Source organism: Streptomyces sp. NPDC059668, assembly GCF_042734135.1.
In the GTDB taxonomy this organism is placed as follows: Bacteria; Actinomycetota; Actinomycetes; order Streptomycetales; family Streptomycetaceae; genus Streptomyces.
Window position 1 is genome coordinate 1 of sequence record NZ_JBHWEL010000035.1, and the last position, 50,644, is coordinate 50,644.

Here is a 50,644-nt window from a genome sequence, read left to right on the forward strand (position 1 = left end):
GCGGGGGGGGGGGGGGCCGGGCGGGCTCTGCCACACCCTCCCTGACTCGATAACCCCCCCTGGTCGGCGCCGCCCCCCCCCGGGGGGGGCCCCCCCCCCCCCCCCCCCCCCGGCCCCGGCCCCGGCGAAGACCTCCGCTCAGGCCGACACCGGCACCGGCACTCGCACCGGCACCGAGTCCGACAACGAGACGACCGTGCCCACGCCGGTCGTCTCGCCCCCGAAGGCGTCAGGTGGTGCGGTGGACGACACCGCGGTGCTGTCGCCGGTGCGGGACAGGGACAACCGTGGTTCCCGGTCCGACTCCGAGGAGACGGCCAAGCTGCCGAAGCCGCCCGTGCCGGAGGGCGCCACGGAGCGGACGACGGTGCTGCCGCCGGTCGGGGGAGCCGCGGACGAGACGGCCGTCCTGCCGCCGGTGACCCCCCGCGCGGCCGACGAGACGGCGGTGCTGCCTCCCGTACGGGACAGGGACCCGGACGGGGGTACGGACGGCGACAGGGGGAGGAACGCGGCCGGGGACCCCGCGGACCGGGTGCCCCCGGGCTTCTTCCGGGACGAGCGGTCGGCGGAGCGGCGGTCCGACGACACGGTCGACCGCACGCGTGAGCTGCCCCAGGTCGACGCCTCGGGCACACCCCGGCGCCGCCCGCGTCCCGACTGGGCCGAGGAGACACCGCTCGACGACCTCCCGACCCTCGCGGACGAGCTGCTGGGCCCGCGGGAGGACGAGGACGACGAGGCGGACGAGGGACGCGACGGGCGCGGGGGACGCGGCGGGAACCGTCGCTGAAGCCAGGACGGTGGCCGCTGCCCGGGGAGGTCACCGCCGCGGGAACGGGGTGGCGTGACCGCCGAGTGTGAGCCTCGTGACCCCGGGGCCCGGGGCCCGAGGTCCGGCGGGGACGATCCGCCGGGGGCGCGGTGGTCGTGGGCGCGACGGTCCTGACCGGTGGGACCGGTGGGACCGGCGGCCGTGAGCGCTCGTGATCGACTGGGATCGGCCGGCGCGGCCGGGTGGGACCGCCGGTCACGCTCACGGCCTCCGCCGGGAGATCCCCGGCCCGGGCCCGTTGTCGGTGGCGACCCGCACAATGGACGCGGCAAGGCGAAGTGCGACGGAAGGGCGGTGCCCCGTGCCCGTATGGGACGACCTGGTGGGCCAGGACAAGGTGAGCGAGCAGCTCGCCGCCGCCGCGCGTGACGCCGACGCCCTGGTCACGGCGATCGCCGGGGCCACCGCGCCCCCCGAGGCGTCCAGGATGACCCACGCCTGGCTGTTCACCGGCCCGCCCGGCTCGGGCCGTTCCACCGCGGCGCGCGCCTTCGCGGCGGCGCTCCAGTGCGTGAGCCCCGACCGCGCGCTGGGCGGGGTCCCCGGCTGCGGTTTCTGTGACGGTTGCCACACCAGCCTGATCGGGACCCACGCCGACGTGCAGATCGTCCGCACCGACCTTCTCTCCATCGGTGTGAAGGAGACCCGCGACCTGGTCCGCCGTGCCCAGATGTCGCCCGCCGTCGGCCGCTGGCAGGTCATCGTCCTGGAGGACGCGGACCGCCTGACGGAGGGCGCGGGCAATGTGCTGCTGAAGGCCGTCGAGGAGCCGGCGCCGCGTACGGTCTGGCTGCTGTGCGCGCCCTCCATCGAGGACGTGCTGCCCACCATCCGCTCCCGCTGCCGCCTGCTGACCCTGCGCACGCCGCCGGTGGAAGCGGTCGCCGACATCCTCGTACGGCGTGACGGCATCGACCCCGATGTCGCCGCGGCCGCCGCGAGCGCGACGCAGGGGCACATCGGGCGCGCCCGGCGCCTCGCCACGGACCCGCGCGCTCGTGAGCGTCGGGCCGCCGTGCTCAGACTCCCGCTCCGGGTCGACGACGTCGGTGGTTGTCTCCGAGCGGCCCAGGAACTCGTCGACACGGCCTCGGAGGACGCGAAGCAGCTCGCCGAGGAGGTCGACGTGAAGGAGACCGCGGATCTGAAGACCGCCCTCGGCGCCTCGGAGGGCGGCCGCATGCCGCGCGGCACCGCGGGCGTCATGAAGGAGCTGGAGGACCGGCAGAAGCGCCGCAGGACGCGTACCCAGCGCGACAGCCTGGACCTCGCGCTCATCGACCTCACGGGCTTCTACCGCGACGTCCTCGCCCTCCAGCTCGGCTCCCGCCTGGCGATCGCCAACGCGGATTCCGGGGACGTTCTGGAGAGACTGGCCCGCGGCAGCGCGCCGGAGGCGACCCTGCGCCGGATCGACGCCATCGCCGCCTGCCGCGAGGCCCTCGACCGCAACGTGGCACCGCTGCTGGCGGTGGAGGCGATGACGATGGCGCTGCGCGCGGGCTGACACGGTCGCGCGGACACCCCATCGGACACTCGGACACCCCCCTCGCGAGGTTGACGGTGTCACTCGTACGAGGCGCGTTCGCCACTGAAGGTGATCAATCGATCGCGTGAGGTTACGCTCGCGGAATGTACTTCAGGCGCATCCTCAGGCCCCTGCGCAGGGGCGGCATGCTGCTGGCCGCCACGACGCTGCTCGTCTCCGCCTGCTCCACGGAGAGTCTCACTACGGCGGCATCGGAGCCGAGGGCATCGGAGCCGACGTCGTCGGAGGCGGTGCTGGCCCCGCTGCCCCACTCCACACCGGCGATGCTGACGCCGTACTACGAGCAGAAGCCGGCCTGGCGCTCCTGTGGTGCGCCCGGCTTCGAATGCTCCACGATGAAGGTGCCGCTCGACTACGACGATCCGGCTTCGGGCGCCATCAAACTGGCCGTCGCCCGCAAGAAGGCCACGGGTCCGGGGAAGCGGATCGGCTCGCTGCTGGTCAACCCGGGCGGTCCGGGCGGCTCGGCGGTCGGATACCTCCAGGCGTACGCGGGTCTCGGCTACCCGGCGAAGGTCCGCGCACGCTACGACATGGTGGCGGTCGACCCGCGCGGAGTGGCCCGCAGCGAGCCGATCGAATGTCTCAGCGGCCCGGAGATGGACGCGTTCACGAAGACGGACATGACGCCCGACAACACGCGGGAGACGGGCGAACTGGTCGACGCGTACAAGAAGTTCGCCGAGGGGTGCGCCCGGCACTCGCCCAAGGTGCTGCGGCATGTCTCCACGGTCGAGGCGGCCCGTGACATGGACATCCTGCGCGCGGTCCTGCGCGACCAGAAGCTGAACTACGTCGGTGCGTCGTACGGGACGTTCCTGGGCGCGACGTACGCGGGCCTGTACCCGCAGCGGGTGGGCCGCATGGTCCTGGACGGCGCGCTGGACCCCTCGATCACCGCCCGCAAACTAAACGAGGACCAGACGGCGGGCTTCGAGACGGCCTTCCAGTCCTTCGCGAAGGACTGCGTGCGGCACAGCGGCTGCCCGCTGGGCGGCCGGGGCACGAGCCCGGACCAGGTGGGCAGGAACCTCAGCGCCTTCTTCAAGAAGCTCGATTCGGACCCGATCCCGACGGGCGACGCGGACCGCCGCCAGCTCACCGAGTCGCTCGCGACGACGGGCGTGATCGCGGCGATGTACGACGAGGCGGCCTGGCCCCAGCTGCGCGAGGCGCTGAGCGCGGCGATGAAGGACAAGGACGGAGCGGGCCTGCTCGCCCTCTCCGACAGCTACTACGAGCGTGACGCCAAGGGCCACTACACGAACCTGATGTACGCCAACGCGGCCGTGAACTGCCTCGACCTCCCGTCCGCCTTCTCCGGCCCCGACCAGTTGAAGAAGAGCCTCCCCGCCTTCGAGAAGGCGTCCCCCGTCTTCGGTGACGGTCTGGCCTGGGCGTCCCTGAACTGCGCGTACTGGCCCGTGAAACCGACGGGCGAGCCCCACCGCATCGAGGCGAAGGGCGCGGCCCCGATCCTGGTGGTCGGCACCACCCGGGACCCGGCCACCCCGTACGCCTGGGCCGAGTCCCTCGCCGGGCAGCTCTCCTCCGCGACGCTCCTGACCTACGTCGGCGACGGCCACACCGCCTACGGTCGCGGCAGCGTCTGCATCGACACCGCGATCAACCGCTACCTCCTCGACGGCACCCCTCCACCCAAGGGAAAGCGCTGCTCATAGCCCTCTCGCACGCCCCGGATCCGGGCCCTCCGGGGCGTGTACGGAGCACTCTCGGAAACTGTGTAGACTTACCGACGTTGCTGATCGCACCATAGTGCGGACAGCGCGCCGCCTTAGCTCAGATGGCCAGAGCAACGCACTCGTAATGCGTAGGTCTCGGGTTCGAATCCCGAAGGCGGCTCTGTGGAAGCCCCAGGATTCTCACTCGCCGTGACCTGGGGCTTTTGCTTTTTACTGGATACGGCGGCGGCGCCGTGCACGAGCTGCGCGGCGGTCCCCAGTCTCATTCCTAGTCTCAGTTGCGGGCTCAGAGGCAGCCGCCGGGGCGGGCAGGAAGGCGTCACCCATGCGGCGCATGGCGTCCTTCGAGAGGTGTGAGCGGCCCTTGACGTAGCGGCGTGTCTGACTGATCTGGGTGTGCCGCAGGATCTCCATGATGGTCGGCATGTCCACCCCCAGCTCGTTCAGGATGGTGCCGGCCGTGTCGCGGCTTCCGTCGTAGAGGCGGCGGTCGGTGATGCCCGCTTCCGCGAGTAGATCTTTGAATTCCTCCCAGTCGTCGCGAGGGTCGATGGGGCGTCCATTAGAGCGGGTGAACACGGCCTGGTGGTCCTGCCAGAGTTCGCCGGCCGCCTCCCGCAGTTCGTCCTGCCGTGCCTTGTGGGCGACCAGGTAGGGGATGAAGGCGGGAGGGATCGGCACGGGGTTCGTGCTCTTCTTGGTCTTGGGACGGGTGAAGGCCAGACCTCCGCCCTTGCGGTCGGGGCAGGTGCTTGCGTGCTTGACGCAGGTCGCGGTGCACGGCTTCGGGCAACCCCGCTTGTAGCCCTTGTGCGTGGCGCAGTCTGGCGGGCAGGGCTCGAAGCGGTGTAGGCGCGCCCCGCACGCGTGCGGGTTGCCGCAGCCGTGTCGCCACGTGAGCCGCTGTAACTGCCACCGGGGGTGGAACAGTTCGGCCTGGAGGTCGACGTACGGCCACCGCAGTCCCAGGGTCTCGCCCTGCCGGAACCCCATGCCGACGCCGACGATCCACCGCATGAAAGTGGGCCGCGTGGCCGCCGCCTCCAGGAACGCTTTGGCCTCTTCCTGGGTGAACGGGTTGGCCTCAGTCTCGTCAATGCTGGGCGGGTCGACCAGGGTGGCGACGTTCTCGCTGATCATCCGGCGACGGTGGGCGATCTTCAGTGCCCGCGAGAGGATGCGGTGCACTTTGATCACGTGGGACGGCGCGCGTCCGGCATCGAGCATCGCTCGGTACATCTGCTCAAGATGCTCCGGCGCCAGCTTGTCGATGCGGTGCTTCCCGACGCCGGGAACGATGTCGTTGCGGGTTTTGGACCAATAGTCGTCCAGGGACCGGGGCTTGAGCTTCAAGCTCGCGATGTCGGTCAGGTAGATCTCCATCCACTGACCGACTGTGGGTTTGCGGCCGGCCTTGGTCGCGCGCCCCTCGTCACGAAGCTTCTCCAGTTCACGGACCTTACGGCGCACAGCGGGTTCGGTGCGGGCCATGCGGTGGCGGCGGTCCGGGCTCCCATCGGGCAGCACGCCCATGGTCACGCGACCGTGCCACCAGCCGTCATCGCCAAGGTAGATGGACGACTCCATGTTGGGATTGCGGGTGCTCAATGCGTTCCTCCATGCAGGAAGCCGCCCAAGACCGTGTGTCCGGGGCGGCTTCGGGGCGGACTTCTTCAGGCAGGAAGGAGTTCGAGGCTGTTCGCGTAAGCCTCAAGCACGTCCCAGCGAATACGGCGGGAGCGTCCTCGCTTGACGTACTTGAGGTCGCCGGCCGCCATCAGCTCGTACACGGTGGAGCGTCCGAAGCGGAGAACCTTGGCGGCTTCCTCCGGGGTGTAGAGCAACTGGGCATGGGCCAGTACGGGGGTACTCATCGGGTCGTACTCCTCAGGTGCTCGTGGGGATTCTCAGGGGCTGGCTTCTGTCCGAGGTTCGGATTTCTGCGTCACCGCGTCATCAGCGTCACTTGAGCCTCTGACCTGCTGCTTTAGGTGACGTGGCGGATCGGCTCTGCGTCACCGGTGCGTCATCGGCTGCGTCACCGGGTGACGCAGGTGACGCAGGATGACGCAGAGGCGGCCGCCTGCGTCACCGCTGTTGCCGCAGGTCAGCAGCCGCTTTTCGGGCCGGGTGACGCAGGTGACGCAGCGTCTTCCCTCTTAGGACAAAGAAGGGGCTGTCTGTAGTACTTCGGTGCCCCTCACAGAGCGAAGAAGGAGCCGCTGCGCGGCGCGATCTTGGGGCGGCGTTCCGCCGAACAGCAAGAGGAGCACGCGCGCCGCTGGTGCTCCTCTTGCTGTTGCTTGAGCGTGCGGATCGCGGATCAGAACGCCTGTGTCTGCTCGTGCGGCGGCGGGGTCAGGGCGACGGTGCGGGTCATTTCGAGGTAGCGGCCCGCCTTCGTGCGGCCCGAGTCGATGAGGACGCCCCGGGCGGCCAGCGTCGGTTGAAGGCGCTTGAGGCGGTCGGAGAGGACTTTGCCGGTGGTCGGCCACCCCTTGGGCAGGGGACGGCCGTCTTCGCCGCTGTAGAGGCTGCTGAGGCACGACAGCCAGTCTGTGGACGTCATCTGCTGTGCCGCGCCCGGCACGATGGTTTCGGCATACCTCAGGACGGTCTGTGCGAGGAGGTCACCTTCGATCACGTCGTCGTTCAGGTCGTCCAGACTCGCCCGGTACGCGGGCAGAGCCCCGAGACCGGTCGCTGCGTCGAACTGCGCGCACAGGTGGGCGAAGTCCGCCATCCGCAGATCGGTGGGGGTCTGCGCGTGCACCGCGCGGACCTTGACCGTGAGATCGAGGAGCGAGCCGAGGACCACGGGCAGGACTTCCGCGTAGTCCGCCCACAGTTCGGCTTCGGTGCGCCGGACACGGGGCCGCTCCAACCGCAGAGGCAGGAGCCGTTCGGCGAGGTCGGGGCGGATGACGCCGACGTCGATGCCGGTGAGGAGCAGGGGCCGGCGGTAGCCGACGCGGAAGACGTCCCCGTCGGTGAACAGGGCCCGCTTGACGCTCTCGGCACCGGTCACGATGCAGCACATCGCGTCCGACAGATCCGGCGTCATGTGCGAGAGGTTGTCCAGCGCGGTGATCCACCCTGCCGCCACCGCCGCGATCAGGTTCTCCTCGTCCTTCGGCGCCCGCCGCAGGTCACCGCTCATCCCCTCGATGATCCGGGTGAGCATCCGGCCACCCGTGGACTTTCCCGCCCCCTGCGGTCCGGTGAGGAAGGGCGCCGGTACGGGAACGGACGGCCCGAGACAGCCGATGAGCCAGGCGATGGCCAGGCACTCGGTCTCGGCGTTGGCGAAGTTGCACAGCCGCATCAGCAGGTCGATGCCCTTGCCGTCGGTGTCCTTGGCCGGCAGGGGAAGTTCCCCGGTGAGCTGCGTGCGCCGCCAGCAGACCTCACGCGGGTCGGGGATGAGGATGTCCCAGCCGGTGGGGTGGATGCGGACGGACTTTCCGTCGTTTCGGCCCAGGTCCAGCCATGTCGCCCCGTCGAATCCTGGGGCGACGCGGATGTTCACGGCCTGGACGTCCTCGGTCAGGGCGAGTGCTTCGATCAAGTCCAACGCCTCCTTGATTGCGGACCCGTTGAAGACGCCGATCCCGTCCTTGAACAGGCCGACCATGAGTTCCTGTCGGTGGCTGCCGGTGGTGCCCTGGGAGCGGATCGGGCGGGCCACGGGGTGCCTGTTCTTCTGCGCGTACACGGTCCCGTCAGCGGTGCGGAAGTACCGGAAATGCTCCTGTGCGTAGTCCGCGATGACCTTGCGGGCGGGATTCTTCTCGTCGTCGGACATGGTCACAGTCCCAACGTGGTCAGGGCGTTGGTCCACGCGTCGGTGCAGTGCCGGGCCGATTCGCCCTTGGCCTGCGCGGCCGTGAACAGCCGCGCGGTGTGGGCGTCGGTGAGGCAGCCGCACCGGCCGTGCGTGGACAGCACGGCGAGGAACGTGCGGTAGACGGTGGCGTGCACCGCGCTGGATGCCGCGGTGATGCGCTGCTCCGCCATGGCGATACCGCGGTCGAGATAGGTGGTCGTGCGGTGCGGGCACTGGCCCCGTTGGCCGCTCAAGGGCGCCGAGAGCGTCTGTGGCGCCCTGCGCGCCGCAGGCGGCTCCTTTACCACCAGCGCGCGCACAGAGTCCGGGAGAGCGGCCGTGACGCCGACGCCGGGACCGAGCCAACGGGCGTACGCCATAAGAGACTTGACGTCCACACCAGGGCGCACGGCGTTGGCGGACTGCATGGTGCCCTGGTAGATCCAGTGCTCGCCCCGGGTCGTGGTCACGGTCCGGGTAGCGGGCAGGGTCTCGCGGGCCCACTGGATGGCTGCGGGGTCGTCCAGGTCGACCACGGTCACGCCGGCGCCACCCGGGTGGTAACCGACCGCCGCCGCACGCCGCCACGCCGCCACCCATACGTCCGAGTTGATGACGTAGGCAGTGCTGGCAGCGGCTGCCCAGCCGTGACACGGCATCGGGCAGGTGCAGGGGCCGGGGGTCTTCATGTTCGGCCGTCCCCCGCACCCGTTCCGCGCGCAGTCCGGGCAGTTCCCGAACGGCACCTTCCCCGCTCGCAGCGGCAGCACGGGCACGCCGGCCGCAGCCAGACCGAGGGCAATCCGCAGGCTGGATTTCATGCCGCGGCCTCCCATTCGAGCCGAGCGGTGGCACGGGCCCCGAGCAGCAGGCCATAAGCGTGGTGGGCTTGTTGGGGGATGACGCCGTTGCCGAGGATCTTGAGCTGTTCCTTGCGGGGGATGCCGGGTACGTCGGTGACCCAGCCGGCCGGGAGGCCCATGAGCCATTCCACGAAGACCGGGGACAGGCGGCGGTTGCCGCGGGTGCCGGGTTCGGTCGGGCAGGGCGCGGGGCGTCCGGTGACGGCTTCCCAGCGGTGGATGGCGGGGCCGTAGTCGGTGCCGTCGCTGGCGATCCATTGCGCGTCGAGGCGGACGGCCTGGCTGGGCAGGTAGTAACGGCCGCTCGTGTCCCGCTGGTTGGGTCCGCCGTGCGGGCCGTCGGAGGCTTTCGGGGTGGGGAGCAGGTCGCGGACCAGGTACTCGATCGAGGGGCGCGAGCTCGCACCCTCGGATGCGGACCGGTTGGTGCCGTAACGCCGGGCAGTGGGGGTGGGCAGGAGGTTGACGACCACCTCGTTCAGCGGGCGCGCGTTCCTCCCGAGCAGGTTGGAGGCGCCCGACTTCCAGTCCCGGGCCGCCGGCGTCGGGAGCAGGCTCACTCCTCGGCCTGCGGCCACAGGGGCAGCAGGAAGACCACTTCGTCCTCCAGCGTCGGCCCGTGCCCGCCCTGCTTGCGCTTGGCCGGGGGCTGCGGGCCGCCGTTGACCCCAAGCTGTGAGGTGGGGGTCTTCAGCAGCGGGATGGGCAACTGCGAACCAGCGGTCCCGCGGGTGCGGGGCGCCGATTTCGGGGTCACCAGCTCGTAGACATGTCCACCGGACGTCATACCCGTGCGCGGCCAGGTCCTGGGCGACGACGTCCAGCCCCCGCGAGCGGAGCGCCGCCACGTTTTCCAGGAACACGAGACGCGGTCGAAGGACGCCCACAGCCTCAGCGACGTTTTTCCAGACCCGAGACCACTGCCCATGGATTCCGTCCCTTCGTCCAGCGTTCGAGATGTTCCGGCACGGAAAGCCCGCGCCCACGACGTCCGGCCGGTACAGGTCGCGGACCCGCTGCCAGTCGACGGCGGTGATATCCCCGAGGTTCGGCACCCCGGGGTGGTGCGCGGCGAACACGGCCGCCGCGTACGGGTCGTTCTCCGCGTAGGCGGCTACCCGGCCGCCGATGCCCGCACGGATGGCCGCTTCGAGTCCGCCGTAGCCGGCGCACAGGGCGACGATCGTCGGCGGCGAGCCGGGGGCTCGCCGGATGTCGGTGGGTTGCGTCATGCTGGGTGACCTCCACAGGTCTGTTGAGGACTGGAGACAAGGGCGGCCCGGGACTTTGGCGAGAAGCGGGCCGCCCTCTGGATTGGCGAGGGAACGGTGTGGTCGAGGACGTGATCAGCGCACGCCTGCACGAACGCATCCGGCGCGACTTCCCGGATGCCGACGCCGCGCGGGGAGTTGAGGGCGCCCTGCGGATACTGGGGGCCGAACTCGAAGACTCGCGGCAGAGCACAGAACGGCTCCTGACCGCAGCTTTGGTGATAGCCGCAGGAGACATCGACCGGTTCCGCTCTGCGGTCCGCCTGGCCCGGACGGACTGGCGCGACCTGCTCATGGCGGGGAACCTGGGGCAGGACGACTGGCCGCGGGTCCTGGATGAGGAACTGGATCACCCGTAGCCGCCGGGTTAGCCGTGGAAGTGGTTGCGCTTGATCACGGCTTTGCGGATGTTGACCGTGGTCCCGCCCTTGGAGCCGGACGCGCTGAAGATCTGTACGGCGATCCATCCGCCGAAGATCACGGCGGCCAGGATGATGAGCTGGGTGATGAGGGCGGTGAGTGCGGCGATGAACGTCGTCAGGAGCAGCAGCCCGCCGCATGCCGCGGCGAACCCCACACCCCCGAGGGCGACGTTCACCGCGGCGCGGGAGACGGCCGGCTTGGCGGCGATCGGTTCGGGCTGCGTGGGGTTGATGGCGTAGCCGGTGACGACTTGCCCGTCCGGCAGGACGATGCTCGCCACGCTCGGCACGGCGCCCGGCTGCATGGGAATGAGGGGCGCGGGCGCCATGACGACGGGTGTGATCGGGGTGGGCCGGTGGACGTCCACGGCGCTCTCGTACTGGCCGTGGGCGGGGTGTTCGGGGTGCATGCGGAATCCCTTCGCGGGGCGGTGCAGGGAGGCGGGGCCACCCCCTTGCGGGGTGGCTGTGGAGGGGGGTTCCGGGGGTCTGACCTGCGGTCCTCCCTGAGTCCCTGAGCGATCATTTGTGCAGCTCAGGGGCAGGGAGGCGGGGCAGGGAGGGGTTTAGGGAGTTCTCCCTGTCTCCCTGACCCGTCGCGGGTCGGCTCCCTGTCATCCTTCGGCGGAAGCGGAACCGTCGGTGTCGCGGTTGGCGAGCGAGCGCAGGACGCGGTCACGGCTGACGACCATGACCCCGTCGGACTTGTGCGGTTCCGCGCCGGCGTCGTCCAGGACGCGCTTGAGGTCGATGAACGACCAACCGCCGTACGCGTCCGCACTCAGCGCGGCGAGGCGGGCCAGCACATCCTTGGTCCGCACCCGCGGTGCATCGCCGAGGACGCTCGCGATGTCGGCGAGCGGGTCGCGCTCCTCACCGCGCTTGATGGTGGTGAGGGTGGTGACTCCGTCGCGCAGGGCCTTGGCGCGGGCGGTGATGGCTTCGGCCGCGTCGTCGTCGACGTAGTGCGTGCGCACGGTCAACGAGGACTGGCCCTTGGGGATGTCGATGCCGGACGACGCGACGACCAGCGTTCCCTGATCCAGCCCGGGACGGAGCAGGTTCGGCGCGGCCCCGCCGTCGACGGCCTTGTCCCCGAGCGCCATCCGGGCCTGGGACTCGGTGCCCAGGGCGAGGGAGGCTCGGGTGTGGGCGCCCTCGCGGACCAGCTTGGGAAGGTTCTGGTCGGTCGGGTCCTGGGTGCCCTGCCACATCAGGACGTTGACGGCCCGCCCCTGGTTGTGGATCTTGCGGACGGCCATGAAGTACCGGGACGTGGCCTTGGACCCGCCGTAGAAGCGGCCCTCTTCGTCCTTGAGCGGGCACATGAACGCGACCTGTGCCTCATCGACCAGCACGATCAGCGCGGGGAACTGGGTTCCGGGCGGGGCCATCAGGCGCCGGTTCATCTCGCTCACGGCGCCCTCGACCATCTCGGTCACCTCGATCACGTGCTCATCGGTCGGCCCCTGAATCAGCGTGAGGGCCAGGCCGTCGAACATGGCCCAGTCCCCGATGCCCTTGAGGTCGCCCATGAGGAACTGCACCGACTTGTCGAGCGAGAGCCACAACGCGAGGGAGCGCAGGGCCACGGTCTTGCCCTGGTTCGACAGGCCCGTGATCAGCAGGTGGCGCTGATACAGGGACAGCGCGGCAGCGTCGCCGCGGAGGTCCTGCCCCCAGGGGGCGCGGCCCTTGGCGTAGTCGGCGGTCATGTTCTGGTCGGTGACCAGCGGGGACGGGCCGATCGGCTCATCGAGCGCCCCGGAGTCCGCGATCCACAGCCGCACGGTCCGTGCGGCGGTAGGGATCATGATGAACACCTCGTGCTCGTGCCGGGACAGGTTCTCGGCGAGCTTTCGGCGCCGGTTCTGCACCTCGATCGTGGACACCCCGGAAGGCAGAGTGACGTCCACCTCCACCCCGCATCCCGCGATCCGGATCGGCCCGAGCATCGACGCCCCGGCATCGCCCATCTCCTTGATGGCGTTGCGCAGCGCGGGCACTCCCAGGTCGCGCAGGGCCTTGACGACGATGGACGGGGTGATCGGCTCGCCCTCGCTGTTGCGGACGTTCGCCGGCAGCGCCCACGCCGGTGCAGCCTGCTGCTTGCTGCCGATCGTCCACAGGGCGAGGAGAGCGAGGAACGGGCCGATCGTCAGGGCCGGCCCCCACACCACCTGAACGATCCAGATGAGCAGGTTGATGAACTCGATCACGGCCATCAAAGGGGTGACGACGTGCGTGACGTCCTTCGTAGCGATCGCCATCACGACCCCGAGCGCGACCAACCCGCCGATGCCCACACCGGTCCCGACCGCTATGCCCTTGGCCGCGTCCACGGGCGAGTGGAGCAGGTCCATGCGGCGGCGGTGACGTGCCGCGCGGAACTGCTGCCCGCGCTCCTCCCACTCCGCAGCCACCTCGTAGTTGCCGGCGGCTTCCGCGGCGCGGAACATCCGCTCGTACCGGGAAGCGGTCCGGCCGTCCCACGTGCGCTTCGCCGCGATCTTCGCCCCGCCGGCCACGTAGAGCGTGTGCCGGGCGATCGCGCGGGCCGTCGTCTTGGTCGTCTCGTGCGTGACCGCGGTCTTCACGGCCCGTCCAGAGCGCACCCACAGCGGAACGGGCGCGGCGGGGGCCGATTCGGGGACCACGGTCAAGGTGGTCACGGTCGCCGGCTCGGGGGCCGGCGGGGTGTTCTTGTGCAGGGGAACGACGTTCTCACTCATCGGGGAGACCACTCCTGACTGCCCCATGCCGGGGTGGAGTTGAAGGGGGAAGTGCATTGCAGTGCGGGGTGGTGCGGGCGGGTGTCAGCACCAGCCGGAGGACTTCTTCGCTGCCTTGGCGCGGGCGGCTTCCGTGATGAGTCGCTGACGCTCGCCGTGCAGGGCGGTCAGTTCCGCGTTCAGCCGCGTCTCCGCAGCCACGGAGACGGACTCCAGCCGCTGTTCCGCGCGGGCTGGGCTCTTGCCGCGGGCGATCCGGTAGGTGCCGCCGGCGAGCGCGGTCAGGACCGCGCGGCGCTCGGAGGTGGTGAGCGGCCAGGTCTCGCCGCGGCGGACCGCTTCGAGCTTCCGGGTGGTCTTGTGGATCTCGCGGTCAAGGCGGCGGGTGTCGGCGTTGCCCATGTCAGGCACTCCTTGCGGTGGAGGTTTCGGGGAAGGCGCACAGGACGCACATGCCGAGTGACGTCGGCAGGCAGTAGCTGTAGGTGATCCGGCAGTTGGGGCAGGTGCGGCGGGCGAGCATCGCCAGGGCGAGCGCGCCCCACTTCCGTGACGTCATCGGCCGCACGGGCTTGGCCAGGTCGAGGCGGTAGAGGTAGGAGACGCGGACCCCGCCCTGTCGGCGGTTGACGCGCATGACCTGCGCGGCGATGTCCTGCCCGCCCGGGCGCAGACCGCGGGCCCGTAACTGCCGGCGGGTGGCGAGCCCGTCCGGGGCCAGGCGCCACGGGTAGGTGGGTATGCCGTAGCGGGCCCCGGACGGGTCGAAGCACTTGCCCCACGCGGCGGACATCAGGCGACCCGCTTCCATGCCGCCCGGAGGCGGACCTCGGATGCGGAGTGGCCGGCCGCGCGGAACCGTACGGCCATCTCCCGGTACGACAGGGCGGGTGTCTCGCTGTGGCGGATCTCGTCGACGAGCGTGTCGAGGGCCGCGTCGCTGAGGGCGGGCGCGATCTCCAGCGCGGGCGCCAGCGGCTCGATGGGACCCCAGACGGGCAGTTCCCAGCGGGGTGTGACGTCGGGTGTGACGCGGTGCGTCACGCTGGTGAGCGCCCTGCCGGTGTCCTCACCGTTCCGCGCGCTCTCCAGCGTCGACCACGCGCGGGAGAGGGTCTGTGCGGTCTTGGCCTGGACGCGGGCCACGCGGGCACCGGCCTCCGTCACGGCCGTCAGCCGCGTCTCCTCGGTGCCCGCTTCCGCCCGCAGCCGGGCACGGGCCACGGCCGCTTCGTCCCGGGCTTCCTGCTGGACGCCACGGATCATGTCGAGTGCGCGCGGGGTGAGCGCGGTCCGCTCCCACATGCCGTGCACCAGCCATAAGGCCTTCGCCGCGACGGGCAGCCAGGCCACGGCCAGCCACGCGCCCGTGTCCGCTTCCGAAGTGAGCGCGTGGGCGACCAGGACGCCGGTGGCGACCAGGCCGAAGGACCAGCCGACCGCGGTCACCGTGCGGCTGTGGTCGCCCTGCGCGGCGAGGCGGCGTTCGTAGGCGAGGGTGGCCAGCCATCCCCCGTCGATGCCCAGACCGACGACCAGAGCGACGGGCCACGGCATCGCCGTGCCGAGCCACATCATGACCACGGCGAGGGTGAGGACCATGGACACGGCCGTCATCGCGACGGCGGGAAGTGCGGTCTTGGCCTTCACGCCGCACCGCCGACCGCGTCGGTAGTGCGGCTGGCAAGGACGCGGTACTCGGTGAGAACCCGGGCCAGGGCCCGGCGGACGCGGCGGGTGTCGACCTCGTTCGGGGTGTGGTCCATGGCGATGATCTGCGCGTCGATCAGGTCGACGTCCGCCAGGATCAGCGGCATCTCCGACTCGATCGCGTCCAGCTCGGCATCCGTCGGCTCGTTCCAGTCGGCGAACGCGGTAACAGCATCCTGAACAGTGACGATGGTGTTCATTGGGTCGTGTTCTCCCTAGTCGGTGGTACGGCCCGACAGCGGCCCCGGAGTTGCACCTCCGGGGCCGCGCGCCGTTGCGGGGTGGTGGTGCGGGTCAGCCGCGCTTGTTCTTGCTGCTGCGGCCGTGCGTCGTGTCCAGCTCCTTGGTGGCGTCCTTGCACTTGCCGGACGCGATGCGGTCGTAGACGGCCTGGCTCTTCTTGACGCTCTCGGGTGTGGTCAGGTCGGATGACTGCTGCGACTTCTTGCCGAACATGCGGGTCTCCTGACGTGTCGTGGGTGCGGGCCTGGCCAGACGGTTCCGGCCCCGGCTCCCTGCTACCTCGCCCGTACGACCAAGACGGCCGGACGGGCGAGGGAGGCAACCAGCCGCAGCAGTTGGGCTGCGGAATGGTCGTAGATGCGCGGGCTTTGCCCGCAATGCCACCGCCTCGTCGCCAATGGCAGGTGGCGGATCTTCAGCACTCTGTTCAGTTCTCAAGGAGCAGCCGCTCCCCGGCGAGCGCGGCAACCCCTGGTCAGAGGGGGTTCCCGTCTTCACGGGACTCGCCGGGTGCTGTCAGCACAGGCGGGCACACTCAATGGTGTTGGACCACCTGCTCAACTTGTTGGTACAAGCTGCTGCAGTGATGCTGCACCCCCAGGCGATGAGTCGTCAAGCGTTTGGAGCCCGCATGTACCAACAAGTTGCGCGAGTGCGTCATGATGAGGGCATGAACAAGCAGCCGAAGTACCGGCAGGTCGCCGATGCCCTGCGCCGCGAGATCGCCAACGGCACGTTTGTGCCGGGAGCGCGGCTGCCCTCCGAGAGTGACCTGCAGCAGCGCTTCGACGCGTCCCGGAACACCGTCCGGAACGGGCTGAGCCTGCTGGTCAGCGAGGGCCTGATCTCGTCCAGCCAAGGGCTGGGCTATGAGGTCAGGTCACACGAGGTCTTCAAGCTCAATGCGTCCAAGTTCGAGAACCTGGAGTTCCCGCAGAACGGTGACGCGTACAGCACTGACGTGACCAACGCGGGCCGTCGGCCGCATCAGACGTTCCGTGTCGAGATGCTGCCGGCGTCGGAGGACATCGCTGATCGCCTGAGGGTCACAGCGGGTACGAAGGCTGTATTGCGGTTCTGCCATCGCTATGTGGACGACGTTCCTTGGTCGACTCAGGCGACCTACTATCCAGCCTGGCTGGTCGACGAGTCGCCACGACTGGCTGAGCCAGGAGACATTGAAGAGGGCACCACGCGGTACCTGGCCGAACGAGGCATTGAACAGGTGGGGTACTTCGATGAGCTCGCCGCGCGGATGCCGACCCCGGAGGAAGCGCGGCTGCTGGAGATAGGAGCAGGGGTGCCGGTGCTGCTCTGGACACGGACGGGCTTCTCACCGGATCGGCCCGTCCGGTGCACCATCACAACGTTCCGGGGCGACTTGAACCAGATGAACTACGAAATCGGCGACCTGTCCGCCCGAAGCGAGAACGAACCCCTGTGAGAATCATCCCCGCCCAACCGGGCGATGTGCCCAAGCTGCTGGCCTTCCGATCGGAGGCCGCGGCGTGGCTCTCGGGCCTTGGAACTGACCAGTGGCAGCTGCCTTACCCGGCGGCCAAGCTGCTGGAGACCATCGAGGACGGCACTGTCTTCATGGTCCTGGACGGTCTGGTGACGGTAGCGACCATCACCGTGACCCCTGACGCGGAAGCGGGCCTCTGGACAGAGCAAGAACTCTCTGAGCCGTCCATGTTCATCAACAAGCTCTCCGTTGCACGGACGCACGGTGGGCAGAACCTCGGTGGCCGGCTGCTCGATTGGGCCGGAGACCGGGCTCATCGAGCGGGGGCCAAGTGGCTCCGACTCGATGCGTGGACGACAAACCAGGACCTGCAGTCGTACTATCTCCGCCAGGGCTTTGAGTACGTCCGTACGGTCCTCGACGGGGGAGCAGTCAACGGAGGTCCACGGGTCTCGGGTTGGCTGGCGCAGCGGTCAACGCACCGGACCGAGCACGGCTTTGTGGACGAGACTGCGGAGCCGGAACGTCTTGGTGGTGTCTAGGACAAGCAGCGTCCAGATACGGAATCTCCCTACTGCACCGGCTGCCCCTGTGGGGGAAAATTTCCCGCGTCGCCGTCAGGAACGACGTTCCGACGCGGTGTCATCTTGCTGGCCAGCCACTCCAGGTTTTCCCACACGCGGGGTTCACTGTGCCGGCGCCGCTGCTCCTCGACCCAGGGTCGGTAGTTGTTCCAGACGGAGATGATGAGGCCGCCCCACGCTTCGTCGATGATATGTCGGTCGAAGGCGTCCGTCTGCGCACCGACGGCAAGGAAGTTGAACGTGGTGAGGTAGGAGGCAACAAGCTTCGTGGCTCGGTCGTCACCGGACAGCGAGAGACCAACCAGGGTCGTAATGGCCCCGTGATCGCGCTCGTGCGGTATGCCCTCGTCGAACAGAGCCTTCCGACGATCCATGTTGGCGGTGAGGTACTCCATGGTCGCTTGCTTGCGCCGTCTGTCGTGGTCCTGATCCGTACTGCGCGACAGCATGAGGAGCTGCCACGCCACCGCGCCGAAGGCAACGACACTGACGAGCAAGGAACTGAACGAAGCAACCAGGGACCACTGCTCATACGACGTCACGGCCGGATACCTTACGGAAGGTACGCCGCTAACGGGGCCGTTTTCTGACATCACGGTGCACGTGCACGTGCTCGCTTCACACATCGCGTGTGGTCCGGCCGCTGGCTAGTCCTCTGCTCCTGTCTCCGCGCCGTTTCAGCCCGGCGCCGTGCCACAGGCACACCAGACACTAGGAAATTAAGCGAACCCTCTCCACGGTTTTAGCATTTAAGGTACATGGGCGCTCTATTCGCCTTGCCTCATTGCGCAACAATTCTTCCATTTGAGGCCACTCCCACAGGAGCAAGGGAGATTTCTGGCAGCAGTATGTGCCAGGCGCCGTACCTTTAGTCTCTTCGGCAACGGTGAACGACGGGTGGTGGGCGTGACCCGCACCGCTTCGACGCGAGAATTGATTTCTTCATTTAGGGCAGGATTTTCTGCCCCATTGTCTGGTTCCTCGCCAGCTCTTCTACGCCAAGCCGAACTGCGCCCCCGCTTACCTGGCACCATCTCAATCTTACCGGCATCACGGAGGTCGTAAAATACGTCCTTCATGCTGTTCTCTGATTGGATGCCGGTCAAAGTTCGTCCGATGGAATTCCGTATTTCTGAATGATTTTCCAGGTACTCCATCACTATTTCGTGTGGCCTCGCCAGCGGAGTGTGTCCTAGATTCACCACGAAGTAGTTGCCGTCGATTGAAAACTTCGGCGCCTTGAGCTTCGCTTCCGCCATCTTGGCCATTACGGTCCGCAACCCCTCGCCAATATCTTTATTGGGCGGATCCGGGTATTTGTTGATCAGGCGGACAATGGTCGGATTCCTAGAAAATCTCTCCTTGAGGAGGTTTCCGAGGTTCATGTGACCCGGCAAAACTCCGGGGCTTCGCACTTCGACTCGATTATTGAATACGTAAACGAGGATGTCATCCGAAATGTTGTAATCTCTATGGATCACTGCATTGACGACGATCTCTTTGAGGACCTCGGGAGGGTACCGCAACGGGGCCATTTCGCCGCTGGGCTGCAAGACTGAGACGGACTCGATCATGCGGGTAGTCCGCGACAATGTCTCATCGATCACTATCCGGGCAGGTCCCTCAATCGTAATGGGGGTCCCTTCCAGGTGTTCACGAAGGGGTTCACTATCTTTGGTGTTATATCTCGCGATCTTCACAGAGCACCGTTTGGGTACTACGGCCGGGGGTGTTTCCGCATAGAGAATTCCGGCCGAAACGCGTGCTGCACCACTGTTGCGATCGACGAGACGTTGCTTTCTTAGGAAGTCCACCGGAGACGTCGAAGGGCTAAAAGCCCCCAAGAAGTAAAGGAGTTCCTCCTCCTCTACCAAGTCTTCTTTGTAGTAATCTTCAAGCAGTTGATCTTCATATGTTCTCGCACCCTTGGAGAGGCTGAGATCCGTTATTGCCTGACCGGAAATCGAGAAGGTTGATGCTCCGCGCCTGACGTAGACCTTTTGGTCGGCGGCAAAGTGGACGCTTTCGCTTTTTCGGACGGCGACCAAGCATGCAAGCCCCAGAGATTCCTGTCCAGCAATCTGCAGAAAATCCACCGAATAGGGGACGGGAGGAGTGATGTCTCGCGCAATCGCCTCTAGGACTACATTGGCATCTTCGATGGTGGCGTAGCCGATCCAGCGGGCCAAGCCGATGTCCTGTGCCCTGTCCTCAATGCCCACGATAAACTCGCCGCCATCCGAGTTTGCGAGCGCCGAAGCAATTTTCTGGATCACACCCCCTTTACTGCGCACGCTTTTATGATCCCAAAAGTGCGACTCTTCGCGATCGATAAGCGTCAGTGCTTCAGTCGGGGAAATGATCTTCTTCTCCACTCGACGAGTGTAGAGGACGTACCGGGACGTGTCACTACTTACGGGCTGACGAGCGGAGCCCTCAAGTGAGCTGGTTACGAGCTCTCGTTACTGGGCGGGCTCAAGCGCTGGGCCTTGGAGGAACTCCCGCATTGCCTTCACGCCGACCGGGCGGTCCGACAACAGGATCGCCTCAAGGGCTCCGCTGGGGGGTGTCTGCGTGTCAGCATGGTCGGTCCGGAAGGCCATTTTCTTGATTGTTTTCGGGGATGTGTCGTGCAGGCTGCTGTGCGTTGGCTGGTGACGGTGGTGGGGTCGGCTCTGGCATTCGCTGTGGTTGCGGTGCCGTGGGCGATGTTGTCGAAGGGGGGTGACGATCCGTGGGATGTGATCGGTCCGGTGGCGGGTGTGGTGGCTACTGGGGTGCTGGCCGCGTTGAGCTGGTGGGCGTCGCAGGCCAGCGTGGCCGAGTCGCGTCGGGTGCGACAGACGGCACGCGGCGGGGGCCGCATCCGGCAGACGGGGGGAAGCCAGGGCGGGGGAGCCGGGGCGGGAGGTGCTGCGGTGCGTGAGGACGTGCGACAGAAGGCCCGTTCCGACGGTCCGGGGGACATCGATCAAGTCGGCGGCAACCGGGGCTGAAGCGAGGGGGCGTGGGATATGGCCGGGAGTTCGGGCCGGCGCCGTACGCGTCAGCACGCGGACGCACACGGGGATGTGACGCAGGTGGCGCGGGACATGCATGTGTATCACGCGCCGGTGCAGAGTCCGGTGGTGCAGTGGCCAGTGTGGGTGGGAGATGTGCCGCATTCTGCTGCGGCGTTCCAGCCCCGCACATCGGTGCGGAAGAGAGTGAAGGCGACACGTGAGCAGGGCAGTGATGTGGTGCTGTCCGGTCCCGGCGGGGTGGGCAAGAGCCAGCTAGCGGCGTCGTTGGCCCGGGAACTGCGGGATCAGGAACGTTCCGACGGGGCCGGGCTGGATGTGCTGGTGTGGGTGCGAGCCAACGGCATCGATCAGGTGATCAGCGCGTACGCCGAAGCGGCCGGGCAGTTGCACCTTCCCGGAGCGTCCGCGGATGACGAGGACGGCGCAGCGCGGCTGTTTCTGCGGTGGCTGGCGGCCACTGAGCATCGGTGGCTGGTGGTGCTGGACGACATCACGGACCCGGATGCCGTGCGGGAGTGGTGGCCCGACAGTGGGGCCGGCCGGGGCTGGGTCCTGGCCACCAGCAGACGCGAGGACGCCCAACTCACGGGAGGACGCCGCACTCTGGTCCGGATCGGCATCTACACGGATGCCGAGACCCGCGCCTATCTGAAGCGTCGGCTCACCGATGCGGGTCACGCCCACCTGCACGACCCCGACCAGGCGGGCGAGATGGCCACCGAACTTGGTCATCTGCCCCTCGCACTCGGCCATGCCGCCGCGTATCTCATCAACAAGCGGCCCACCATGGCCGACTACGTCAGCCTGCTACGCGACACAGGCAGCCGCCTAGGCGATCTGCTGCCGGCGAGCGCGGACACTGAAGGCTACGGACGGCCCGTCACCGCTTCACTGCTGCTCTCCCTCGACGCGGTCGAGGAAGCCGACACCAGCCAACTGGCCCGCCCCCTGCTGCACCTCGCCTCCCTCATGGACCCTCTCGGCCACCCCGCACCCCTGTGGACCACACCCGAGGTGCTCGACTACCTGCGCACCGCACGCCCGCCCCTCCGCCGTCGGCTGCGCAAGCGCCATCAGTCCGTCCTGGAAACAGAGGTGCACAGTGCGCTGGAGTGCTTGCGTACCTACGCCCTGATCACCCAAGACACTTCCACCGCGCCCCTACGCATGCACGCCCTGACCGCCCGCACCGTACGGGAAACCATCCCGCCCGGCACACTGCCGGCCACCGCCCGCGCCGCCGCGGACGCCATCACCAGCCTGTGGCCCCGCCACGAGCACGAGGAACGGGAACTGGCCGCCCTGCTACGTACCAACGTGCTCCACCTCGACCAGCTCACCCACCCGACCCTGTGGCAGCCCACAACCCACGGATGCATCTACGACGTCAGCATCAGCCTCAAGGAAGCTGGCCTCTACCGCCAAGCGATTGAGTACAACGAAACGACCGTCCGTCTGGCCAGCAGCATTCGGGGTCCTGACCATCCCCACACCTTGGGCGCCCGCAGTAACCTCGCCATCTCCTACGGCGATGCGGGGCGGTTCCAGGATGCTCTCGACTTGCATGAGCGGGTCCTCACCGATCGGGAACGCGTCCTGGGCCCCGACCATCCTGACACCGTCGGCACCCGCAGCAACCTTGCCAATTCCTATCGTCGTGCGGGGCGGTTCCAGGAGGCCCTCGACTTGCATGAGCGGGTCCTCAGCGACCTCGAACGCACCGTGGGCCCGGATCACCCCGATGCCCTCTCCGCCCGCAGTAACCTCGCTATCTCCTACGACGATGCGGGGCGGGTCCAGGAGGCCTTCGACCTGCGTGAGCCGGTCCTCAGCGAGCTCGAACGCATCCTCGGCTCCGATCACCCCGACACCCTCTCCGCCCGCAGCAACCTCGCCAACTCCTACCATCGTGCGGGGCGGTTCCAGGATGCTCTCGACCTGTATGAGCGGGTCCTCACCGTTCGGGAACGCATCCTGGGCCCCGACCACCCCGACACCCTCATCGCCCGCACTAATGTCGCCATCTCCTACCGCTATGCGGGGCGGTTCCAGGATGCCCTCGACCTGCGTGAGCCGGTCCTCAGCGACCGCGAACGCATCCTGGGCTCCGATCACCCCGACACCCTCATCGCCCGCAGCAACCTCGCCAACTCCTACAGAGATGTCGGGCGGTTCCAGGATGCCCTCGACCTGTATGAGCGGGTCCTCACCGATCGGGAACGCGTCCTGGGCCCGGATCACCCCGACACCCTCATCGCCCGCAGTAACCTCGACAATGCCCGCCGCGCCGTGGCCGAAGCAGCGCGTGAACCGGATGTCTGAGATGAGGCTCCGCGTCCGTCAGACACCCCCCGACTGCGGATAAGTCGAACGATGTCGGCTCGGGGGCACTTCGGTCGCTCATTGACCTGACGGGCCCGGCGCGGCCAGCTTTCACGAGGCCCATATGGTGATGATGACGTCCGTCAAGATTCGCAGCGTGGCAGCGGCAGGAAGTGAGCGATAGACCAAACGGGACGGTCGCTGCGCCATCGGGTGACTCCCTCGGCGCTTCTGCTTCAGAGCGCGGGTGCCATCGGCCTGTCGCTACCCGGCTGCGAGCGCCAAGAAAAGCCGAAAAGCATCCAACTGGTCAGCGGCCCTTCCTAGTCGCGGTTATGCGAGAGGAACGTACTGGTCAGGGCGGGGTCGGGCTCGCAAAGTGCAGCGCTCTTGAAAACCATCCCATTCCCACCCGGCATGGGTTGCCGGGCGGCGCCGAGCGGGCGCCTGGCCACCGCGGCAGTGTCTAGCCACCGATCGTGGCGGAGCGCTCGTCCTTCGTGGTGAGCGTGCACGGCCAGTCTCAGTTGCAGTCTCACTTGGTACTGGGTTTGCCACCGTTTACAGGAGTCCACCGCAGTCCGCAAACTCCCCTGATCAGGGAGAAAGCCATTTTCACGGATGTCCCCGGACGCCCATAGACCGAGATCGGACAGCTCGTAATGCGTAGGTCTCGGGTTCGAATCCCGAAGGCGGCTCTGTGGAAGCCCCAGGATTCTCACTCGCCGTGACCTGGGGCTTTTGCTTTTTTCGCGGGAGCGGGACGGAGTTGAGCCGGACGCAGGGCGGAGCCCCGCGCGCCCGCCGCGGCGGCGGCCCGGTGGTGGTCGCCTGACCGCCGTGCCGGACCGCCGTCGCGTGCGGAACCCCGTCAGAACACGCCCTTGTACACCTGCCACCTCGTGGCGATCCTCGTGCGGGCCCCGAACGACCCCTTGCCGTTGCCGGTGTTGCGCCACAGGTTGCCGGAGGTGTCGCGGGACACGAGGTCCGCCTTGCCGTCGCGCGTGATGTCGCCGACTCCGATGACGACGTTGTACGACGAGCCCCAGTCGGTGGCGATCTTCACCCGGGACCTGAAGCCGCCTGAGCCGTTGCCGTCGTACCGCCACAGGGTGTTGGACCTGTCCTGGGCCAGGAGGTCACCGCGGCCGTCGCCGTTGAAGTCGCCGACGCCGATGATCTTCTTGTAGCCGGACCAGTCCGCGGCGATCCGGACCCGCGCCGACAGTTTGCCCGCGCTCGCCCCCTTGTAGAGGAACAGCTCTCCCGTCGACGCCTTGCGGGCGATCAGGTCGGGGTGGCCGTCACCCGTGATGTCCCCCGGCGAGGTCATCACGTTGTACTGGTTCCAGCCGGTGCCGAGTGTGGTGTGCGGTGTACGGGTGGAGAACGTCGCCCCGGTCTGGGGCCGGTACACCCGCAGTTCGCCGCTCGCGAACCGTACGAGGACGTCGTTGCGGCGGTCGCCGTAGAGGTCCCCGAACGGGACCAGGGTCACGGACGAGGGCCAGCCCGACGCCGTCATGGCCTTGCCGAACGCGCCCGACCCGTCGCCCGGCTTGTAGCTGAGGTCACCGGAGGGCGCGAGGGCGAAGAGGTCACCGTTCCCGTCGGGCGCCCAGCTGCGGCCGCTGGTGAAGTCACGGCGTACGGCGGCCCCGGTGGAGACGTCCACCGTGCTCGACACCGACAGCGCCGCTCCGGAGCCGTCGGCCGGGCGGGCCGTGAGCTTGAAGGTGTACGCGCCGTTCGGGACGAGTGCGCCGGCGGTGTCGCGGAGGTTCCACCGCTGGGTCAGGGCGCCGTCCACCTCGCCGCCGGTGAGGGTACGGACCACGGTTCCGGTGGCCTTGCGGGTGAGCGTGGCCGTCCAGGAGGCGGCGGGCTTGGAGAGCACTCCGCGCCACTGCCACCACGGGTTCCCGTTCGCGCTGCTCTCCGACGCGTTGTCGCTCGCCTCGGAATCGAGGACGCCGAGCGCCTGGGTGGGGACACCGCTGGGCACCAGATGGATCTGCTGGTCCGCGTCGACGTAGGCCGCCGGTCCGCCGAACTTGTCCACGGTCCACGTCACCCCGCGCAGGCTGGAGGTGCCCGCCGCGAGCTTGCCGATCGTGCGGGTGGTCGTGGTGCCGCCGGCGAAGGCGGTGAGCAGGAGTGCCCCGGCCGAGGTGTCGTGCCGGACGAGGTAGCCGTCGCCGAGCAGCGCCTCGCCCGACGGGACGGGGATGTTCTTCTTCGTCGTGCGGTCCCAGACGCCCGCCGGGGCGGTGGTACCGCACGACCAGTAGATCCAGCGGCCGGCGGCGACCTGTAGCTCCTTGGGGACGCAGGGGGCACCGGTGCTCACCGTCTCGGTGATCCTGCCGGTCCCCAAGTCCTGCGCGGTGACGACGCCGGCGGCCGAACCCGGCGTCCACAGCTTGCTGCCCCACACGGAGGCGGCCGTGACGGACCGGGTGACGAGGGGATGCAGGTTGCCGTGGACGCTGAGGTCACCGACGTACTGCTTGGTGGGGGAGGAACCGTTGACGATCGCGTAGCGGCCGGTCACGTCCAGGACCGTCCCGTAGTCCGAGGGCAGATAGAAGTTGCCCACTTCGTCCTGGCCGATGACCTGGACGTACGACTCGACGGGGGCGGAGGCGGCGGTCAACGCCACCGCGCGGCCGTCTCCGGTGGCGTACGGGCCGGTGCCGCGGGTGGCCCACACCTTCCAGGTCGGCGTGCCCGGCGCGTAGGACGTTCCGGAGACCGAGACCCGGCGGGTGTAGAAGGCGCCCATGAAGCTGGCATTGGCCTCGTCGGTGGCGAGGACGCCGTTCTGCAGCGACAGCCGATCGATCCGCGCGGCCATCGCCGGGACGGCGGTGACCTCCCTCACCGTCGGTGCGCCGGCCCCCGTGTCGGTGACCTCGCGCACCGCCCAATGCCCGGAGTCGGCGCCGCCCGCGACCAGGAGGCCACCGTCCGGCGTCGGGGTGACCGAGGTGTTCGCGTGCCGGAGGAGGGTGACCTCGTCGCCACCCGTCAGGGGGACGGCCGTCAGCCGTTCGCCGGACTTGTCCACGGAGTCGGCGGGTGACGACGGCACGGAGCGGGCGGCCACCAGCCAGCGGCCGGCGATGCCCAGGTGCGGGGTGCCTTCGGTGCCGGGCAGCGTCACCGTCGTGCCGGGCGCGGAGAGGTCGGCACGGTCCAGTACGTGTGCGGTGCTGCCGGACGCGTACCAGACCAGCCGGTTCTCGCTCAGTACGGCGGCCGTCGGAGCGGTGGGCACGGTCAGGTCGCCGGTGACCTTCGCGGTGTCCAGGTTCACCAGGGCGAGGTGGCTCGTGCCGCCCTTGGCATAGCCGATGACCACGGTGTCGCTGTCGCCGCCCAGGACGAGGAAGTTGGTGGTGATCCCCGTCGGCCACCCGTCGACGGTCGTGCCGGCAGAGGGCGCGCCCTCGCCGTACAGCCACAGCACCCGGTTGCCGTCGACGTCCCGTGCCTGCGTCAGCACGTGGGCGCCGTACGTGGCCTGGTAACCGCCGTGGGTGAGGTCGACGTCCGTGGCGGTACCGGCGGACATGTCCCTGAGGACGACCTTCTGGCCGGACGGGGCGACGTCGGCCACGACGTCGGACGACGCTCCGAGGTAGCCGGGGATCTCGAGCCGGGCGAGGTCGCCGAGTTCGGTGGTCGTACCGGTGCCGTACGACGTCCACAAGAAGCCGGAACGGCCTTCCTGCGCGTGCAGATAGCCGCTCGGGCCGGCGCTGTAGATCCGGTCCTGGCGGGGGAGGAAACGGTCCGACTGGAAGACCTTCTCCGTCGTGGGTGCGGTGATCGCGGCGGCGGTGTCCGTGCCGGCCGGCAGGGAGAGCGGGCCGGGACCGGCGGTCACGGCGAGGACCGCCAACGCGGCGAGCACGCCAAGGGCAGGGGTACGAGGGGCCAACGCGGTCTCCTGGGAGAGAGGAAGAGCGTGGCGGGACGGCGGCGCCCGAGTGCGCGTCGGTGAACGCTGCGAAGAATGTCCAGCCCCCCGGCTGTCCCCCCAAGCAAGACGCCAGGAGATTAACAGCAACCCCATGCACCCCAGGTGTATCGGAGATCAATTTTTCGTTCCCGGGTCCCGGGTCCCTCGTGGGTTCGTGGGCTCCCGGGCTCGTGGGTCGCGGGCCGCCGGAACGGCTGGTATGCATGATGCATAGTGAGTGCATCATGCATACCAGGGTGGTATACCTGGCAGAAGGTAGTTTTCCTGCAGGGGAAGCGAGCCGGGAACCGAAGGATGCCTCGCGTGGACAAGCCACTTGATCTGCTGGAGTTCGAGACCATGCTGCTCGGGCGGCACATGCACATGCTCAACCCGCGGGCGCGAGGAGCGGGCGAGGAGCGGCTGGACCGTAGTGCGTACGTCCTGCTCAGTCGCATCCAGGCGCAGGGCCCGATGTCGATCGGCGAGTTCAGCGAGGCTTTCGGTCTGGACGCCTCCACCCTCAACCGGCAGACCGCGGCGATGGTGCGGGCCGGGGTCGTCGAGCGCATGCCCGACCCCGAGGGGGGCATGGCCCGCAAGTTCGCCATCACCGCCGAGGGTGAACGCCGTCTCGACATCCACCGGACCGAGAACCTGGAAGGCCTGGAGAAGGTCATGGTCGACTGGGCGGCCGAGGACGTGGCCGAGTTCGCCGCCTACCTCAGCCGCTTCAACCGCGACATCGAGCGCCTCGACGGACGTCCCTGGCCGCGAGGCTGAGCGGGTCGAGGGCATCGGGCGGGGGTGCGCGGCCCGAGGTCGCGTGAGTGCGTGTCCGTGAGGAGTCGGTGAGAGTCGACGGAGTTCCGGGCGCGCTTCCGTGCCGCGGCCCCCGCGCCCAGTAGGTTCGCCCCGGCCGTGCGGGTGGCCGTGGAGGCCCGCGGTCGGGGCCGGAGGGCTGGTGCGGGTGGTGCGGCTGGTGTGGGCGGTGGGCATGTGCGGTGGACATGGGCGGGGTTCGTACGGCGCGGACAGCCTCCACCGCCGTGAGGAACCGCATACGGAACGAGAAAAGGCGGCGTACCTGAGGGATACGCCCGGTGAACGGTTAGCATCGCGGGCGATGTTGTTGTCGGCCTGGGATGGAGTGGTGTCGTGCCGGAGGGTCCACGGATCGCCGTTGCCGTCGTGACGATGGGGAATCGGCCCGTCGAGGTCGACGCGCTGCTCACCTCGGTGGCCAAGCAGGACGTCGCGCCCGCCCGCATCGTGATCGTGGGGAACGGGTGCCCGCTGCCTGACTTCGCCGAGCGGCTCGGACTGCCCGGCGAGGTGACCACCATCGAGGTCGACGAGAACCTCGGCTGCCCGGGCGGACGGAACGTGGGCCTCGCCCGGCTCGCGGACTTCGGGGACGTGGACGTCGTGGTCGAACTCGACGACGACGGGCTCCTGGTCGACGCCGACGTGCTGCGCAAGGTCCGCGACCTGTACGCCGCCGACCCGCGCCTCGGCATCGTCGGCTTCCGGATCGCGGACGAGAACGGGGAGACCCAGCGCCGGCACGTGCCCCGGGTCGGGGCGAAGGACCCGATGCGGGGCGGTCCGGTCACCGGGTTCCTCGGCGGTGGGCACGCCCTGTCGATGCCGATGGTCGCCGAGATCGGTGACTGGCCCGCCGAGTTCTTCTTCGCCCACGAGGAGACCGACATGGCCTGGCGTGCCATCGACGCCGGGTGGACCGTGCTGTACGAGCCGCAGCTGCTGCTCCAGCACCCGAAGACCTCACCCGCCCGGCACGCCATCTACTACCGGGTCACCGCCCGCAACCGGGTCTGGCTCACCCGCCGTCGGCTGCCCCTCGCGCTCATCCCCGTGCACCTGGGGATCTGGGTGGTGCTCACGCTCCTGCGGACGCGGTCGCTCGGTGGACTGCGGGCCTGGTTCGGCGGTTTCGCGGAGGGCCTGCGCGAGTCCGGCGGCCGGCGACAGCCGATGCGGTGGCGGACGGTGTGGCGGCTCACACGGCTCGGACGCCCGCCCGTCATCTGACGGTCCGGTGGGCGCGGGGACGACGAAGGCCCCGGTCGTTCACCTCCGACGACCGGGGCCCTCTCTGTCCCCGGATCCGGCCACGGCGGCGACACTCCCCCGAGTTACGCGTAGTACGCGCGCGCCGTCGGGCCAGATCCGATGCACTGATCCCATCAGGTCGCGCCAACGGATCGCTAACATGTGGCCAACGGTTCCCTCGGGAACCGGCCAACGGTTCCGCCGGAACCGGGATGCGGTCGGTGCGAAGTCGCCAGGGGCACGGCCGGACGGTCGCGTGGGAAGGCAGTGGGCGGGCTATGCGGTACGGGCTGCGGTTCGGGCTGCTGGGTCCACCGGTCCTGTACGACGCCGACGGCGAGGTCGGGACGATCGGCAGCGGCAAGATGCGCGCGCTGCTGGTGGCGCTGCTGCTGGAGCCGGGCCGGGTCGTCTCGGTCGACGTGCTCAAGGACGCGCTGTGGGGCGGGACGCCGCCCGCGTCCGCACAGGCCTCGCTGCAGAACCACGTCACCCGGCTGCGCCGGCTCCTCGACGATCCGGAGCGGCTGCGCGCCGTGCCGCCCGGATATCTCCTGCGGGTCGGCGAGGGCGAGTTGGACGTCCGCGTCTTCGAGTCCCACGTCACGGCCGCGCGTGCCGCGCACGCCGGACGGGACGGCGCACGGGCGCTGCGCGAGACCCTGGCGGCGCTCGCGCTGTGGCGCGGCACCCCGCTCGGCGGAGTCCGGCCCGAACTCGGCGGCCACGCCCTCGTCCAGCGCCTGGAGGAGGCGCGGCTGCTGCTCCTGGAGTGGCGCTACGAGGCCGAGTTGCGGCTCGCGGGACCGAATGCCGGGAGCGGGGCAGCGGCGGTTTCGGGGAGTGCGGCGGCGGAGGGCGCCGCGGGGGCACGTGTCTCCGGGAACTCCACGGGTTTCGCGGGCTTCATGGGGGTGGCCGGTTCCGGGGATCCCATGGGCCCTGTGGGCGCGGGCGGCTCCGGGTACGCCCGACTCGCTTCCTTCGCACCCGAGTTGGCCGCCCTCGTCGCCGAACATCCCCTGCGGGAGGCCTTCCATCGGCTGCTGATGCTCGTGCTGCACCGCACCGGCCGCCAGGCGGAGGCCCTGGCCGTCCACAGGGATCTGCGGGCCCGCCTGGTCGAGGAACTGGGGGTCGAGCCGGGCCCCGCGGTACGCGAGGCGCACCTGGAGATCCTCCGGGAGCGGGAACCCGGCGGACCGTTCGGATCGACCGGATCAGCCGAATCAGTCGGATCGTCGGGAACGGCCCGATCATCCGGAGCGGGCCGGGTGGGTGTGTCAGGCGGATCCGGCAGGCTGGGCGGACCCGGACGAACGAGCGGATCGATCAGGGCGGCCGGACCCGGCGGGACAGGGGGATCGGCCGGAACGGACGGGACCGGCGACTCCGGGCAGGACCCGAGTGCGGACGGAGACCCACCGTCCGTCCCGGCGCAGCCGCCCGCGCTCCGTCCCGCCCAACTCCCGCCTGGCCCCGCCCACTTCACCGGCCGCGGCGACGTACGCGACGAACTGGGCCTGGTCCTGGACACGGACCGGCGGCTGCGTCTGCCCGTTCCGGCCGTGGCCGTCATCAGCGGCATGGCCGGGGTCGGCAAGAGCGCGCTGGCACTGCACGTGGCCCATGGGCTGCGGGAACGTTTCCCTGACGGTCAGCTGTACGTCAACCTGCACGGGGCCACCCCCGGGATGACCCCGCTCACGCCCGGTCAGGCGCTCGCGGCGCTGCTGCGCGACCTCGGGGTCGAGCCGCGCCGCATCCCCGAACTCCCGGACGCCGCGGCAGCGTTGCTCCGGTCGACGCTGGCCCCGACGCGCACCCTGATGGTGCTGGACGATGCCGCGCACGCCGCTCAGGTGCGGCCCCTGCTGCCGGCGGGCGCCGGGTGCGCGGTGATCGTGACGAGCCGGTCGCCGCTCACCGCGCTCGACGGCGCACACCGTTTCCCGCTCGCCCCGCTGTCGGACGAGGACAGCGCGGCCCTGCTGCGCGCGGTCTCCGGACGCCGCGACGGCCTCGACGCCGGGCACCCGCTCGTCGAACTCGCCGGGCGGCTCCCGCTCGCCCTGCGCGTCGTCGCGGCCCGACTCGCGGCCCGCCGCGCGCTCACCCCGGACGTGCTGGCCGGTCAACTGACGGACACGGAAGGGCGGTTGCGTCATCTGGAGTACGACGACCTGAGCGTCCGCAGGTCCCTCGCCGTGGCCCATGACGCGCTGCGGGCCTCGGACCGCGAGGCCGACCAGGACGCGGCGCGCGCCCTGTGCAGCATCGGAGCGCTCGACCTGCCCGTCTACGGTGCGCCCCTGCTCGCCCGGCTCTCCGGCATCGCGGAACACCGCGCCGAGGCCGCGCTCGACCGCCTCGTCGACGTCGCCCTCCTGGAGGAGACGGCGTACGCCCGTTACGCACCCCACGACCTCGTCCGCGACTTCGCCCGGGAGATCGCGGGAACGACCGAATCGGCTGAAGCGGCTGAATCGGCTGAAGCGACGGAGACGGCTCAAGCGACTGGAACGAGAGAGGCGACAGGGGCAACAGGAGCGACGCGGCCGGCGACCGCACCCGGATCGACCGCACCCGGATCGACCTCGACCGCATCGACCTCGACCGGATCGACCTCGACCGGATCGGCCGAGGCGGCCGACGGTGCGGCCGAGGGGGCCGGAGCGGGCGGCGCGCACAAGACGGACAGGGTGGACAGGAGTGACAGGACACACGGGCCGCACAGGACGGACGGCTCGACCGCGAACCCCTGCGTCTCCGAGCGTGCCCTGCGCTGGTACGCCGGAGTCGCCGCCCGCTCACTCGAAGTGATCGTCGAAGCGGGGCTCGACCGCGCGGACCGCAGCCGTCCGACGGCCACGCAGCCGGCCGCGCACACGGAGGACGCCGCTGTCACACCGCCGTTCCGCTCCGCCAAGGAGGCCTTCGCCTGGGGCGATCTGGAGCTGGAGAACGTGATGACGCTGGTGGAGCGGTACGCGGAGGCGTCCGCGTACGTTCCGGTGCTGGTGCGGCTGCTCAACCCCTACCTCCAGCGCAGCGGCCGGGTCGCGGAGTCGGAGGTGCTCCTGCGGACGGCGCTGGGCGCGGCGCGGCGGCTCGGGGACGAGGCCGCGCAGGCGTACGCGCTCGGCGACCTCGCGGGGCTGCACTTCATGACGGGGCGGGCGGGCGAGGCGCTCACGCTGAACGACGAGGCGCTGGCGATCTGGCGGCGGCTCGGCGTGCTGTCGTGGGTGCGGCGCGGACTGAACAACCGCGGCATGCTCCTGGAGGGGCTCGGCCGGTACGAGGAGTCCAGCGAGGCCCTGCTGCTGAGCCTCGAACTCTCCCGGGAGCTGGGCGACCCGCACACGGAGGCCATCACCTACAGCCATCTCGGCAACCTGTACGAGCACACGGACGCCCGCGCCGCCATCGACCACCACAAGCGCAGCCTCGCGATCGGCGACGCGATGGACGACGTGATCATCCGGCACTCCGCGCACTGCAACATCGGCTATGCGCACCTCACCCTCGGTGAACCGGCCGCCGCGGTACCGCACTTCGAGGAGAGCCTGCGCATCCTCGGCGGACACGACGACTGGCACGGGGAGTCGCAGACCCGGCTCGGGCTGGTGCGCGCGCTGCGCGGGGTGGGGCACTGCGAGCGGGCCGCGCTGGAGTGCGAGCTGCTGCTGTGCCGTGCCGACCGGCGCGCCGACCAGTTCACCGGCGGGCTGGCCCGGCACCAGCGCGGGCTGCTGCTGCGTACCCGGGGGGACGTCGAGGGGGCGTACGCGCAGTGGAGGACGGCGCTGGAGGCGCTGGACGGGCGGGACACCTCGGTGGTGGGGGAGCTGCGGGAACTCCTCCAGGGGGCGTAGCTACTTCGCGTCGGCGTAGCACTCCACCACCGCGGTCGTGAACGGGAAACGGACCGGTGTCTCGCCGAACGTCAGCCTGCCGGCGAGCTCGGCGGCCTCCCGGACAGCCGCGACGACCACGTCCGCCTCCTCGGCGGGGCAGTGCACGATCACCTCGTCGTGCTGGAAGAAGACCAGTTCGGCGGCGAGGTCGGCGCAGGTGCGGCGGAGGGCGGCGAGCAGCAGCAGCGCCCAGTCGGCGGCGCTGCCCTGGACGACGAAGTTCCGGGCGAAGCGGCCGCGGGCCCGGGAGTTGGAGGAGGCGTACCCGGGCACCCAGCCCTGGTCGCCGAGCGGCTCGGCCGGTTCGTCCTGGGGGAGGCCCGCCTCCTCCGACGCCCGGTCGGAGGCACCGGCGGCCGGCGGGCTGGTCCGGCCCAGCCACGTCCGTACGAGCCGGCCCTCCTCGCCCGCGCGGGCGGCGTCGTCCACGTACGCCACGGCCTTGGGGAAGCGGCGGCGCAGTGCGGCCAGGTTCTTCAGGCCGTCGCCCGACGTCTGCCCGTACACCGCGCCGAGGACGGCGAGCTTGGCCTGGGCGCGGTCGCCCGCGAAGGCCCGGTCCGACACCGCCTGGTAGAGGTCGCCCTCCCGGCCGGCGACCTCCATCAGGCCGGGGTCGCGGGAGATCGCGGCCAGCACGCGCGGTTCCATCTGGTCGGCGTCGGCCACCACGAGTCGCCAGCCGGGGTCGGCGACGACGGCCCGGCGGATGACCTTGGGGATCTGGAGCGCGCCGCCGCCGTTGGTCACCCAGCGCCCGGTGACCGTGCCGCCCGGGAGGTATTCGGGACGGAAGCGTCCGTCGCGCACCCAGTCCTGGAGCCAGGACCAGCCGTGGGCCACCCAGATCCGGTACAGCTTCTTGTAGGCGAGCAGGGGTTCCACGGCGGGGTGGTCGACGGATTCGAGCTCCCACCGCCGGGTGGACGCGACCTTGATCCCGGCCTGCGCGAAGGCTTTGACGACGTCGGCGGGCAGGTCGGGTCTGACCCGCCTGCCGAAGGCCGCCGAGACCTCGTCCGTGAGCTCGGCCAGGCGGCGGGGCTCACCGCCGCCCGCGTACCGCTCGCCGAGCAGTTCGTTCAACAGCTCGCGGTGGACGTCGGCCCGCCACGGCAGTCCCGTCGCGTTCATCTCCGCCGCGACCAGCATGCCCGCGGACTCGGCGGTGGTGAGCAGGTGCATGCGCTCGGGGTGCGTGGTGGCCGCGTGGCGGCGCCGCTGGTCCGCGTACACCTCGATGAGGTCCTCCAGGGGGAGGTGGACCGGGCGCGGTTCGAAGAGGGACGACTGCGAGCCGGGTTCGGCGGCGCGCTGCGGGGGGTCCGGCGGCACGGGCCCGCCGCGCAGCCTGGCCAGCGCGGCGGCCGCCGAGCGGGGTTCGCCGAGCCGGCCCTCGTGGCCGAGCAGCAGGTTCTCGGCGGCCTCGATGTCGTAGCACCGCTCCACCCGCACCCCGGCGGCGAGCAGGCGGGGATGGACGCCGGCCGTGGACCGCCAGACCCACCGCACCACGTCGGGCCGCGTCCGCACGGCCTCGACGAGGTCGGCCTCCCTGCGCACCGGTCCCGCGGGCAGCCCGTCGGGGCCGAGGGGGGCGAGCTCCGCGCCGCCGTCCTCGGCCGGTCCGACAGCCCACCGGTCGCTCATGGTGCCGAGTCTCGCAGGAGGGTCTGACAACGCCGCCGCGGCGACGCGCCAGGTCGGGGCCGCGCGAGGGTCCGGCCGGCCGGGGCGGCGCGACAGTGCGCCCGGTCACGGCGTCGCGACGGCTCGGCCGGTCAGGGCGCCTTGGTGAGGTCCGCCAGGGCGCCGGCGATGTGGGCCTCGGTCGCCTGCTTGGTGACGCCGACGCCGCTGAGCACGCCCTGGCCGTTCTCGTGCTCCAGGAGGGCCAGGAGGATGTGTTCGGTGCCGATGTAGTTGTGGCCGAGGCGGAGGGCCTCGCGGAAGGTGAGCTCCAGGACCTTCTTCGCGGCGGGGCCGTAGGGGACGAGTTCCGGGACCTCGGCCGCGGCCGGCGGGAGCGCCGTGGCGGCCGCCTCGCGCACCGCGTCCAGGCTCACACCCTGTGCGGTGATCGCGAGCGCGGCGAGGCCCTCCGGCTCGGCGAGCAGACCGAGGACCAGGTGCTCGGGCAGGCCCTCGGCGTTGCCCGAGGTCTTGGCCTCGGCGTGCGCGGCCATGACCACGTGCCGGGCGCGCGGTGTGTAGCGGCCGAAGCCCTGGCTGGGGTCGAGGTCCGACTCGGCCTTCGGGACGAACCGCTTCTGCGCGGCCTGTCGGGTGACCCCCATGCTCCTGCCGATGTCGGTCCAGGACGCGCCCGAACGGCGGGCCTGGTCCACGAAGTGCCCGATCAGATGGTCGGCGACGTCGCCGAGGTGGTCCGCGGCGATCACCGCGTCCTGGAGCTGGTCGAGCGCGTCGGTGTGGACCTTCTTGATGGCCTCGATGAGGTCGTCGAGACGTACGGATGGCGTGCCCAGTGGGTTCGTCGTCATGTGTCAACCGTAAGTTGACAGTCCATGAGTGTCAACCCGAAGTTGACATCTCGGTGGGACTCTTCCGGGGCCCTTCCGTAGAGCCCCTCCACGGAGCTCTTCCGCGGAGCCCTTCTATAGGTCCCTTTGGTGCGGCTTTCCGCGGAAATCAGCCGCGGGAAACCGTCACGGAAAAACTGTCCACAGGGTGTGGACACTTTTTCCGCTCGGCGGAAGCCTCCGCGGCACCTGCCCGGGAGGCGGCCCCGGAGCGCGTGGCACGATCGGAGGATGAGCAGCAGTACGACGCCCAGCACCGTGGAGCGCGCCTTCGGGGCGGCCCTCTACGCGGACACCGACGCGGCCCTCGACACGGGCGCCTCGCTGCTCGCCGCCGACCCCGGTTCCGACGCCGAACTCGCCCTGCGCGGGGCGGAGTTCGTCGCCGCCGCCTGGCGCCGCGGCTGGCAGCCCGCCGACGTCGTACGGATCGTGCGGCGCGAACTGGACGACGCCCACGTCCGCCTGGTGACGGCCCTGATCCTGCGGGAGGACCGGACAGCCCGGGGCCCGCGCTGGGCGGCTCAGCTCGACGAACTCGACGCGGACGCCGAGCCGCCGCGCACCGACCGCTTCACGCACGCCACCACCGTCCTGGAGCTGTACCGGCTGCTGCTGCGGCTGCCCGCCATCGAACCGCTGGACCCGCCCCGGCAGGACGCGCCGCAGAACTCCCGGATGCTCACCCGTATCCGCGCGCTGCTCGCCAAGGCCGAGGCGACCGGTTTCCCGGAGGAGGCGGAGGCGCTGAGCGCCAAGGCACAGGAGCTGATGGCGCGGCACAGCATCGACGAAGCCCTGCTCGCCGCCCGTACGCACGCCAAGGACGCGCCCGGCGCCTGCCGCATCGGTGTCGAGCCGCCGTACGAGACGGCCAAGGCGGTACTGCTCGACGCGGTGGCCGGCGCGAACCGCTGCCGCGCCGTGTGGAACGAGCCCCTCGCCTTCTCGACCGTCGTCGGCTTCGAACCCGACCTGGAGGCGGTCGAACTCCTCTACACCTCGCTGCTGGTGCAGGCCACCGGCGCGATGACCAAGGCGGAGGCGGCCCAGCGGGCGGGCGGGCGGAAGCGCACGAAGACGTTCCGGCAGTCGTTCCTCGCCGCGTACGCCCATCGCATCGGGGACCGGCTGGCGACGGCCGCCGAAGGGCAGGTGGCGTCGGCGGAGGGGGAGCTGCTGCCCGTCCTGGCGGCCCGCGAGGTGGCGGTCACCGACCACATGGAACAGATGTTCCCGGACACCGTCACCACCCGGCTGCGCGGGGTGGACGACGCGGCGGGGTGGCAGGAAGGGTCCGCCGCGGCGGACCGGGCCCAGGTCAGGGCCCGCCCGCCACTGCGATGAGACGACGGCGGGCGTGCCCCGGGAGCGGCTGATCGCTCAGTCGCCGGCCGCCTGGAAGGTGCTCACGGAGGCGTTCAGGTCGTCCGCTCCGGTCTTGCCCGCGAGGGGGCCGTACGACCACTTGAAGCGCTGGGCGTCCTTGGCGCCGGGCAGGCTGATCTTCAGCGAGGTCGCGGCGAGGCTCTTCGCGTCGCCCGCCTTGCCCCGCAGGTAGGTGATCGTGAAGGAGGCGGTGCCGTCCTTCGCCAGGGTCAGCTTCTGCGGCTTCGCCGACTTGTCCGCGAAGATCTCCGTGCCCCGGGCGCTGTCGGACACCTCGATGCCGGGGAAACCGTCGAGGGTGCACTTGTCGCCGTGGTTGGTGAGCGTGACGGGCACGTTGCCGGTGTCCCCGGCGGCCGGGGCGGTGTTGGCGGGGCCGACCTCGAAGTCGATCCGGTCGATCGCGCAGACGGAGGAGGAGGCCGACGTCGCCGGGGAGCCGCCGGAATCCTTCTTGTCGGCGGCGCCGCTGTCGCAGGCGGTCAGCGTGAGGGCCGCCGCGGCGGTGACGACGGCGATCGGAAGGGCGCGCATGGGTTTCCCCCTGGGTTCGTGACGATGCACACCGATCATCACGCAGACCGGGGGGTGAGTGTCGCGCGACCCCCCGCTCCGGCGCGTCGTGCGGGCGCCTGTCACCCGGGGATTCACCTGAAAGTCGTGTCGGGTGAGTCGGCGGGCGTCGGGTCGGGGGCCGCCCAACGAGGAGAGGGCCACGCCCCGTTCAGGGGGCGGAGCCCGCAAGTGCGCAGACGGGAGCGGCGCGCGGGAGTTCAGGACCCCAGGTTCGCCGTCGGCAGTCCCGACGGCAGTTGGCCGCCCTGGGCCTTGGTGTAGGACTCCTTGCCGAGACCGCCCGACCAGGTGACCTTGAGCGTCGTGCCGTTGACGGAGTCGACCATCCCGGTGGCGCGCTGCTTGTTCCCGTCCGTGCAGGTGAGGTGGATCATCTGCATGCCCGCCTCCTCCTTGGCCGTACCGCTGCACACGCTGCCGCCGGTCGCGAAGAGCCCGACCTGCTTCCCGGTGATCACCAGCGCCACCGCCTTGCCGCCCGTGGTGGCCAGCCAGCTGCCCTCGAGTCCGGTCCTGGCCGTGGGCGAGGTGCTCGCGTCCCCGCTCGTGCCGCCCGTCCCGGACCCGCTGGAGGCCGTGGTCCCGTCCGCTGAGCCCGAACGGGAGGGGCCGGAGCCGGAGTCGTCGCTGCTGCAGCCGGTCAGCGCGAGCGCGCCCGCCAGCCCCGCGGCCACGAGCAGGGCGGTGGCCGCGGTCCGGGCCCGCCGACGCGGGAGGACCGCCGAAGTCGCCGATGTCACTGAAGCCCCCAAGAGTGGTGGTGTCGCTGGGGTCGCCGGAACGACCGCAGCAAGCTACCAGGAGCATGCGTGAACGCCTCGGGCGAGTCGTGCGGAGATCGTACGGATGGCCCGACCGGCCCGACCGGCCCGGACGGGCGCGTCCCGTCCCCTCCCGTCCACACGCGGCCCCTCCGCGTCCGTCCGGTCCTCCGCGTCCGTTCGGTAGTCCGGCCCGTCCGGTCCTCCGCGTCCGTCCGGTAGTCCGGCCCGTCCGGTCGTCCACGCCGGTTCGGTAGTCCGGCCCGTCCGGTCGTCCGCGCCCGTCCTGTCTCCTCCGGCCGGGTCCGGCAGGACCTGTCCGGACCGGGAACCCGCTCCGACCGGGAACCCGTCCGGACCGGACCCGGACGGAGCGCGGCGAGCGGCGCCGCGGCAGGCACGGCCGGGTCCGGCGGCGGTCGTGACGTTCACGACGTTCGCGGTGTTCGCGGTGTTCGCGGTGTTCGCGATGCTGGCGACGGTGGCGCCGGGCCCCACGCCGCGTGCGCCCGCCGCACCGCCGGGTCCGATGGCCGGGAAGTGGCCTCGGCGCGGCCGTGCCGGCGTCCCGGCGAACCGGCCCGCGGTCCGCGGGCCCGGACGCCGGGGCCCTGCCCCGCCGCGCTCCGACGTGCTGGACCATGACGAGATCACGTACGACGAACCTGTCGGTCCGCCGCGGCCGCGCGGGCGCCGACCTGCTCCGAAGGTGCCTCGGCGGGGGTGGGGCGATCCGCGACGCCGGTGGCGAGCGTGCGACTGTAGGGGCGGCAGAGGCTGCCGGTGTGTGCGAGCGGGAACGTGGGGAAGAGCGTGTCGCCGCCGCGCCGCGGCTCCGGCCGCCGACCGGATCTCCGGCCGGAGGTTGAAAACCGGACGTTGAAGCCGAACGTTGAAACTCGAAAGGCTCGCCGTGCGTCTGTTCCTAGTACACAGGGATTCGACCCGGACGAACCCGTACGGATGCCGGGGCGGACGAGCATGCACGGGGGCCGGGAGTCGCGTGTCGGGCGACGTCCGGAAGGCAGGCGAGGGGCCGTCGCCGGTCCGGTGGGCAGCAGGCCGTAGTCGAGCGGGCAGCGGGCAGTAGTCAAAGGCCGGTAAAAGCTGTAACCGTGGGACCACCCCCCGTGCACGTGCATCTGCTCATGCATCTGCACATGAACAGAGCTATGATCCGGGGCAGTTGGCCACTGCATCAATGGCCACATCGGCCACTGCACGACCGGGGAGCGACCTGTGGACCACGACGTGTGCGACGTGGATGACGTGTACAACGGCATGGCTGCGACAGAGCTGACCGGGGTGGCCTGGCAGAAGAGCAGACACAGCAACTCGCAGGGGTCCTGCGTGGAGTTCGCGAGGCTGCCCGGGGGTGACGTGGCCGTGCGGAATTCGCGGTTCCCCGAGGGGCCGGCGCTCGTCTACACCCGCGCCGAGATCGAGGCGATGCTCCTGGGCATCAAGGACGGCGAGTTCGACCACCTGATCGCGGGCTGAGGCGGAGATGCCGGCGGACCGGTGCCGGGTGCCCGTTCCGTGAACGGAGCGAAGTCGTCAGCTCGCGTTGCGTAACGCGCGTAGAACCCCCCGGGCGCACGGCCGCCGCGGCGGGAATTGCGGGCGGGGGGCGGGGGGCGGCCGGGGCGTTGTTGGGTTTGGTCTTCGACTGTCTACGGCATCTCGCTCCCGCCCCCGCCCACCCCCCCCTCCCCCCCCCCCCCCCCCCGGTTCTTCATTCGGCCGGGGCGGGGGCGTGCGGCGGGAGCCGGAACAGCGCCCACACGACCTTGCCGCTGAGGGTGCCCGCGAGCGGGTGCCAGCCCCAGCTGTCGGCGAAGGAGTCGACGAGGAAGAGGCCCCGGCCCGACTCCGCCGAGAAGTCGTCCGAGTCGCCGGCCACCGGGCTGTCGTGACTGGGGTCGCGCACCGCGCACACCAGGCGTGAGGTCCACCGCATCAAGTGCAGCCGCACGGGCGCCCCTTGGTCGTCCGCGCGGGGCGTGTCCGAGGGCAGCGCGTGCCGCAGCGCGTTGGTCACGAGTTCCGAGACCACCAGGCACACGTCGTCGAAGCGGTCGCCGATGTCCCACTGGTCCAGTGTCCTGCGCGTGAACTGCCGGGCCTCGCGCACCGCTTCGTAGCGTGGGGGCAGGGCACAGGAAGCGGCGTCGGACACGGCGGCGGGATCGAGCGGCGGAAGTCCCTGCCGTAAGGGCTCGAGCATGGTCGATCCATTCGTCCCCATGCGAGGCACTCCCGGGTGTTCGCGGTCGTTGCGATGCAGCGGTGGCGCGGGGACCATGGTTCCGAATGCGTACAGCAGATGCAAGGGCAGATGCACGTGCACGCGCCCGAGTTGAAGTCTCTTGCCCCCTTTTCCGGCTACTTCTTCTGTCACCTTCTTCCCTCTTGTTGGCCCTCGCGCGATCCTTTGCTGCCCGACGCCTTCGGAAGCTTTCCGTTTCTGTAATCGAACGAGTACTGCTTGAAGTGTTTTAGTGGCAGACTTCGGCGTCTGAAGACGGTTGGGGAGGCGGACGAACGTGAGCGCTGGTGAGTCGAGCGGCTCTGTGGTGCGGCGCATGCTGCTCGGGTCACATCTGCGGCGCCTGCGGGAGGCGCGCGGAATCACCAGGGAAGCGGCCGGCTACTCGATCCGTGCCTCCGAATCGAAGATCAGCCGCATGGAGTTGGGACGGGTGAGCTTCAAGACGCGCGACGTCGAGGATCTGCTGACGCTGTACGGCATCAACGACGAGGCCGAGCGCACCTCCCTGGTGTCCCTCGCCAAGGAGGCCAACGTCGCGGGCTGGTGGCACAGTTACTCGGACGTCCTGCCCAGCTGGTTCCCGACCTATGTCGGCCTGGAGGGCGCGGCCCATCTGATCCGGTCGTACGAAGTCCAGTTCGTGCACGGCCTGTTGCAGACCGAGGCCTACGCCCACGCGGTCGTCGCGCGCGGCATGAAGGGCGCGAGCGCGGCCGACATCGACCGCCGGGTGGCGCTGCGCCTGGAACGGCAGAAGTACCTCGTCTCCGAGAAGTCGCCGGAGTTCCACATCGTCCTCGACGAGGCCGCGCTGCGCCGTCCCTACGGCGACCGTGAGGTGATGCGCGGCCAGCTCCAGCATCTGATCGAGGTGTCGGAGCGGCCCAACGTGCGCCTCCAGGTCATGCCGTTCAGCTTCGGCGGCCACGCCGGGGAGAGCGGCTCGTTCACGATCCTGAGCTTCCCCGAGTCCGACCTGTCGGACGTCGTCTATCTGGAGCAGCTCACCAGCGCGCTCTACCTGGACAAACGCGAGGACGTCACCCAGTACGAGAGTGCGCTGAAGCAGCTTCAGCAGGACAGCCCCGGGCCGTCCGAGAGCCGCGACCTGCTCCGTGGACTGCTCCAGCTCTCCTGACCCCCCGTCCCGGCGCCGGCCGGACGTCTCCCCGTCCGCTCCGGGGAGTCCTCACGTACTGTCCCAGGCACCCTCCAACTCCCTTTGATCACAAGTACGATGACGTCTGATCAGACGTTGATCGGATGTCTGCTGACTCAGACTCGAAATGTCTGCCTCGGCAGCAAGGGGATCGAGGGAGCACATGTCGTCCTACTTCACCGACCTGGCCCGGCAGTACATCGGCGGGGAGTGGCGCCCGGGCACCGGCTCCTGGGACATCATCGACTTCAACCCGTACGACGGCGAGAAGCTCGCGTCCATCACCATAGCCACGGTGGACGAGGTCGACGAGGCCTACCGCGCGGCCGAGCGGGCCCAGAAGGAATGGGCCGCGGTCAACCCGTACGCGCGCCGTGCCGTCTTCGAGAAGGCCCTGCGTCTCGTCGAGGAACGCGAGGCGGAGATCACCGAGGTGATCGTCGCCGAACTCGGCGGCACCCACCTCAAGGCGGGCTTCGAGCTGCACCTCGCCAAGGAGTTCCTGCGCGAGTCGGTCCAGCTGGCGCTGCGGCCCGAGGGCAGGATCCTCCCGTCGCCGATCGACGGCAAGGAGAACCGCGTCTACCGCGTGCCCGTCGGTGTCGTCGGCGTGATCAGCCCCTTCAACTTCCCCTTCCTGCTCTCCCTGAAGTCCGTCGCGCCGGCCCTGGCCCTCGGCAACGGCGTGGTCCTGAAGCCGCACCAGAACACCCCGATCGTCGGCGGCTCGCTCGTCGCCAAGATCTTCGAGGACGCGGGGCTCCCCGGCGGCCTGCTCAACGTCGTGATCACCGACATAGCGGAGATCGGCGACGCCTTCATCGAGCACCCCGTCCCGAAGGTCATCTCCTTCACCGGTTCGGACAAGGTCGGCCGGCACGTCGCCACCGTCTGCGCCTCGCACTTCAAGAGCGCGGTCCTCGAACTCGGCGGCAACAGCGCGCTGGTGGTCCTGGACGACGCCGACATCGACTACGCCGTGGACGCGGCGGTCTTCAGCCGGTACGTCCACCAGGGCCAGGTCTGCATGGCCGCCAACCGCGTGCTCGTGGACCGCTCGGTCGCGGACGAGTTCACCGAGAAGTTCGTCGCCAAGGTCAGGACGCTGAAGGTGGGCGACCCGAGCGACCCGCGGACGATCATCGGCCCCGTCATCAACTCCTCCCAGGCGGACGCGATCACGGGCGCCGTCGACCAGGCGATCGCCGAGGGCGCCACCGCACTCGTACACGGCACCACCACCGACAACCTGGTCGAGCCGACCGTCCTGACGGACCTGCCGTCCGACTCCGCCATCCTCCGGCAGGAGATCTTCGGCCCGGTCGCGCTCCTCGTCCCCTTCGACGGCGAGGAGGAGGCCGTACGCATCGTCAACGACACCCCGTACGGGCTCAGCGGCGCCGTCCACACCGCCGACGTCGAGCGCGGAGTCTCCTTCGCCAAGCGGATCGACACCGGCATGTTCCACGTCAACGACGGCACCGTGCACGACGAGCCGCCGGTCGCCTTCGGCGGCGAGAAGCACTCGGGCATCGGCCGCCTCAACGGCGAGGCGACGGTCGAGGCGTTCACCACCCAGAAGTGGATCTCGGTACAGCACGGACGGAGCCGCTTCCCGTTCTGAGCCGTCGACTCCGACGTCGGCAGACATGCGTCCAGGTGGACACCGGATGCATGTCTGCCACGTACCTCGCTGAGGCGGGAGGCGGACTCGGAGACCCCGCTCGCGCAGCGGCCCCGCACGAGCACATCGGTCGCACGGAGTCCTGAACCGGCCGGAGTCCCCGGACGGCGCGAACGCCATCGGGCCGGCGGTCCAGGAGCCGCGGGCCCGTCACCCGGAGAGCCGGTGGCCGGGTCATAACCTTGGGCGCATGTCAGCGATCCGTCTCCTGGTGCTGGGGGCCGTGCGCCAGCACGGGCGGGCCCACGGTTACCAGGTGCGCAACGACCTCGAGTACTGGGGCGCGCACGAGTGGTCCAACGCCAAGCCCGGCTCGATCTACCACGCGCTCAAGCAGATGGCGAAACAGGGACTGCTGCGCGCCCACGAGGTCGCGCCGTCCACGGCGGGCGGCCCGCCGCGCACCGAGTACGAGATCACGGACACGGGCACCGAGGAGTACCTCACGCTGCTGCGCCGGTCGTTGACCGCGTACGACCAGAAGCCCGACGTCCTCTCGGCCGCGCTCGGCTTCATGGTCGACCTCGACCGGGCGGAGGTCCTTCGGCTCCTCCGGGAGCGGGTGCGTGCCATCGAGGAGTGGCGCGCGTCCGTCACCGGCTACTACACCCCCGAGGACGGCCCCGGACAGCTCGGCCACATCGGCGAGATCATGAACTTCTGGGTCCACTCGGCCGACTCCGGAGCGCGGTGGACCGAGGGGCTCGTCGACCGGATCCAGGGCGGCGCGTACACGTTCGCCGGTGAGGGCCCGCCCTTCGTGGGCGTGCTGGGGGAGGGCGAGGAGAACCCGTACGCGACGGGGGCTCCGCATCCCGGCGACCGGGCTTAGGGGTCCGGGAGCTTTCGCGCCGGACCCCTACCAGGGGCGCTGCGCCCGCTGGACCCCCGCATCGCCCGAAAGGCTCGTCCTCAATCGCCGGACGGGCCGGAGGCGCGGGCCTGCGCCGGGTGGTTCACGTCCGGCCGGGGTCCCCGGGGACGGGAACCGGGCGCGACTCCGCCGTCAGTGGTGGAAACCGGTCGCCCGCTGCTTGTCCTGGGTCCACGGATGCGGCTGACGGCGCAGCTGGGGCACCAGCCGGGTCAGGTCCTCGACGAAGAGGTCGGCGAGGTCGGCCGAGAAGCCGTTACGGCACACCACACGGAGCACGGACAGGTCCTCCCGGTTGGCCGGGAAGGTGTACGCGGGCACCAGCCAGCCGTTCTCCCGCATGCGGCGGGACACGTCGAAGACGTCGTACGCGCTCACGTGGGGCGCCGTCGTGAAGGCGAAGACGGGCAGCTCGTCGCCCCGGGTCAGCAGGCGGAAGTCCTCCAGCGCCTCGATCCGTCCGGCGAGCCCGCGGGCCAGGTCCCGGGTCGTCTGCTGGACGGCGCGGTAGCCCTCCCGGCCCAGCCGCAGGAAGGTGTAGTACTGCGCCACGACCTGCGCACCGGGCCGGGAGAAGTTGAGCGCGAAGGTCGGCATGTCGCCGCCCAGGTAGTTGACCCGGAAGACGAGTTCCTCCGGCAGCTCCTCCGACGACCGCCACAGCGCCCATCCGACCCCCGGGTAGACGAGCCCGTACTTGTGCCCCGAGGTGTTGATCGACGACACCCGCGGCAGCCGGAAGTCCCAGACCAGGTCGGGGTCCAGGAAGGGGGCGATCATCCCGCCGGACGCCCCGTCGACATGGACGGGGACGTCCAGGCCCGTACGCTCCTGGAGCCGGTCGAGGGCCGCGCAGAGGTCCGCGATCGGCTCGTAGGACCCGTCGAAGGTGGAGCCGAGGATCCCGACGACCCCGATGGTGTTCTCGTCGCACAGCTCGGCCGCCGCCTGCGGGTCGAGGTGGAACCGGTCGCCCTCCATGGGTACTTGACGGGCCTCGACCTCCCAGAAGTTGCAGAACTTCTCCCAGCAGACCTGGACGTTCACGCCCATGACGAGGTTGGGGCGCGCTCCCGGGTAGCGGTCGGCGTTCCGCTGCGTCCAGCGCCGCTTGAGCGCCATCCCCGCGAGCATGCACGCCTCGCTCGAACCGGTCGTGGAACAGCCCACGGCCGAGCCGGGATCGGGCGCGTTCCACAGGTCCGCGAGCATGGCCACGCAGCGCCGCTCCAGCTCGGCGGTGCGCGGGTACTCGTCCTTGTCGATCATGTTCTTGTCGAGGCATTCCCCCATCAGCACCCCGGCCTGCGGCTCCATCCAGGTCGTGACGAAGGTGGCGAGATTCAGCCGTGCGTTGCCGTCCAGCATCAGTTCGTCGTGGACCAGCTGGTAGGCGATCGTGGGCGTCAGCGGCCGGTCCGGGAGCCGGTGCTTGGGCGGGGCCTCGGTCATGTCGCCGAGCGGATTCGCCTCGCCGAAGAAGGGGTTGACGGACATCGGTCGCTCGTCGGGCTTCTCGGGGCCTTTGTGGAGCGGCATGAGCTCTCCCATCGCGTCGCGGGGTCGGGGGCCGGAAGGGCCGAGGGCGGGGGCCGGAGGGGACGGCCGGTCGGAGGGGCCTGTGGGGTCAACGAACGGCGGTTCCGTCCTGACGGAGCTGCATCTGCGGTCTGCCGGTCACCAGCAGCCAGGCCGGCAGGGTCGCGATGCACAGCAGGGCGAGGATCGTGGGAGAGGCGACCAGGACGGCCGCCGTGAACAGACTCAGCCAGCCCTGCCGGGTGATCGCGAGGAGCATGCCCAGCACCCCCGCGGCCACGCCGAGGGCGGCCGGGACCGCCGGGACGAGCGCGTGGGCGAACAGGCCGAAGGCGGCGCCGATGAACACGGCCGGGAAGATCCGGCCGCCCCGGAACCCGCAGGACGCGGAGACGACCAGGGCGGCGAGCTTCACCACCGTCATCATGGCGAACTGCCCGGCCGACCAGCCCTCGGGGTTCCCGGCCAGCTCGCCGACCTCGTCCAGCCCCTTGAAGAGCGTCAGATGCCCGCCCAGGGCGCCCAGCAGGCCGAGGACGAGCCCGCCGAGCGGGAGCGCCAGCATGGGGTGCCCGAGCCGGGAGAAGGCGCCGTGGACGTACGGGAAGGCGTAGACCGCCGCCATGCCGAGCAGCGCCGCCGCGGAGGCGATGACGAGCGCGGCCAGGACGTTGCCCCCGCCGGGCGGTCCGAGCGGGGGCAGATGGAGGTCGAAGGCCGGATGGGCCACCAGGGCGGTCGTCGTGGCACCCGTGGCGGCGGCGGTCAACGGCGCGAACAGGTTGTCCCACAGCTTGCCCTCCAGCTGCTGGCCGGCGAACGCCTCGGAGATGACCAGTGCCGCCGCGACCGGCGTCCCGAACAGCGCGCCGAGCGTCGCCGCCTCGGCCAGCACCGCCCACAGACCGCCGGACAGCCCTGGCGCGAACCTGCGGCCCAGCCAGAACGCGAGGGCGATATTGGTCGCGATGATCGGGTTCTCCGGCCCCAGACTCGGCCCGCCGGCCAGCATCAGCGCGGTCGCCACCAGCAGGCCCGGCAGCACGGCGGGCGCCACCGGGGGCGCCGAGAGCCCGAGGGTCGCGGGGTCGGGGCCGGCGTGACCCGGGACCTTCCACACCACCAGACCGACCAGGACGCCCGTCGAGGTGAGGACGACGAGCATCCAGAGGACGGAGTACCGGCCGACCCCCAGCGACTCGGGGAGGCCGTTCCAGAGCACCCCCTGGAGCTTCTCCGCGAGCGTGCTCACCCCCAGGTACAGAAGGCTGGCCGCGACACCGACGACGAGTGCCGGGACGATCAGCGGCAGCAGCGCCCGCGCGGGGGTCGCCGGGGCGGAGACGTGTGCCTGCCGGGCCGCGTCGTGGGTCACGCGGTCACCCTAAGCCGGCGAACCGGACATCACATCCGGAATGTCGGCACATGGAATCCGCGCTTGCACCTCACGTGACGTCAGGGGCCAGGCTGAGGGGCGTACGGAGGAAGGAGCGGGAAGTGAGCTATTCGGTGGGCCAGGTCGCCGGTTTCGCCGGGGTCACGGTGCGCACCCTGCACCACTACGACGAGATCGGCCTGCTCGTGCCGAGCGGGCGCAGTCACGCGGGGCACCGGCGCTACGGCGACCCGGACCTCGACCGGCTGCAACAGATCCTGTTCTACCGGGAGCTCGGCTTTCCGCTCGACGAGGTCGCCGCCCTGCTCGACGACCCGGAAGCGGACCCGCGCGCGCATCTGCGCCGCCAGCACGACCTGCTGACCGCCCGGATCGAGAGACTGCAGAAGATGGCCGCGGCCGTGGAGCACGCCATGGAGGCACGCACGATGGGCATCAACCTCACGCCCGAGGAGAAGTTCGAGGTCTTCGGGGACAAGGATCCCGAGGCGCACGCCGAGGAGGCCGAGCGGCGCTGGGGAGGCACCGAGGCGTACGCCGAGTCGCAGCGCCGCGCCGCCCGCTACACCAAGGACGACTGGAAGCGCATGCAGGCCGAGGTGGCTTCCTGGGGCGAGCGTTACGACGCCCTCATGGAGGCCGGTGAGCCCGCGACCGGCGAACGCGCCATGGACATGGCGGAGGAGCACCGGCTCCACATCACCCGGTGGTTCTACGACTGCCCGTACGAGATGCATCGGGGTCTCGGCGAGATGTACGTGGCCGACGAGCGGTTCAAGGAGTTCTACGACTCCATGCGCCCGGGGCTCGCCGAGCACCTGAGGGAGGCGATCACGGCGAACGCCACCCGGCACGGAGGCTGACGGGGGCTGTCGGGCCTCTCCGGTTTCCTCGGAGCCCCCTGGCTCACGGCTTTGTGCCAGGGGGACCACAGTGCATGCTGGGGACATCCGTGGAACCTGGCGTGGACACAATGCGTTGATAGCTTTGGCCGCCGTACCAGGACGCCGCTTCTCCCTTCACCCCTCAGGAGCCCGGAACCGTGATGCAGCTCGCCCTCGGTCCAAGCTGGATGGATCCGAACACGCTTCTGGACAACTTCGGCATCTGGGGCCTCCTCCTCATCGTCTTCGCCGAGTCCGGGCTGCTCATCGGCTTCTTCCTGCCGGGCGACTCGCTGCTGTTCACCTGCGGTCTGCTGATCACGTCGAACCAGCTGGACTTCCCGCTGTGGGGAGCCGTCGCCCTGATCTGCGTCGCCGCGATCCTCGGTGACCAGGCCGGCTACCTCTTCGGCAAGAAGGTCGGCCCCTCGCTCTTCACCCGCCCCAACTCCCGCCTCTTCAAGCAGGAGAACGTGGTGAAGGCCCACGAGTTCTTCGAGAAGTACGGCCCCAAGTCCCTGGTCCTGGCCCGCTTCGTGCCGATCGTGCGGACGTTCACGCCGATCATCGCGGGCGTCAGCGGCATGCGGTACCGCTCGTTCATCACGTTCAACATCATCGGCGGCGTCCTGTGGGGCGCGGGCGTCACCCTGCTCGGCTCGTGGCTCGGCAACATCGCCGTCGTCAAGAACAACATCGAGGCGATCCTGATCCTGATCGTCCTCGTCTCGGTGGTCCCGATCGCCATCGAGTTCCTGCGGGCGCGCTCCAAGGCCAGGAGCAACCCGCCGGAGCCGCAGGCCCCCCAGGGTCCGGCCGCGTACCAGCAGCAGCCCGGCGCCCCCGTCATGGACGACGCCACGCGCCCGCTGCGCATGCGGCAGCCGCAGCAGGGCCAGGACCCCTACCAGCAGGACCCGTACCAGCAGGACCCGTACCAGCAGGGCCACCGGCAGCCGGGCCGCCACCAGCAGGACCAGCAGGACCAGCAGAACCAGTACGCGCGGGGCCAGGGGTACCCGCAGCAGCAGGACCCGTACGCCCAGGGCCAGGGATACCCGCAGCAGCAGCCCCAGCAGCCCCAGCAGCCGTACGGCGACCAGGACCAGGGCTACTACCAGGGGCACGACCGGAACCACGGCGGGCACGGCGACCAGGGCTACGGCCAGAACCAGGACCAGGGTCGGGCCTACCCGCCCCAGCAGTACCCGCAGGGCTACCCGCAGCAGCCGTACGACGCGCAGCAGGACCCGTACCACCAGGGCTACCCGCAGGGCTGAACCCGGCAGGCCGCGCCCTGAAAGGGGCGTGAGGGGCTCAGAAGCCCCTGGTCCGCTTGGCGGCCCGCCGCCCCGCGGCGGAGCCGCCGGGCACCCGCAGGAACAGCCGGGAGATCTCCGACCCGAGGTTCACCCCGATGGCGATGGCCATCGCCAGCGCGGCGGCCTTGGTGAGGGACACCAGCCCCTTGTCGACGTTGTTCTGCGCGATGGACAGCAGCCCGAAGTAGGTGGCCGAACCCGGCAGCAGGGGCCCGATCGCGGCGGTCGTGTACGGCAGCGCGGAGGCGAAGCGGTAGCGGGACAGAAGCTGCCCGAAGAGGCCCACGAGGCCCGCCGCGACGGCCGTCGAGGCGACCGGTGAGATACCGCCCGGATAGTGCATCGCCCCGTAGACCGACCAGGCGACGCCGCCGTTGAGGGTCACCGCGAGGACGGTGGACCGTTCCTGCTGGAGCAGCACCGCGAAGGTCAGCGACAGCAGCATGGACGCGGCGATCTGCACCAAGGGCCGCTCGGAGATGCTCAGGGCCTGGTCGGGGTTGAGCTGGGCGTCGAACTTCACGCCGAAATACAGCACCACCAGGACACCCACGACGATGCCCACGAAGAGGTACATGACCTCCAGCAGACGCGCGGACGCGGTGATGTAGAAGCCGGTCAGCCCGTCCTGCACACCGGCGACGAGCGCCCGCCCGGGCAGCAGCGCGAAGAGCCCACCGGTGATCACCGCGGACGCCTTCACGTCGACGTGCGCGAGCTGGAGCGCGACCCCGATCGCGGCCGGCGGCATCGCGGCCACCGTGAACTGGTAGAACTCCGGCAGTCCGCGCCCGGCGCACAGCCACGCGAGCCGGTCACCGAGCATCGCGCCCAGCGCCGCGGCGACGAACACCACGGCGTCACCGCCGACGAGCACCGAGGCCGCGCCCGCGAGAAGCCCGCTGGAGCCGGTCAGTACCCAGCCGGGGTACGGGTGCCGGTTGCGCCGCATCTCTGCGAGCCGCCGGTAGGCGTCCTCCAGGGAGATCCCGGCCTCGGTGTCGCTGAGGTCGTCCACGAGCCGGTAGACGGCCGCCAGACGGGTGTAGTCGGTGCCCCGGCGGCGTACCGTCCGCGAAGCCGTCACCGGGTCGTCCACCAGGGACGGCTGGTGGGAGATCGACAGCAGGGTGAAGGTGACGTTCGGCTCGCAGCGGTCCAGGCCGTAGGAGCGGCAGACGGCGAACATGGCCGCCTCCACGTCCTCGGCGCCCTCGCCGCCCGCGAGCAGCAGCTCGCCGATACGCAGCGTCAGGTCGAGCACGCGCGGGACGGCGGGACCCGCGTCGTCCTCCTTGTGCACCAGGTCGGGTGCCGGGCGCTCGGCCACGGGCATGCGCAGCATCGTGCGCATCCGGTCCTGCCAGGGCACGTCCTTGGTGAGACTCACGACGGGGACGCCGGTCGCCGGTGTGAAGGCTGGCGGGGCGTGCCGCGCGCTGTAGGTGCGCGGTGTGCTGAACGCCGAGCCCTCGGCATCCGCGCCCGCCGGCTCCGGCGGCGCCATTCCCTTGGGGATCGCGAACTCCGACGTGGTCCCCGACTCGTCCTCGACCGCCTGCGCCACGCCGTCCGGCTGGACGAAGGCACTCCTCGCCTCGTCCGACTGCGGTTTGCGGTCCTCCGCTTCCGTCACCCACTGCTCCCGACTGCAAAGGTCCCGTACGCCCCAGTATGCGCACTGATGCACGAACGGGCCTGGGGCCACCACTCTGTGGTGGGGGGGCACCG

39 protein-coding genes, 1 tRNA gene and 1 pseudogene are annotated in these 50,644 nt (G+C 70.1%); 18 read left to right on the forward strand and 23 right to left on the reverse strand.

Annotation, left to right across the window (positions count from 1 at the left end):
* Window positions 1–76: 76 nt before the first annotated feature.
* The 4 genes and pseudogenes from ACFV2J_RS24030 to ACFV2J_RS24045 all read left to right on the forward strand — a co-directional run.
* A pseudogene (locus ACFV2J_RS24030) lies at window positions 77–793 on the forward strand (dTMP kinase); the annotation flags it as partial.
* A gap of 343 nt (window positions 794–1,136) precedes the next feature.
* Window positions 1,137–2,342, forward strand: coding sequence for a DNA polymerase III subunit delta' (locus tag ACFV2J_RS24035; RefSeq protein ID WP_385082780.1), 1,206 nt, complete (start codon window positions 1,137–1,139; stop codon window positions 2,340–2,342).
* A 125-nt stretch (window positions 2,343–2,467) separates the two neighbouring features.
* Window positions 2,468–4,066 carry an alpha/beta hydrolase gene (locus ACFV2J_RS24040; RefSeq protein WP_385082779.1) on the forward strand — a complete coding sequence of 533 codons (1,599 nt, stop codon included), beginning with the start codon at window positions 2,468–2,470 and terminating at the stop codon, window positions 4,064–4,066.
* A gap of 107 nt (window positions 4,067–4,173) precedes the next feature.
* Window positions 4,174–4,247 (forward strand) — tRNA-Thr (locus ACFV2J_RS24045).
* 50 nt (window positions 4,248–4,297) lie between these two features.
* Here the strand turns inward: ACFV2J_RS24045 and ACFV2J_RS24050 are convergent.
* The 5 genes from ACFV2J_RS24050 to ACFV2J_RS24070 form a co-directional block, all read right to left on the reverse strand.
* Window positions 4,298–5,695 carry a tyrosine-type recombinase/integrase gene (locus ACFV2J_RS24050; protein ID WP_385082778.1) on the reverse strand — a complete coding sequence of 466 codons (1,398 nt, stop codon included), beginning with the start codon at window positions 5,693–5,695 and terminating at the stop codon, window positions 4,298–4,300.
* Between the two features lie 65 nt (window positions 5,696–5,760).
* Window positions 5,761–5,961: a helix-turn-helix domain-containing protein gene (locus ACFV2J_RS24055; RefSeq protein WP_385082776.1), complete on the reverse strand. Its 201-nt coding sequence runs from the start codon at window positions 5,959–5,961 to the stop codon at window positions 5,761–5,763.
* Between the two features lie 449 nt (window positions 5,962–6,410).
* Window positions 6,411–7,892 carry an ATP-binding protein gene (locus ACFV2J_RS24060; protein ID WP_385082775.1) on the reverse strand — a complete coding sequence of 494 codons (1,482 nt, stop codon included), beginning with the start codon at window positions 7,890–7,892 and terminating at the stop codon, window positions 6,411–6,413.
* Between the two features lie 2 nt (window positions 7,893–7,894).
* Window positions 7,895–8,734 carry a bifunctional DNA primase/polymerase gene (locus tag ACFV2J_RS24065; protein WP_385082774.1) on the reverse strand — a complete coding sequence of 280 codons (840 nt, stop codon included), beginning with the start codon at window positions 8,732–8,734 and terminating at the stop codon, window positions 7,895–7,897.
* A complete protein-coding gene (locus ACFV2J_RS24070) occupies window positions 8,731–10,008 on the reverse strand; it encodes a DNA cytosine methyltransferase (protein WP_385082773.1) in 1,278 nt (425 codons plus the stop codon). Before ACFV2J_RS24070 ends, ACFV2J_RS24065 begins: the two co-directional genes overlap by 4 nt.
* Before the next feature lie 98 nt (window positions 10,009–10,106).
* On the opposite strand from ACFV2J_RS24070, the gene ACFV2J_RS24075 reads away from it, so the two are divergent.
* A complete protein-coding gene (locus ACFV2J_RS24075; RefSeq protein WP_385082771.1) occupies window positions 10,107–10,406 on the forward strand; it encodes a hypothetical protein in 300 nt (99 codons plus the stop codon).
* 8 nt (window positions 10,407–10,414) lie between these two features.
* On the opposite strand, the gene ACFV2J_RS24080 is transcribed toward ACFV2J_RS24075, so the two are convergent.
* The 7 genes from ACFV2J_RS24080 to ACFV2J_RS24110 all read right to left on the reverse strand — a co-directional run bounded on the left by ACFV2J_RS24080 (window position 10,415) and on the right by ACFV2J_RS24110 (window position 15,367).
* A complete protein-coding gene (locus ACFV2J_RS24080) occupies window positions 10,415–10,879 on the reverse strand; it encodes a hypothetical protein (RefSeq protein WP_385082770.1) in 465 nt (154 codons plus the stop codon).
* Window positions 10,880–11,083: 204 nt separating this feature from the next.
* Window positions 11,084–13,201: an ATP-binding protein gene (locus ACFV2J_RS24085; RefSeq protein ID WP_385082769.1), complete on the reverse strand. Its 2,118-nt coding sequence runs from the start codon at window positions 13,199–13,201 to the stop codon at window positions 11,084–11,086.
* Between the two features lie 84 nt (window positions 13,202–13,285).
* Entirely contained in the window at window positions 13,286–13,603 is a 318-nt protein-coding gene (locus tag ACFV2J_RS24090; protein ID WP_385082768.1) for a hypothetical protein, read from the reverse strand.
* Window position 13,604: 1 nt separating this feature from the next.
* A complete protein-coding gene (locus ACFV2J_RS24095) occupies window positions 13,605–13,994 on the reverse strand; it encodes an RRQRL motif-containing zinc-binding protein (protein WP_385082767.1) in 390 nt (129 codons plus the stop codon).
* Window positions 13,994–14,851 (reverse strand): protein spdB, encoded by an 858-nt coding sequence (locus ACFV2J_RS24100; protein WP_385082765.1) that lies wholly within the window; start codon window positions 14,849–14,851, stop codon window positions 13,994–13,996. Before ACFV2J_RS24100 ends, ACFV2J_RS24095 begins: the two co-directional genes overlap by 1 nt.
* A complete protein-coding gene (locus ACFV2J_RS24105) occupies window positions 14,848–15,111 on the reverse strand; it encodes a DUF6284 family protein (protein ID WP_385082763.1) in 264 nt (87 codons plus the stop codon). The genes ACFV2J_RS24100 and ACFV2J_RS24105 overlap by 4 nt, the downstream gene beginning before the upstream one ends.
* 94 nt (window positions 15,112–15,205) lie before the next feature.
* Complete coding sequence (locus tag ACFV2J_RS24110; RefSeq protein ID WP_385082761.1) at window positions 15,206–15,367, reverse strand: hypothetical protein; 162 nt, start codon at window positions 15,365–15,367, stop codon at window positions 15,206–15,208.
* A gap of 457 nt (window positions 15,368–15,824) precedes the next feature.
* Here ACFV2J_RS24110 and ACFV2J_RS24115 point away from each other — a divergent pair, with 457 nt between their 5' ends.
* Together ACFV2J_RS24115 and ACFV2J_RS24120 are read left to right on the forward strand one after the other, a co-directional pair.
* The gene (locus ACFV2J_RS24115) at window positions 15,825–16,598 is read left to right on the forward strand and encodes a GntR family transcriptional regulator (RefSeq protein ID WP_385082760.1); all 774 of its coding nucleotides are present in this window, start codon (window positions 15,825–15,827) and stop codon (window positions 16,596–16,598) included.
* Window positions 16,595–17,161, forward strand: a complete 567-nt coding sequence (locus ACFV2J_RS24120; RefSeq protein ID WP_385082759.1) for a GNAT family N-acetyltransferase — start codon at window positions 16,595–16,597, stop codon at window positions 17,159–17,161. The genes ACFV2J_RS24115 and ACFV2J_RS24120 overlap by 4 nt, the downstream gene beginning before the upstream one ends.
* 29 nt (window positions 17,162–17,190) lie before the next feature.
* Here the strand turns inward: ACFV2J_RS24120 and ACFV2J_RS24125 are convergent, their stop codons facing one another.
* Window positions 17,191–17,745, reverse strand: a complete 555-nt coding sequence (locus ACFV2J_RS24125) for a DUF4760 domain-containing protein (RefSeq protein ID WP_385440493.1) — start codon at window positions 17,743–17,745, stop codon at window positions 17,191–17,193.
* Between the two features lie 225 nt (window positions 17,746–17,970).
* Window positions 17,971–19,578 (reverse strand): ATP-binding protein, encoded by a 1,608-nt coding sequence (locus ACFV2J_RS24130; RefSeq protein ID WP_385082756.1) that lies wholly within the window; start codon window positions 19,576–19,578, stop codon window positions 17,971–17,973.
* Window positions 19,579–20,295: 717 nt separating this feature from the next.
* Here ACFV2J_RS24130 and ACFV2J_RS24135 point away from each other — a divergent pair.
* Window positions 20,296–22,548, forward strand: coding sequence for a tetratricopeptide repeat protein (locus ACFV2J_RS24135; RefSeq protein ID WP_385082754.1), 2,253 nt, complete (start codon window positions 20,296–20,298; stop codon window positions 22,546–22,548).
* Window positions 22,549–23,419: 871 nt separating this feature from the next.
* Here the strand turns inward: ACFV2J_RS24135 and ACFV2J_RS24140 are convergent.
* Window positions 23,420–26,497 (reverse strand): FG-GAP-like repeat-containing protein, encoded by a 3,078-nt coding sequence (locus tag ACFV2J_RS24140; protein WP_385082753.1) that lies wholly within the window; start codon window positions 26,495–26,497, stop codon window positions 23,420–23,422.
* A 345-nt stretch (window positions 26,498–26,842) separates the two neighbouring features.
* Here ACFV2J_RS24140 and ACFV2J_RS24145 point away from each other — a divergent pair, with 345 nt between their 5' ends.
* The 3 genes from ACFV2J_RS24145 (at window position 26,843) to ACFV2J_RS24155 (ending at window position 32,472) form a co-directional block, all read left to right on the forward strand.
* Complete coding sequence (locus ACFV2J_RS24145; RefSeq protein ID WP_194280613.1) at window positions 26,843–27,301, forward strand: MarR family winged helix-turn-helix transcriptional regulator; 459 nt, start codon at window positions 26,843–26,845, stop codon at window positions 27,299–27,301.
* Window positions 27,302–27,676: 375 nt separating this feature from the next.
* Window positions 27,677–28,573 carry a glycosyltransferase family 2 protein gene (locus tag ACFV2J_RS24150; protein WP_385082752.1) on the forward strand — a complete coding sequence of 299 codons (897 nt, stop codon included), beginning with the start codon at window positions 27,677–27,679 and terminating at the stop codon, window positions 28,571–28,573.
* A gap of 299 nt (window positions 28,574–28,872) precedes the next feature.
* The gene (locus ACFV2J_RS24155; protein WP_385440499.1) at window positions 28,873–32,472 is read left to right on the forward strand and encodes a BTAD domain-containing putative transcriptional regulator; all 3,600 of its coding nucleotides are present in this window, start codon (window positions 28,873–28,875) and stop codon (window positions 32,470–32,472) included.
* On the opposite strand, the gene ACFV2J_RS24160 is transcribed toward ACFV2J_RS24155, so the two are convergent.
* Both ACFV2J_RS24160 and ACFV2J_RS24165 read right to left on the reverse strand, forming a co-directional pair.
* Window positions 32,473–34,164, reverse strand: a complete 1,692-nt coding sequence (locus tag ACFV2J_RS24160; RefSeq protein WP_385082748.1) for a bifunctional 3'-5' exonuclease/DNA polymerase — start codon at window positions 34,162–34,164, stop codon at window positions 32,473–32,475.
* Between the two features lie 131 nt (window positions 34,165–34,295).
* Entirely contained in the window at window positions 34,296–35,018 is a 723-nt protein-coding gene (locus tag ACFV2J_RS24165; protein WP_385082747.1) for a Clp protease N-terminal domain-containing protein, read from the reverse strand.
* A 270-nt stretch (window positions 35,019–35,288) separates the two neighbouring features.
* Between ACFV2J_RS24165 and ACFV2J_RS24170 the strand changes: the two genes are divergently transcribed.
* Window positions 35,289–36,404, forward strand: coding sequence for a DUF2786 domain-containing protein (locus ACFV2J_RS24170; protein ID WP_385082746.1), 1,116 nt, complete (start codon window positions 35,289–35,291; stop codon window positions 36,402–36,404).
* Window positions 36,405–36,440: 36 nt separating this feature from the next.
* Here ACFV2J_RS24170 and ACFV2J_RS24175 read toward each other — a convergent pair whose 3' ends face one another.
* On the reverse strand, window positions 36,441–36,980 hold the full coding sequence (locus tag ACFV2J_RS24175) for a DUF4232 domain-containing protein (RefSeq protein WP_385082745.1): 540 nt from the start codon (window positions 36,978–36,980) through the stop codon (window positions 36,441–36,443).
* Between the two features lie 239 nt (window positions 36,981–37,219).
* A complete protein-coding gene (locus ACFV2J_RS24180) occupies window positions 37,220–37,762 on the reverse strand; it encodes a hypothetical protein (RefSeq protein WP_385082744.1) in 543 nt (180 codons plus the stop codon).
* A gap of 1,260 nt (window positions 37,763–39,022) precedes the next feature.
* On the opposite strand from ACFV2J_RS24180, the gene ACFV2J_RS24185 reads away from it, so the two are divergent.
* Window positions 39,023–39,283, forward strand: a complete 261-nt coding sequence (locus ACFV2J_RS24185) for a DUF397 domain-containing protein (RefSeq protein ID WP_153289320.1) — start codon at window positions 39,023–39,025, stop codon at window positions 39,281–39,283.
* A 235-nt stretch (window positions 39,284–39,518) separates the two neighbouring features.
* Here ACFV2J_RS24185 and ACFV2J_RS24190 read toward each other — a convergent pair whose 3' ends face one another.
* Window positions 39,519–40,031: an ATP-binding protein gene (locus ACFV2J_RS24190; protein ID WP_385090062.1), complete on the reverse strand. Its 513-nt coding sequence runs from the start codon at window positions 40,029–40,031 to the stop codon at window positions 39,519–39,521.
* Window positions 40,032–40,368: 337 nt separating this feature from the next.
* On the opposite strand from ACFV2J_RS24190, the gene ACFV2J_RS24195 reads away from it, so the two are divergent.
* The 3 genes from ACFV2J_RS24195 (at window position 40,369) to ACFV2J_RS24205 (ending at window position 43,730) form a co-directional block, all read left to right on the forward strand.
* Complete coding sequence (locus tag ACFV2J_RS24195; protein ID WP_385090065.1) at window positions 40,369–41,193, forward strand: helix-turn-helix domain-containing protein; 825 nt, start codon at window positions 40,369–40,371, stop codon at window positions 41,191–41,193.
* 184 nt (window positions 41,194–41,377) lie between these two features.
* Window positions 41,378–42,838: an aldehyde dehydrogenase family protein gene (locus ACFV2J_RS24200; RefSeq protein ID WP_385090060.1), complete on the forward strand. Its 1,461-nt coding sequence runs from the start codon at window positions 41,378–41,380 to the stop codon at window positions 42,836–42,838.
* Window positions 42,839–43,088: 250 nt separating this feature from the next.
* A complete protein-coding gene (locus ACFV2J_RS24205) occupies window positions 43,089–43,730 on the forward strand; it encodes a PadR family transcriptional regulator (protein ID WP_385090058.1) in 642 nt (213 codons plus the stop codon).
* Window positions 43,731–43,904: 174 nt separating this feature from the next.
* Here ACFV2J_RS24205 and ACFV2J_RS24210 read toward each other — a convergent pair whose 3' ends face one another.
* A complete protein-coding gene (locus tag ACFV2J_RS24210) occupies window positions 43,905–45,311 on the reverse strand; it encodes a glutamate decarboxylase (protein ID WP_385090055.1) in 1,407 nt (468 codons plus the stop codon).
* Window positions 45,312–45,399: 88 nt separating this feature from the next.
* The gene (locus ACFV2J_RS24215) at window positions 45,400–46,686 is read right to left on the reverse strand and encodes an ion channel protein (protein ID WP_385090052.1); all 1,287 of its coding nucleotides are present in this window, start codon (window positions 46,684–46,686) and stop codon (window positions 45,400–45,402) included.
* Between the two features lie 122 nt (window positions 46,687–46,808).
* On the opposite strand from ACFV2J_RS24215, the gene ACFV2J_RS24220 reads away from it, so the two are divergent.
* Window positions 46,809–47,570 (forward strand): MerR family transcriptional regulator, encoded by a 762-nt coding sequence (locus ACFV2J_RS24220; RefSeq protein WP_385090049.1) that lies wholly within the window; start codon window positions 46,809–46,811, stop codon window positions 47,568–47,570.
* Between the two features lie 179 nt (window positions 47,571–47,749).
* Complete coding sequence (locus ACFV2J_RS24225) at window positions 47,750–48,871, forward strand: VTT domain-containing protein (RefSeq protein WP_385090046.1); 1,122 nt, start codon at window positions 47,750–47,752, stop codon at window positions 48,869–48,871.
* A gap of 37 nt (window positions 48,872–48,908) precedes the next feature.
* Here ACFV2J_RS24225 and ACFV2J_RS24230 read toward each other — a convergent pair whose 3' ends face one another.
* Window positions 48,909–50,549, reverse strand: coding sequence for a threonine/serine exporter ThrE family protein (locus tag ACFV2J_RS24230; protein WP_385090043.1), 1,641 nt, complete (start codon window positions 50,547–50,549; stop codon window positions 48,909–48,911).
* Window positions 50,550–50,644 lie beyond the last annotated feature (95 nt).

Excerpts from the sequence above, each read along its gene's own strand:
- ACFV2J_RS24040 (WP_385082779.1), top strand. The coding sequence starts at position 2,468 with ATGTACTTCAGGCGCATCCTCAGGCCCCTGCGCAGGGGCGGCATGCTG.
- ACFV2J_RS24055 (WP_385082776.1), bottom strand. The coding sequence starts at position 5,961 with ATGAGTACCCCCGTACTGGCCCATGCCCAGTTGCTCTACACCCCGGAG.
- ACFV2J_RS24060 (WP_385082775.1), bottom strand. The coding sequence starts at position 7,892 with ATGTCCGACGACGAGAAGAATCCCGCCCGCAAGGTCATCGCGGACTAC.
- ACFV2J_RS24065 (WP_385082774.1), bottom strand. The coding sequence starts at position 8,734 with ATGAAATCCAGCCTGCGGATTGCCCTCGGTCTGGCTGCGGCCGGCGTG.
- ACFV2J_RS24070 (WP_385082773.1), bottom strand. The coding sequence starts at position 10,008 with ATGACGCAACCCACCGACATCCGGCGAGCCCCCGGCTCGCCGCCGACG.
- ACFV2J_RS24080 (WP_385082770.1), bottom strand. The coding sequence starts at position 10,879 with ATGCACCCCGAACACCCCGCCCACGGCCAGTACGAGAGCGCCGTGGAC.
- ACFV2J_RS24085 (WP_385082769.1), bottom strand. The coding sequence starts at position 13,201 with ATGAGTGAGAACGTCGTTCCCCTGCACAAGAACACCCCGCCGGCCCCC.
- ACFV2J_RS24090 (WP_385082768.1), bottom strand. The coding sequence starts at position 13,603 with ATGGGCAACGCCGACACCCGCCGCCTTGACCGCGAGATCCACAAGACC.
- ACFV2J_RS24095 (WP_385082767.1), bottom strand. The coding sequence starts at position 13,994 with ATGTCCGCCGCGTGGGGCAAGTGCTTCGACCCGTCCGGGGCCCGCTAC.
- ACFV2J_RS24105 (WP_385082763.1), bottom strand. The coding sequence starts at position 15,111 with ATGAACACCATCGTCACTGTTCAGGATGCTGTTACCGCGTTCGCCGAC.
- ACFV2J_RS24110 (WP_385082761.1), bottom strand. The coding sequence starts at position 15,367 with ATGTTCGGCAAGAAGTCGCAGCAGTCATCCGACCTGACCACACCCGAG.
- ACFV2J_RS24115 (WP_385082760.1), top strand. The coding sequence starts at position 15,825 with ATGAACAAGCAGCCGAAGTACCGGCAGGTCGCCGATGCCCTGCGCCGC.
- ACFV2J_RS24135 (WP_385082754.1), top strand. The coding sequence starts at position 20,296 with ATGCATGTGTATCACGCGCCGGTGCAGAGTCCGGTGGTGCAGTGGCCA.
- ACFV2J_RS24155 (WP_385440499.1), top strand. The coding sequence starts at position 28,873 with ATGCGGTACGGGCTGCGGTTCGGGCTGCTGGGTCCACCGGTCCTGTAC.
- ACFV2J_RS24160 (WP_385082748.1), bottom strand. The coding sequence starts at position 34,164 with ATGAGCGACCGGTGGGCTGTCGGACCGGCCGAGGACGGCGGCGCGGAG.
- ACFV2J_RS24165 (WP_385082747.1), bottom strand. The coding sequence starts at position 35,018 with ATGACGACGAACCCACTGGGCACGCCATCCGTACGTCTCGACGACCTC.
- ACFV2J_RS24170 (WP_385082746.1), top strand. The coding sequence starts at position 35,289 with ATGAGCAGCAGTACGACGCCCAGCACCGTGGAGCGCGCCTTCGGGGCG.
- ACFV2J_RS24175 (WP_385082745.1), bottom strand. The coding sequence starts at position 36,980 with ATGCGCGCCCTTCCGATCGCCGTCGTCACCGCCGCGGCGGCCCTCACG.
- ACFV2J_RS24190 (WP_385090062.1), bottom strand. The coding sequence starts at position 40,031 with ATGGGGACGAATGGATCGACCATGCTCGAGCCCTTACGGCAGGGACTT.
- ACFV2J_RS24195 (WP_385090065.1), top strand. The coding sequence starts at position 40,369 with ATGCTGCTCGGGTCACATCTGCGGCGCCTGCGGGAGGCGCGCGGAATC.
- ACFV2J_RS24200 (WP_385090060.1), top strand. The coding sequence starts at position 41,378 with ATGTCGTCCTACTTCACCGACCTGGCCCGGCAGTACATCGGCGGGGAG.
- ACFV2J_RS24205 (WP_385090058.1), top strand. The coding sequence starts at position 43,089 with ATGTCAGCGATCCGTCTCCTGGTGCTGGGGGCCGTGCGCCAGCACGGG.
- ACFV2J_RS24210 (WP_385090055.1), bottom strand. The coding sequence starts at position 45,311 with ATGCCGCTCCACAAAGGCCCCGAGAAGCCCGACGAGCGACCGATGTCC.